The following is a 43,636-nucleotide window of genomic DNA, read 5'->3' as shown; positions in this document are numbered from 1 at the left end:
GCGCGTGTACGTAACTGTTTGTCACAAGCAATACACAGATTCTACCATGAAGAAGGTTTCATCTGGGTCTCGACTCCCCTCATCACAGCATCGGATTGTGAAGGTGCCGGTGAGATGTTCCAAGTCTCTACCTTAGACATGGAAAACTTACCCCGTACCGACGAAGGTAAGGTCGACTACAGCGAAGACTTCTTCGGTAAAGAGGCCTTCCTCACCGTATCTGGACAACTTAATGCCGAGACTTATGCCTGCGCATTATCGAAAGTCTATACCTTCGGTCCTACGTTCCGTGCAGAAAACTCAAACACCAGCCGCCATCTGGCCGAATTCTGGATGGTTGAACCTGAAGTGGCTTTCGCCGATCTCGATGATATTGCCGCCCTCGCCGAGCAGATGCTAAAGTTCTGCTTCAGAGCCGTACTCGAAGAACGTCGTGATGATCTTGATTTTTTCGCCCAACGTGTCGATAAAACGGTGATTGAGCGTCTTGAGTCTTTCGTGACCAGTGACTTTGCTCAAGTTGATTACACCGAGGCGGTCGAGATCCTGAAAAACTGTGGCAAGAAGTTCGAATATGCCGTCGAATGGGGAATCGATCTGCAATCTGAGCATGAAAGATACCTGGCGGAAGAGCATTTCAAAGCCCCTGTAGTCGTGAAAAACTACCCGAAAGACATTAAGGCCTTCTACATGCGCCTTAACGATGACGGTAAGACTGTTGCCGCCATGGACATACTCGCACCTGGGATCGGTGAGATAATCGGTGGCGCTCAACGAGAAGAACGTTTAGATGTACTCGATGCACGCCTCGAAGAGATGAACCTGAGCAAGGAAGACTACTGGTGGTATCGTGACCTGCGCCGCTACGGGACCGTACCCCATGCAGGGTTCGGTCTTGGTTTCGAGCGTTTAGTCTCATACGTCACTGGTGTGGCTAATATCCGCGATGTGATCCCATTCCCTCGCGCACCTAAGTCGGCAAGCTTCTAGATTTTACCTATAAACAAAAAAACGCCCATCCGGGCGTTTTTTTATTTATTCTATTGGCAACATTAATATCTACTGTTTAGCTCCATAGAGGCTCGTCGCAGATTTTTCTGTGCTTGTTCAAAATAGCTGGGTGAATTATCAATTGCCCTTTTGAAAAGTGCTATGGCTTGTTTATATTGCCCCTCTAGCATCAAAAAATATCCCAGATCATTCAATGCATCGGCCGGCTCCATAGTATGTTCAAAAGTCGACAGAGCCCTATTGTATAGGCCTTTCCTGACATAGACCAAACCTAGGTTTGTCCAGCCACGATCGAAACTGGGATCTTCTCGTATCGCCTGTTTTAGATGATTTTCTGCCAAGGTATAATTACCACTCAAGTAATAGGAATAACCTAGGTTAGTGATGATCAGTGCCGAATGTGGCTCTTTCTTTAAAGCCAGTTTATACAAGATCCGGGCTCGCTCATGTTCATTATCCAGATCGTCCAGAATCGCCATAGCATTATAGATTCTAATAGGAGAAGACCTATCAAGATCTAATAACAGGTCAGTATCAGAACTTTGAACAAGCTGTTGCAGTCTGGTTTGATCCAGACTTATCGCTTTTTCCAGATGTATTCTTGCTTGTCTGTGCTGACGCTTATCCATGTTGATAAGACCCAGTCCAGCATGAGACATCATCATCTCTGGTTCTATGACTAAAGCTTCATTATAGGTCAAATATGCCAGTTGAATATTGCCTTTAATACTGTGTATTCTAGCAATTTGATATAGGACATTGGCGTTATCAGGTTTGAAATCCAACGCCTGAACATAGAGATACAGAGCAGAGTCTAAATTTCCCAAAGATTCTTCACGTTTCGCCCGTGCCACAGCATCCACTTCATCCTTGGGGGGATTGGCGGTCGCTACCATTATCATAGTATTGGTGTCATAGAGATCTTGCCGCTGAGGTGGGCTGACCTCTAATGCCTGTATCTCCTCGGCTGATTTAGTTGTCATACATGCCGATAGCAGTAGCATGATAACGGGGGAAATCAGAGAGCACGGGCTTAAGCCTCTGAATAAGTTAAACCGAATTGAACCTGCCATGGCCGCTCCTTATGCTTAATTAATTTGACTAATTATCATTTGGCTAGAAAGCTTGTCCCCATACTTTCATTACCTTGAGCACTGCGGGCCCCACCGCGACGATGAAAAATGAGGGCCAGATACACAGCATCATGGGAAAAATCATCTTCACCGCAAGCTTTGCGGCCTGCTCTTCCGCATCTTGCAGGCGCTTATCACGATATTCATCGGAAAATATCCTCAAGGTTGCAGCTATGCCAGTGCCTAAACGAATACTCTGTGAGATTGCCGAGTTGAGACCCTTTATGTCTTCCAAACCGGTTCTCTCGGTGAACTCCTGCAGAGCCACCTTGATGGTCAACCCCGCCCTGACCTTGCTGCAAACCAGATCCAGCTCACTGGCGAGACTGGCATGACTGATGGCCAGTTCATTGGCTACGCGCTGTAGCGCCGCGAGCAAGCCGAGTCCGGCCTCACAACAGACGACTAATAGATCTAAGGCGTCGGGAAAACCTGCTCTGAGATTCTTCATACGTCTGGATGCCAAATGCTGTAACACCATCGAAGGTAACAAATAGGCCCCCCCCACCATCAGTGCGACCACATACACACTCATCATGCCAGATATTTCAGGAAACAGACTCAAGATGAGTACAGATAAACCCGCCGAGATAAGCAATAAGATCAATCTGACTGAACTAAAAACGGCCAGTGCATTCTCAGAATGCAAACCCGCATGTATCAATAGCCGACGAGTGTCATCATTTGTCAGATTTAACGGTGTTCTGCTTGCCATACGTCCTATGCCATGCTCTATGGTGGCATTGACGTCGGTGCGAGTCATATGATGCCCTTCACCGGTTTGGTTAATGATTTTCAAGCGCTTCCTCAGTGGGGAATATATACCAGTGATGAATAAAGAGATCGAGATAGCTAAGGTGATACCTGCGATCGCCGCCATCACATATACGGCCCACTTAACATGCTCGGGGTCGTCAAATAGGGTACTTAATAAACCAATGAGATAATCCATAATTAAACGTCTATCTTAATGATTCTACTTATCCACCAGCCGCCAATTATCATTCCGACCCCTCCCCACATGAGTAATTTTTGTCCCGCTTCCGTGCCAGTTAACTCACCGACATACGCAGGTGTTTGTAGATAGATAACGGCAAAGAGCGCGAAGGGTAATAAGATTAAGATCCAGGCAGACAAGCGTCCTTCTGCCGATAAAGTCTTAACTCGACGCCTGAATTTAAACCTCTGCCTAATTACCCTAGTTAAATTCTCAATATTTTCCGCTAAATTACCGCCAGTTTCTCTCTGCACCATCACGGCACTGGCAAAGGCTAGCGCCGACACGCTAGGAACACGTTGAATAAATCCCAACAAGGCGAGCTTAATGTCTTTGGTGTAGTTGATATTAACAAACATCAGCTTAAACTCTTTCGCCAATGGCCCCTCCAACTCTTCGGTAGCCAATTTTATTGCGTCAGTAAAGGAATATCCCGCCTGCAGGGCCCGGCGGATCACATCCAAACCATCGGGAAAGCTGGCCTCTATGGTATCCATTCTCTTATTGGTGTCACGATTGAGCTTCATGTTAAACAAGAATGAGGTGATGACAAAAATAAAAGCGGTCATGAAGGGTTCATTAATGTAATACCAAGCTAGCATCGCCATGATCATCGATGTAAATATACCTAAGAATAAAAACTGATGGCCCATCATCTTATAATCGGCCAACTCCAATCGATAACTTAAATTCTCAATAAATTCTATACGTTCTAGCATCCTACCTAAATTAGTTAACTTCTCTAATTTACTCTTACGTAATAACGACACTTCGAAGCTAGTATCTCCAGCATGAGCCGACAGTTGCTTCAGCCGTTTACGGATCAATGCCGTATTCGCTCTCTGTGGGCTATATACAGGTAAAAATAGTGCCTGAGACAGTAAGATCACCGCCAAAAAAATTAAGCCAAAAAAGATCAGTTCATTTGAGAACATACTCGCCCCTTAAAAATCGGCAAAAGGATCACCACAATCGAAAATATCTAATGAAAGATCGATACCGTGCTGTTTTAATTTGTTATGAAAACCAGGGATCACCCCAGTGGCGGCAAACTTTCCTATGATGTCGCCTTTTTGATCTCTGCCTTCACGCTTAAAATAAAACAACTCAGACATGGTGATGATCTCCCCCTCCATGCCATTGATCTCCTGAATGCTAGTTACTCTCCGTCCCCCGTCTTCCATTCGATCAAGCTGTACCACCAGATCGATTGCAGATGCTATCTGAGTCCTGATATTAACCACTGGTATATCAAAACCTGCCATACACACCATGTATTCGAGACGCCCCAAGGCATCTCTGGCGCTATTAGCATGCAGCGTAGTGAGTGAACCTTCATGACCGGTATTCATCGCAGTCAACATGTCCAGAGCCTCTCCCCCCCTGACTTCACCGATGACGATTCTATCCGGGCGCATCCTCAAGCAATTTTTAACCAGATCCCTTTGACTCACCTCCCCTTTTCCTTCGATATTGGCTGGCCTTGTTTCCAGGCGGACCGTATGGGGTTGACGTAGTTGTAGTTCCGCAGAATCTTCTATGGTTACAATCCGTTCATCGGCTGGTATATAGCCGGAGAGCATGTTAAGTAATGTCGTCTTACCGCTACCCGTACCTCCGGAAACCAAGATATTAAGTTTGCCAGCAACTGCAGCGCTGAGTAGCTCATTCATCTGACTGGTCATGGAGCCTATCTCGATCAGTTCCTCGGCACACATTTTATCCACGGCAAACCGCCGGATGGATAATGCGGGTCCATCTAAGGCGAGTGGCGGAATTATCGCATTCACCCGAGAGCCATCCGCCAGACGAGCATCGACCATAGGGGATGATTCATCGATTCTTCGACCCACACTGGAGACGATCCGGTCGATAATATTGAGTAGGTGGGCGTTGTTGTGAAACTCTATCGGGACTCGTTCTAACTTACCTTTGCGCTCTATATACACCCGGTTATATGAGTTAACCAAAATATCTGAGATGCTTGGATCCGCCAACAATACCTCCAGCGGCCCCAAGCCTAATACTTCATCTATGATCAGCTTTATCAAACGTTGTCTGGCGGACAGATTGATGGGCAGATGCAAGTCGGTGATCAACTGGTCACAAATGTCATTGATCTGTTGTTGGGCCTGCTCTTTCGATATGGTTTCAATCAAGGAAAGATCCATGACGCTCAACAATTTATTATAGACCTGCTCCTTTAAATGCAGCTCCTCCGCTGTGAGTTGCTTAAATTCTACTTTTTGTTGTTCCGGCATATTGGTCATAGCCCCTTCCTCAATATTCGATTCCAAAATCCTTGAGAACGACCCACGGCCTGTTTGGATCTGGGGAAAAAATGTTCTGTCACTTGAGAAAGATCTTTGAGAATTTGCTCGCGATTAGCGACCTCTGTGATGGGTGAGCCCAGGTCGGTACATTGACTGGCAAGCTTAAAATCATTGGCCACCACGAAGTGCGACTCGATGCCGGTCGTCTCCCTAATATCTTTCAAGCTTATCCCCGAACTGGTCTTTTGATATCGATTAATCAGTAAATGGATACGCTCTATGTCGATACCCATAAATCTTACCAGTTGATTGACCACAGCCTTAGCTTCACGGATACTCATCACGTTTTGCTGCATCACCAGTAAAATGTTGGCATTGGTTAGCATATCGACATTCCAAATTTCAGGACCACGAGAGAGATCGATAACCACCTGTTGATAATACTGGCGACACTTGAGTAAAAGTTCATTGGTATTTCGCAGCTCGATGGGCTCGCTGGCATTGAGGACAGCAAATGGCTCGGCAGCCAGCAGATGCAGATGACCCAGATTGGTCATGGCGCCTTTTAGTGCCATTTCATCCAGAGAGTCCAATTCCTGTATCGCATCGGTGATAAAATAATGAGGCTCCAGACCCAGCATATGTGCCAAGGTCCCCTGTAAAAGGTCGGTATCGAGTAGGGAAACCTCTCCTTCATCTCTAATCGATGTGATCATGGCGATACTGGCCGCGATAAAACTGGCCCCCGAGCCCCCCTTAGCGTTAACCACAGCCAGCACTGGGGCTAGGTCGGCCTTATCTGCCAGTTTATGCGCTATCTTTTCCAGTGACTGTAGCAGTTCAGCCGCGAGCTCCTGCGGGGAGACAAAATCACTCACTCCTTGCTGAAAGGCTAACCTCAAGACGCCTTGAGGGGTATTCTGACCAAGAATGATAATATCGACACCATAGGCTGCAGCAGATTTTAGTGCCTGAACCGCACTGGCTTCATCATTGGGCAAGACTAAAAGAACAAGATTATAAGGCCTAGCGTTCGTCGAACTCGCGGCGAATGAATTAACAGTTTCTATCCCCTCCCAGGAGAGGTTCAGATAAGAATTCAGGTTGAGTTCGATATCGGCGATGCTTTTATGACAACTGTTTATCAAGAGCGCGTGTACCGGGTAAGGCAATATTCTATTAGCGAGCGTTTTCACCGCCGGATGGGAGTCGACATTGATGTTTTTGTTAGTGTCTCTTGCTGTTTCATTCGACACCAGTAACTCCAGCGGCTTATCCATTCGGTTGTCATCCCTTGATAAAAAATACTTATATTTACTATAGTAAGAATTTAGTTTCTAAGACTATTTAATTACAATCGATAAAACCACTACCAGGATCATCCTCTTCGACATGATAAACGCCTAAGCTCTCTCTAGGCAGATAGGCAGTGAAAGTGGGCGAGTTTATGACCCTGGATAAGCCAGGTACAAGAAACTGATGTTGGTAGTTGGCTATGTCCGCCCTCACCAAGTCGATATCTATGCCTGTTGCAGCATTACCTAACTCATCGAGATAGCTGATACTTAAGTTAGCCGTCGTTAGGTTAGGAATCAGATTTGCGCCATTAAACAGCGCCATGGTTTTAATATCGGTATCGTCTATCCGACACACCACAGCAATTCTGGCCGCTCTCCTCGAGGCCTCATGCAGCACATTGTAGGTGTACATCAACCTGCCCACCTCGATAATGGCAAACATCAGCATGAAAAATATGCCAGCGACTATGGCAAATTCAACCGCATAGACTCCACGCTGATATTTCATAGTCCGGCTCTCATCGCATAGCTAACATGAAAATTGAAACTAAGATCTGTGCTATCACCCAAGCCGAAACCTGATATCTGCTCACCAAACAGAGGCAGCCAATCATAATCCACTGTGATAATGACTCTGTCGGTAACCGAGTCGCCAATGATAGTCACATCGCTTGCATCCAGCCCATATAAAAGAGGAATTGTGCCGCCCACTTTGCCGTACACCAACAGATCTATGGTGTTGGAGATACAGTTGCCACAGCTGGCATCATTGAGCGGGTTCGGCAGGTTTTCTGTGGTGTTGGAAATAGCTTTGGTGGAGAGGTATCGCCCCGCATCTCTCACCATGCGCGTCAGATGGCTATATTGATACAGGGCTCTACCCAACTCGGCGGTGGCAAACACCAACAATAACAAGACGGGTAACAAAATAGTAAACTCGACGGCCGCTACACCTGTTTGTTGTCTTAACCCCATAATTCCTCCTTATGAATCCGGGCTGTCCGGGTCTCGGTAGAGCACTATGGTGGAGGTATTACTCACAAAGTTAGGATCCAGTGACGCATTTCCGGCACTGGAACACACACGAACAAATTCTCCAACCACATGGGCCTCATTTCCCTTCTTGCTGATCTCCTGAGTCAGGAAGAAACAACCGGTCCCCAATGACGTAATAGTATTGGCACCATTTGTCATCCCGTTACAGAGACCTATCACCACAGGAAGCTCTCGGCGTCCACCTGCTGCAATACTGGTATCTGAGGTGATATCACCGGTACCACAGTGATTGAAATCATCGCCATCGAGGTAGTCCTGATGACTGTACTCGGCCTCCACTCCACTAAAAGGAATGATCACCCCGTCGTTGTCGACTTCGACCCTGTCCCCCTGACAAATATTAAAGTCCCTGGGGTGTTCGTCGGAATTAACTCCGCCTCCTTGCCACAGACCGAACCGTGTGTTTAACCCCTGAACCACAGGGCCAACACTATTTCCCGGCTCAGTTTGTACATCATCACCTGGACCCACACATGCCCCTGGGGTGAACTCCCCGGCCAAGGCGCGGCGAATATCGGCACCACCGGAGGAGCCGCCTAACCTAAGTAACTGAAAATTACCCGGACCTATGGCCGTTCCTTGATTCGACCCCGTCTTCATCACATAGAGTGTATCGAGAGGCAAACCAAATGGGGCTTGAGTTATCTCACCTGAAATTGGATCTGTTATGGTAAAATCAGGATCGGTATTCAGTCCGCAAACCATCATAGGTACCACCCTGTTCAGGCATTCGATATCCGTACTCTTGCCGGCAACGGCCGATGCTCTCACTTTCTTATCAAAATTTAATATTTGAGCAAAAAAATTATTTAAGCCGACATTTTCGACACGGATCCGCACATACTTGCTGGAATCATCGAACACGGGAATGAATGGATCGGGCCACAGGGAAAACTCGATAAAAATATTGGCTGTGACTTGAGTGGCGTTATAATCCGGTGACGACAGATCGACGCTGGTATTGAGTTCACTGTTCTCCTCAAACCCCAGGTTTTGCATCAAGATGAGCGTCGCCGCTTCTCTGGCATCAAAGAGGCTACCTCCATTTTGCAATATCTTAGCCGCATATAAGGCAGATGAATCTACCGCATTCTGTAACCGGCCTTTGTTCAGCAGAAGATGCCCACCGTCCAGTGCGAGGGCGGCGACGGCCAGCAACGAGAATAATCCTATGGTAAACATCACCAGTATGGCCCCGCCTTGTTTACCCAGTTTAGCTAAAGAAAATTGCTTAAAGCTCACTTGTGAAGGAAACATCTTGCCTCCAATCATCAGGGTTAAGTTGAGTGATACTTATTCAGGCTCAACAGGAGTGCCACAAACAAGTATCACAATATTAATTAATTGGTTATTTTCATCGACATATTAGTTCTGGCTTCTTTGGGCACCACATTACTCTCACGGTAGGCCTTCATCACCCTTTCACCATAATTTCCCTCCAACACACCGACTATACCGGCATTGCGTTCCGGCGCGCCGGGATCTAAAATCTGGATCTGTTTCACCTGCTGATAACTGGCATCCATAGGAAAATCGTTGAGCTCGGCGCAGCCCACTAATGTGACTGCGACCAATAGGCAAACATGCTTAACACCTAAGTTAACATTGAACTTTTTCATACACCCATTCTCCCTTAGCTAAAGTGAGTGTCCGTATTTCTGTTGAGTTCCCGTATCATAGACCTTTGCATCATTTGCAATCGCCTCGTAGGGAGTCCCGCTCCGCTGTGAATTCTGTTTTTTGTGTGACATCTTGCCTAAGAGATAAAACTCCATATCAGACGGCAACACAAAATCATCGGTGGGCAGCGAAATATGTTTCCTGTTAAAGGGCCTTACCAACCTAGGGGTCACTAAAATGACGAGTTCACTCTGACCACTCTTAAAACTTTTACTGGTAAAAAGTTGACCTAAGATGGGGATATCCCCAAGACCAGGTAACTTGTCTATATTTTCCCGCAAGGTATCACTGATTAGGCCGCTGATAGCGATAGTCTGACCATCGGCAAGCTCTACCGTTGTCGATGTGGTTCTCTTGACAATTGACGGGACAATCAGAGTGGCATTTGAGCCTCCACCTGACAGTGACACTGAATGGACATTACTGATCTCACTCACAATGACATTGAGATTTAAGTTTATCTGGCCCGAGTCTAACACCGTGGGGACAAACCTGACTCCAACCCCAAAATCACGATATTGAATGGTAGTGGAACCATTAATACCCGGTACAGGAATGGGAAACTCACCGCCGGAAAGAAACTCTGCAGATTGGCCACTCAACGCCGTCACAGTGGGTTCGGCCAATATCTTAGCTAAACCATTTTGTTTGGCGACATCTAAGGCAAAGTTCATCATTAGGTTGTCGTTGAGGTATCGGGCAAAGAAGCCCCGGCTATCGATTGCTGCTGCTGGGTCTAAGTCAAACGACCCACCTCTCCCAGCCACTCCTCCCGACATTTTTGAACCTTTATTGAAGATAAAAAATTTGGAATCGAATTGACGGGCGACTTCTCGCTGAACTTCGGCAATCACCACTTCCAGCATTACCTGGTGATCCCCGCCCACTGTCATCATGTTCAATACTGTGCTCTTGACCTTAGACACAGATGCGGCGGCGGCGTATGCCTTAGCGAGCTCGACTGCTGTATTCATCTTTTTCAGGTTCGATGCCTGTCCGCTTATCAACAGATGACCCTGAGAAGTTTGTACACCAAGCTTTTCACCGGGTAAGAATTCGTGTAGGCGTAATTTAAGCCCATTAAGGTCATGGGTGATCTCGATATCGATAACATCAACCAATCGCTCATTTTCATCCCAGATCATGATATTAGTGCTGCCTAGTTTCTTACCTAATACATAGAGCTCATTGTTCGGCAGTAATTTGATATCCCCTATGTTGGGATTACCCACTGATACCCGATGAACGGCATGCTTAAGATTTATGATCCTGGATTTGAAGATCGGGATCTGCATGATATCTCGGCTCGCTCCCGTGGGACCTCCGGCTTTGGCTGAAAAATGTATCACAACGAAACTCAAAGCTAAACAACATGCTAATACCTTAATCAATTTTGATATTGAACCTGGCATACTGCACTCCTTTCTCAATGCATGGATAACCATCTACCCCTAATTACTCATCTTAACAACCTGCTCCTTCATCCCCTTGAGCACATAGACCTTAGTTTTACTCTCTGATGAAACACGAACTATTGTCTTAGGCGGTGTCGCTGTGTTAACAACAGATATCTCCTCTCTCTGTTGTTTCTCATTGATTAAGGCTAGCTCAACTTCGGCGGAGTCATTGGGATTTCTTAATGCCAATTGCAGTTTTCCACGGCCCTTGGCGATAAGTAAGGTCTCCGCCTGTTCAAGACTCATCTCGAGAGTCACCGCCCGCACCAATGTTGGCTTGTTTTCGTCATTGGATGATCTTTGATCTATGGCGAGAATTTTGATATTAGCCAATACGATGTCTGTGTGTAAGCTTCCGTCTTTCTTGAATAAATTAAGCACATCGACGCGATTACCCGGTAACAGGAAGCCTGCGACCCCGATGACATCATTCACCCTGATGGTCACCGCCCGCATATTAGGGCTGATCAAACTCGCTAATGTACTGCCCTCTCCCTTCTTGATAATGCGCTCACTGCGCAATATCTCTCCGCTATAAAGATTATGCTTAACTACCATGCCTTCGGCTTCCTCGAAAGTTTTAATGGCAGCTTCAGGGATCACCGAGTTAGGCATAGGGGTCAACTTCAGATGCTTTCGCTCCAGTATTGCCCCAAGAGGCACTAAGGTTGCCATAGTGATCACTGTCGATGTCGCTTCTAAGCCATCGGCTTCACTATTAGACTCTAGCCAACTCTGGGCTAAAAAAACCGCTACCACACCGAAGACCAGCGACAGCAAGACGAATAACATGGTTTTATTGTTCATCGAAAGCTCCTTTGCGCTTATTTAACTGAACGTTAACCCTGAACAAAATAGATAGACCAAGCTTCAGCAATCAAGGCCTTAGTCACCACAGGTTTGAGTTCCATAAAACTGATTTGATCTGCCATGATCCCTAACAAATCACGGGGATAACAAGGGATCAAAGGCTTCTCCAGAAGAAGATGATAATCATTGAGCAGGTGTTGATACATCTCCTCACTGCAGCTGAGCCTTTGCTCTTCACATACCTGAAACCAGATTTTTCGGTACAGGGGCTCATCGAGTGCATCGAAGTGAATTTTATATCCGAGCCGCCTCAAGAAAGCATCATCGACCAGTTCTTTAGGATTAAGGTTAGTAGAGAATAGTAGAATTAACTCGAAAGGGATCTCGAAATGTTCACCCGACTGCATGGACAGAAAGTCACGCTGCTCCTCCATGGGGATGATCCAACGATTGAAGAGTTGCTTAGCACTGATGCGCTGGCGGCCTAAATCATCTAATAACAGGATGCCATTGTTGGCTTTAAGTTGAATAGGGGCCATATAAGTTCGACTATGACTATCAAATTGCACCTCCAACATTTCGGCCGAGAGCTCACCTCCGGTGATCCGCAAGGGCCTCTTACACTCGATCCAACGCGGATCATGACCTTTTACCAGATCCAATTGATCCAACTCAATAGCATTATCTACAGCATGATGAAGTTGTGGATCATATACCTGAATAATTTCGGTACCGACAGCAATCGCGTATGGAATTAACACAGTGTCACCTAAGGTGGCGTTCAGGTTTCGACAAAGATAACTCTTACCCGTTCCGGGTGGACCATAGATGAGTATTGGCCGACTAGAGTTTAGCGCCGGACCTATTTTATGCAGCAGGTCATTGGGCAGAACCAGCGCCTTAAGGGCATTTTGTAACATCTTGAAGGTGATCGGGTTTCTTCTACTGGACTGCATACGACAAATTGTTGAATATTGCGCTAATGGCACAGGCACCAGGCCACGATAGCCACTCTTCATCGAGGCTTGCTTGGCATATCGGTCACCCGATTCGCTCAGTGCATAACGCATCTGGCCATCGGCTGTGGATTGTCGATTTTCAACCCAGGCCAAGCCTTTAGCCTTATCGAACAGTGCCTGAATAATCCCCCCGGTGATCCCCATCTTCTTGACGAGTTGAGACTTGGTCAATACCCCGCCATTCAAAAGATGCTTTAGCATCAACTCGAGTAATACGGATTCTTGTATTCCAGTGTCTTGAATAGAAGTCGGACGGGGAGCCAGTTCACTCGCCTCCTGATTAATATTGGGCCTATTACTATTGGGGGAGGAGCTATCTGTGCTTAAACGTAGCATATTATCTGCCTCTGGGGCCTAATGAAGACATATGTAAGTAACATACTAGCTGGTACCTAAACCTAAATAGAGGTGCCAGTTGAAGTACAATTGAGATATTTCACTGTCTAAAGAGCAGGCCCATAACCAGCCAAGTGCGAGTGCTGGTGCATAAGGCACACGTAACCCCGCCGCTTCTCCGGCTTCGGGTTTAAAATAACAGCGCAGATAGAAACAATCCCAATATCGTTTTAAAGTCATAGCCATGCCGGTAAAACCTGTCTTCCATATAATCAGCAGCAAACTGGTTCCCGCTCCAGCAACGATGCCGTAAGCCAGACTCCAAACCAGCAGTTGCGGCCCCATCAAGGCGCCAATACCCATCATCAGTTTTATGTCTCCAGCCCCTAATATGCGCAATATAAAAGTAGGGAACAGGATGATAAATGCCAATGCAAAGCCGAACAAGGCCATTAAAGCCCCCTGTAACTGGGCATAATAAGCATTGATGGCAAAGCCACAAAAGATCGCCAGTAGGCAGAGTTTATTGGGGATCTTCTCTTTATAGAGATCCATCACAATCGCAGCGATAAAAAATGCTCCGGCAAGCAAGAGCTGCAATGAAAGCTGAGAGTCAGTCATAATCATATGGCCTATCACAATAAACAAAACATAATCTTGCCCACATCCATATGGGCATAATATTAACTCCAACAATTATTATTAACCTGCAGCTAACAATTATCAGAAACACCATTCACCGCAGACGCAAGACAATTAATTTTCGCTGTTGCATTAGTTCCTAACGTATTAAATGCCGCAATCATGCCACCGACCACTAACCCACCCGCTATGGCGTATTCAACCGCGGTTAGTCCACTCTCATCTTCAATAAAATCTGCAAATATCTGTTTAAAGTTCATGATTTGTTTCTCCTAGTCATTCAAGTATCGGCACATAGTAATGTGTATCAATGTGCGTGCTGATAAGCTGTATCCATATATAAGCACGCCATTTAAGGGACACAAGGTCTTCTAAACTAGCAGCTTGTATACTCACTATTAGTGCCCACAACACATAAACACTAGAGCTACTTAAAGGTAGCAAAGGACCCTGAGTTACTCCACGCTGAATAAATAACTGATCCAGTGACATGCCCACATTTTTTTCTTGAATCGCCTCTACAATTATGTTTGATTCTGCTACCTAGTTCAAAATTAAAATTTGTAAATCGCCACCTCACACTGTTCGATAAACGACCATTTTCATGGAGTATAAGCATTTTTAGTGAAGCTTCGGCTAAATGACACTGAGTGAAACTATTAGCGCAGACAGATAAATTAGGTCACTTTATTAATCAACACGAGTGGTAATATTCAGTGCTAATAAAATATGATGGGGAAAAGGTGTCACTCAAGCGTAGCCTAATTTGTCTAAGATACGATAAATATTAGAGATTTCATAAGTCACGCCAAAACGTTGCGTAATATAGGCTTGAATTTCACTGCCATGGAGCAATCCGTTAGTTTTTGAGGTCGTTTTCAACTTGATGTAGCGTGACAGTTGTTGCATCTGAATCGCTGTTAGGGATGCCGGTCTGCCACTGTGCTTCTTATCTTTCAGACCATCCAAGCCATGTGTCAAATAACTCGTCACCCATTTGTTGACGCTAGTGCGGCTCACCTTCAGGTAATCTGCTATCTGATACCTGGATTTCCCTTCGTGAAAATGAAGTAGAGCCAATAATTTTAGTTTCATCCGGGCGTTTTTCTCTCGCCGGATAAGCTTCATAAAGTCTGCCGTGTCAGGAATATGCTCAGCCATGCCTTCATATCTCCCTATCTAAGTGATAAATATCGGGTCGCAATTGTAACTTGCCGCGACTATCGACCCATGCTGTCTGGTAGGTAATAAATATGGGTATGGCATTAGACAGGGAAACATACCGGGTATTGGGCTGCCCCAGAGCCCTGCGTATCTCCTCAGCATTATCCTGAGTCGACAGGATATACTCGAACAGTGCGACAGCTTTTTCCAGTCGAATACAACCATGACTCAGAGCCAGATCGTTACCCGCAAATAATTTTTTTTGTGGGGTATCATGTAGGTAAATTGATTCAGTGTTTGGTATGGTAAACCTCAGTTTACCTAATGCATTATCTTTCCCAGGAGCCTGAACCAGGCGATATTCTTTGAGCAGTTCGGCTAATTGCCTCGGAGCAATATTAATGAGCTTGACTACAGGGTTATCTTTCTTGGCCACTGGATGTAATTCAAAGCCTTTATGGTTTAAGTAACCAGGCTCTCGACTATTGAGGGGAAGTAACTCCGAGCGGATAATACTGGTGGGTGGAGTCCAGTAAGGGTTTATCGTCATTCTCGTGACTCGAGTCAAGAGCACTGGAGTGGGCGAGCTAGGTTTACCGACTATCACCTTCATGGACAAGTCCAGTTCGCCTAATACAAACAGTTCCAAAGAATAGTTGGGGATATTGATCTTGATATATTTGGGGGGAGGACTCGATGGTAGCATGATCCAACGCCACAAATTTTGTTGCATCTGAATGACTCTTCGTTTTGGTGAGATATTTAATGCCTGCACCGTAGGTGCATCTAATTCACCGTTAGCCGTCAAACCGTGCCGACGTTGAAAAGACTTAATGCCTTGAATCACCATAGGATCATAGATTGCTTCCCTATAACGAGTCAGCTCGCTGTTTTCGAGATCCCCTAAGACGGTTAGCATCCAGCGCAGGCGTTGCACTTGCTGAGAACTCTGACCCAATTTGAAGTTAACCCGAGTGACTGACGGCCAATCCATATCCAATTGGGTTTTATATACCCGGATCATGCGACGAATTCTTAATACCTCGTTATAGGAGGGTAAAATACTCGCGATATAAGCCGATAACTCGGCATTATTAATGGCTTCGAGCAATTTTATGCCCTCATCACCTATGCCTCTGTCTTTTACAAATTTAATCCGCTCTAAAAGGTCCAACAAGGCCTTCGAATATAACCTATCTATCAACTGAACGTCATCAGATCCTGGTTCACTGACTGCGCCGGAGTCGATGCCAAGATCATCTAAGAGACCGATTAAGGCCATGCCGCTTAGGGTGAGTCCGCTATCGTCAAACCAGATTAAATCACCCTCGGCACCTCCATAGAGCCAAGCTAACTTGTGCATATCAGCCTGGCTGTAACTCGCTGCAATATCGGCAACCGATCCTAAAGAAAAAACAATAGAGACAAGGAAAAAAAGCCATGTTCTCATACATCTGCCCCCGCAAAAAATGATGATAAATGCACGAAAAATAATGGTGATAGGACAATGATGTTACCCAATGCGCACCAGACACAAACCCACCCGCCCAATGAACCAGTATGACAAGGATTAGGCTGTTACCTTAACTTTTAGTACAAAACCCAAGCTTAAACAAATTATACGGGCTCATTATCCCGTCAACTCGCCCCCCCTATCAGGCTGGCAAGAAAAGGCTGGAAAGAATAGGCTGGCAAGAAAAAAGCCAACTATAATGTTAAACAAAATATATTGGTCTTTTTGACTAAGGTCGAAATGAATGCGAACAAGGGATTATTAAAGCGGTGAATAGTTTATCCACGATGACCATTAACATAATGCTGACTGGCATCATTATGCTGTTGCTGGCCGTCAATATTGTGCCAGCCTGGCAGGTCTATCAATCGAGAATGTCGATAAAAACAGATAGCCCTTCGGGCTCGAGTCTGGCGGAGCGTTATCTGATACTCGGAGACTGGCCAGCCGCCACAGATTTAAGCCGTGTCATCGAAGACAATGATAAATATACCCTCACTCCGTCGAAGCAAACACAAGTTTCACCGATGAAGGGAGATGAGGCCTTAGATACGCAATAATCGAGTCTCTGTTTAAGGAATTAGAGCTAATTGATAGGGGAGAATATGGCTCAAAAACTCGAGCAGATGACCGAAAATATATCTATGATTAGAACATTTTGGCGCACCAACGCCATGATGTTGTTGTTTTTAGTCGCCCTATTTAATTTTAAACAAGTATTACAGTACTACTCATCATTCTCACTAGCACAAACCATGACCCTCCTGAGTGATGATAATCTACTCAGTTTATGGCTTATTTTGGATTTATTGCAATTTGTCTTCCTGGTCATAGCCTTACATGTGCTCTGGGCTGTTATTATTACTCTTTCCTGTAAACCTTGGTTCACTATATTTAAAGATGCAGGGATCAGGACCCAGATATGGTTAGTCATCATGTTGAGCCATATCACCTTAGTATTAGGCGCCAATGCTTATTGGTATCCCACATCACTGCTTGGTTTTTTAAGAGATACCCCCTTAGCTACGCCATTGGGGTTGACTCTGTTGTTAACAGCCCTGTGCAGTTTATTCCTATGGGGAGTCATCACCCTGGTAGGAAAACGCCTGACGTTCTCTGTTCTCGCTATCTGCCTGATCATGGCTGGCATCTCTAGCAGAAGCAGTAGCGAGCATTATGCACCCACTGACAATAGCAGCCCCAATGTATTCATTATCGGCATAGATGCCCTGCGACCGGATCATCTTAGCTTTCGAAATCCCGACAATAATTTTACCCCGAGTATAAACCAATTTATCCAACAATCTTACCTCTATGACAAGACCTATACGCCCCTAGGAAGAACCTATGTTGCCTGGATGAGCATACTCACCGGCCAGTATCCGGTTACGCATGGCGCAAGGTTTAATCTGGCCCCGCCAGAGCTGATCGATAAGCCACTGCCCTTGATAAGAGAGCTTAAAGCCAGAGGCTATAAAACTACCTATGGGATAGACGAAAGACGATTCAACCAAATAGACACCGAATATGGATTCGATCAGGTTATAGGCCCTAAAATCGGCGCCGCCGATGCCATCATAGCCAATATTGGTGACATTCCTTTGACTAACATATTACTCAAACTTGCTGTTTCCGAATCACTGTTTCCCTACCTATATATGAACCGCGCCTATGGAAAAGCCTACGATCCTATGTTATTTAACCGTAAGGTCACAAATTCCCTCTCCACCAGCCGGCCCAACTTCTTAGCCGTTCACTTTTGTCAGTTACACTGGCCCTTCACCTCTAAAAACTTTATCGATGTGAACAGTGCCACCTGGAAGGGAAACTATAATCACTTTATGCATCAAGCTATGCTGTCTAAAGTCGACGTTCAATTTCAACAATTTATGGATACATTGCAAGACAGGGGCTTCTTGGATAACGCCCTGGTATACCTGATCTCAGATCACGGTGAAGGGTTCATGCTCGAGGAAGACACCTTACAGGGAAGCCAACCAAAGGGTGAAGCTAGACTCAAAGTCAATGCCTGGGGCCATGGCACTAATGTACTGAGTCAGGAACAAGCCAATGTCTTGATGGCTTATCGTCGATTTAATCCACAGGTAGAAACCGCAAAAAAAATTCAGGGAATATACTCTTTAACCGATATCACTCCTAGCTTGTTCAAGGAGTTGGGGTTGTCACTAAAGCCGACAGATAAAGCATTCGATGGCCATGTCTTACCCAAAGACATGAGCCAAGTGGTGTCGCAAAGCGTGTTTGTCGAATCTTCAATCCCGGTTAAATCGATCAATGCCAGCTTTATTGATGAGGCTAAGGTACTGTCTGAAACCCTCTCTAAATATGAGATCAGAGCAAATGGACGGGCAGTATTGGTTCCCTCCATCTATAGGGAGATGATTGCTCAAAAGCAGCGTTCAGTATATTTCCAGCACTGGCAGTTAGCTATGTTACCTGACTATGAAGACCTCATCTTAGTCGATACTGATCAAAACAGATGGTACAGCTTAGCAACATACCAGGGTGATGCCCCCTGGAGGAAGATGTTAAGCGACTTATGCAGCCATTACCGTGATGATAAGGGGTTCGATCCCAACAACAAATGCCAACAAGCACAGCAAAGAAGCAAACAACTGGTCACCAACCAAAATTAAAGCTGGCTCTAGCATTCTCTAGTTAATATAGGGAAAAATATAATCATCGGATATTTCATGGAATTGCTATACCTAATCGACACTCAGGGAAGAACCCAACAGATAGGGATATTCACTTGGATTGCTAATAAAATAATAATTTTTCATACGGGAAATGCGAACGAAAATAAAATGGTTTTAGGTCAGCTAAAAACAGACAAAAAAAGTAATGAGATCACAGCAATTCCTGAGTTAATCAACATGCTAGAACTGTGTGGTGCGTTAGTCACAATTGATGCAATGGCTTGCCAAACAAAGATAGCTAAAGCCATCGTAAACAAAGGCGCAGATTATCTGCTTGCAGTTAAAGAGAACCAAGGTGGCCTGTCTAAAGCGATAAAGCAAGTATTTCGCTCGCATAGAGCAGAGCCGATTGAGTTTTCAAGCTCTCCACTTGAGAAAAGTCATGGTCGAGTAGAAACTCGGCAATGTTTTGTACTCGATGCAACTGATTTACAAGGTGATTTTTCTCGCTGGAAAGGGCTCAACAAAATTATCATGGTAGAGAGTTCTAGGGCAGTTAAAGGAAAACCCATATCACTAGAGTATCGATATTATATAAGCTCAAAGACGCTTACAGCCGACCAGGCTGCAGATGCCGTGCGCGAACACTGGGGCATAGTGTCAATGCATTGGGTGCTTGATGTCAGCATGAATGAAGATGCTTGCCAACTATACAAAGACCATGGGGCAGAAAATTTGTCTTGTTTACGTCATATCGCGTTAAATATGTTGAGAGCAGAGCCAACTAAGGTGAGTATAGTGGGTAAGCAAAAGCGCTGTTTGATGAACCCATCTAACCTAGAGCGCGTATTAGAGGCGGGTTTGAGCGGTGCGAGTAAAAATCAAGCACTCATGCGCTGCCCCTGCAAGAATGGCGACAGAAACAGAGTGACAAATTTAAGATTTGCCTGATAGTTTTATTCTGGTTCTGTCTGCTCAAACAGTATCGGCACCTATGAGTTTGTCGATTTTCTTGCTAATACTATTACAAGCAACCGACATGAATATGTTAGCGGCAGAGATGAAAATCGACATCCTGAGAGGCCATAAAGTCCTGCGCATTGGCGCCTTTTAACATGGCTATGGTGGATAACATACCTGCCAGCAAACAATTGGCGGCGATAACGGTCACAGACAGAGGGGCCCGCTCCACCGGATAACCTGTGTTAAGGTTGAGTATGTGCCCATATCGCTTCCCCCCATCGAGTAGATAACGCCGGGTGTGACCGCTGGTAGCCAGCCCGCCACCCGTTAAGCTGATGGTTCGAGTGGCATGGTCCAATTCGCTAGGGTCTTCTATTCCCACCTGCCAGGGCTTATCAACAATCGAAGCACAGGCTATATCACCGCCTAGATTAACCAGGGCGGGTATGTGAGGATAATCAAGTGTCAACAGGCTCGCCGCTCTGTCACAGGCATACTCCTTGGCGATGCCACCGAAATCCAGGCTCATACCACGGGGGAGATGTAGCCGCGACGCCTCTATGGTTAGCTTGTCAAAACCGACATATTTAAGTGCCTTGCCGATAGATGCAGAAGTGGGCACATTTGCATCTGGGCCGAAGGTCCAGAGTGTTAATATGGGTCCCGCCGTAATATCGAACATGCCATCACTTAAGTCGAAGCACTGCTTGGAGAAACCCAAGAGCGCCGAGGTTTCTACGTCGATATTCTGCCAGTCGCCAGCAGTGGCATTGAGCCTGCTAAGCAAACTGCTATTATTGAAGCGACTGTACTTTTGCTCTATGCGCCGTGTTTCCTGCAAAACCTGGTAGGCCATGATATAGGCCTGCTCTCTATCGGCTGTGCGTATAAGCACCTCACACCGACTGGCCATGGCATTAAAGCTCGCCAGATGCCCCCAGGAAGTGACAGCCAATGACAGCTCTTCGCTCATAGACAGTTTTCCTCTTGATGGGGCATCCCGTCACTCATCAGTGCTTACTATTACAGGACAGATCACATGAATGACCGTATCATAACAATGAAGGCCATGGCCATGCAGCGCAATAGAGACCATTAAAATGACAATCCTAGCTGAAAAATAATCGCCTTAATGCTTGGATATAACTCATGCTGAGCCAGCTGGCCAGTGGCTTGTTCTCCATTAGAATAGGGATCTTGTTGATAATACTCGAGGCGATAGCTGGCCTTAGTGCCATCAACTAAACTGTGACCCATTTTTATGCCTAAGGTATAGGCATTCATATTACCGATACGATAATCTGCCGATGCAAACTCAGGGAGTTCCTCAGCCGAATTCAGAAAAGCCCGATAAAAGCTGGCCGCTTCTTGTCGATAATACCTCAGGTGCAGTTGGCCAAAAAAAGTTGCAGTGAAGTTGTACCTATAACGGGTCTCGAAGGTATGTGAGGACACGCCCCAGTCATCATGACTATAACGATAAGCCAGATCTGTCACCCCGGTGGATAATGCATGTTTACTGAACAGATAAAAGCTCTGCTTGAGACGCTCATCGGGTCGACTCTCATAAAGATATGCCTCACTGGTTCCCGACGCATCAACCAGGCTGAGCACCTTGTAGGGATCGGTCATATATCCTTGCAAAGAAGACAGGTTATAGCTGAGTTGCACCAGCGTATACCGATTGAGGATCTGGGTTAAACCGACGCTGAGATCCACTGTCTGTTTATCGCTACTCGCTATCTGGCGGGTCTTATCAAATTCAGTTCTGAACTCGGATTGAGAGTCAAAATCATCCCGAAACACCATCTTGCTCATGGCCACAGGCCGTCCTCCCACAGGATCGACCAGATCATAGTAATAGGCCATCCCTAATGAAAGTTGAGTGTTACTCTTGTTAAACGAGCGTTCCAGTGCCGAATTAATGCCCATGGATGTGTAGTCATATTCTCTCGACAGATAGAGCCCATGATTACTGCTCCAGTCAGGTGACCATATCTCGGCCCAGTTGCCACTGAGTTGTACTCGAGTGTCTTTGAAGGTGTCATCTAACGGGGTATTAGCTGAATCGATATTGTATTCGCCATTGCCTGACGGACGGGTAAAAGTCTGGCGTTCATCTTGGGGCACGGCGCCATTGGCCGAGGAGCCGGTCAAGGTATCTAGTACCAACTTGCCCTCGTAAACCCGCTTATCGCCTACGGGTAGCTTAAGATTGAAGATCCCCTCGGCTACCGTCACCCTGTCCTGCTCAAGATAATAGAGTAAGGCGGCGTCTATTTCAGCTGGATCTGTCTCATCAGTATCTGAGGTGACGGCTTCATCGGTAGTGATGACAGCGGCGAATTGAGTCTCTCTGCCGATGGGATTATCGGCTACTGAGTCTCTTTGAGCGGCAATGACCACCGAGCTCGTCATGCTCAGCAGCGCAAAGCTGGCAATCGACAACGCCTCGGCAATCGAAGGCTCACTCGCTCTGATACCAAGCCTTGCACCGATTTCCGTCCCGGTTCCAGTGTGTGCTTTTGATTTATTGACCGTTTTAGTTGCAGCCACAACCGCCCCCGGCGAGCGCTCGGCCGCCACTGGTGCCCTCTTTGCTGAAATAGATATGATCGTCCAAGGTCAGATCCAGTTTTTCACTGTCCAGCGCCATGTCGTCACGGGCAAATTGATCTCGCTGCCAAGGTTCCACGCCTAACCCCGCACAGGCCGTCAAAGATAAACACACCCAAAATGCTAGGCTTCTAATCAGTTCAGTCCCGAATATCATCATCTCTCGCCCCTAATTTGATCGACTCCCCCACACATACTCATGCTACTCACAGCTTATCTGTGCTCTATTCCGGCTTTGCTTGCTTAAGATAGTGTAAAATCTCGGCTTCATAGTCCGCCTTATGCTCCGCATAGAAACCCAGGTGTTTAGCGACTAATTTACCTTGTCGATTGAACAGGTAGCTGCTCGGCATCCCCAAGATATCGAATTGTTCTGCCACCTGAGTATCGGGATCATAGGCGATAGTGAAGTCGGCAGAAATCTGCCCGAGAAACTGACGGGCGAGTGATATGTCATTGTCTAAGTTGATGGCAATGATCTTAAGCCCCTGATCAACATACTTATGATGCATCTCATTCATCCAGGGGAAAGACTTTCGACATGGTCCACACCAAGATGCCCAAAAATCGATATAAATCAGCTCTCCAGAGAATTGAGATAATACATAGGAGCGACCATCTGCGTCCTGGACACTGAGATCCAGGTTTGGAGCCGCGGAGAGTGAATTCACCTGAAATAGTATGCTCAGTACCAGGCCGATTTTAACCAGCTGGCTTAACCGCTTTGACATTAATAGTTGCATATTAGAGCCCCAAAAACTCAGTGTATTAAACTAGTTATACACCGAGTAATTCCTTAGCGCCAGCAGTGACTAGATACGCAGGCTTCTTCTCCTTAGCCATGACCCCGCTACTTTTCTCACTGCTACGAGAATAGCAATACAAGGCCCACACACTAGAGAAGCAGATCACACTCATCACATGTAGCATAGGGGTGAAAGAGCTCGAAGATGAAAGTGTAGATGAATGGTGAATGCCAGAGACAAGGCGCTCTACAAGGAGAAAAATGCCAGTAGAAATCGAGTCATTCAGGCCCGTTAAACTTGCTACTCCATAGAGCAAATTCCCCCAATCTCTACCTGTATTATTAATACCAGCATCATTAATACAACCAATGAGTTAACCTGAATATCAGTCCCGAACACTGTCCAATGTAAAGAGTAAGTCATGTGGTATCAAAAAGAATTTAATTTACCTGCTAAGCCCCGCGGATTTCATCTGATCACAGACGAGGTCTATGCTGCGCTTCCAGAGCGGAAAGAAATCAGAATAGGCTTAGCCCATATCCATCTGCAGCACACCTCGGCCGCATTAACTCTTCCTATCACCAATGGCCGTTTAAACCTGGGCACATGGCTAATCGATAAACCCATTGATATAAGATTAGTCATCCAGATCGATAGGCTTAAGCAGCTCGAGCCAGTCATCTCCTGTCATCTCAGCAACAGCCAGACTCTCTTGCTGGTAGATGCTCTGTGCTAAGTTATGTTTAGATTCCTGCAGCAACTGTATCCTCTCCTCAACGGTATCCTTACAGATGAGTTTATAGACAAACACCGACTTATCCTGGCCTATCCGGTGAGCCCGATCACTGGCCTGCTGCTCGGCTGCTGGATTCCACCAGGGATCGATATGGATAACCACATCGGCGGCGGTTAGATTCAGGCCCGCGCCCCCCGCCTTCAGGCTAATCAAGAATATCGGCACCTCTCGTTGCTGAAAACGCTCAACCAGAGCCCCTCGATCTCGACTCTTTCCCGTCAATTCAACGAAACTAATGCCTAGCTTTTCCAGGAGTTCACCTATCAGACTCAGCATGCTGGTAAAAGAGGAGAAAATTAATACTCGCCGGCCCTCTTCGAGCATGCCAGGCAGCTTAGCGGCGAGCCAGTTTAACTTTCCCGAGCGAGTATCGAGAGGCTGCACTCCATTGGCTGAATTTGGATCAGCAAGATCGGCATTGGCTAGGTCTGATGGCTCGATGTAATCGAGTTTGAGTAAGTCAGGATGACAACAGACCTGCCTGAGTTTGAGCAAGGCATTACTGATGGCTAAACGGTTACGTTTCACTCCCGAGACTGACACCGCTTTTCTCATCTCTTCAGACATGGTCAAGCGGATCGTTTCATACAGATCCCCCTGAGTCTCGGTCAGGTTGATATACTCATTGATCACCGTCTTATCAGGCAATTCTGTGGCGACTTCAGATTTAAGCCTACGTAACATGAACGGCGCAATCCTCTGCACGAGCGCCCGGCGACGCTCATCATCTTGCTCTTTTTCAATCGGCACTTGATAATGTCGCTGAAACTGAGCATAGGTACCGAGGAAACCCGGCATCAGGAAGTTAAACAGTGACCATAACTCCCCCAGATGATTTTCTAAAGGCGTACCGGTTAAGCAGAGTCTATGGGTCGAAGATAAGCTGGCAACCACTCGACTAATGCGACTACGAACATTTTTGATGGTCTGAGCTTCATCTAAGATCACCAGATGAAAGTGTTGCTTGGCCCAGAAATCAACATCGTGTTGCAGTGTGCCATAGCTGGTGATCAAGAGATCGCTGCTATCGATCTTATCTTGCAAACTGTGACGCTTAGGCCCGGACCAGAGCAGCACCCTAAGTTCTGGGGCGAATGTCCCAGCTTCATGCAGCCAGTTGGCTAATAGGCTCGTTGGCGCGACCACTAAACAGGGACTAGACAGCTTACCGGCCTCTTTATCGAGTAAGATACTACTCAGAGTTTGGATTGTTTTACCCAAACCCATGTCATCGGCGAGTATTCCACAAAATTCGTGCTGCTTTAAGAACTGCAACCAGTTTAGTCCCAGCTGCTGATACTCTCTGAGCTGTGCATTGAGCCCGACAGGCGGTGAAACAGCAAAATCTATTTGTTTAGCTTTAGCGTCCCGACCTGCTGGGCCTTGGTCAGCTGAACTCACTTCTAAATAAGAGTAAAGTTGCTGAGCCTTATTCTGTAACCAGTGACTGCCCTGCCAATGCCAGTCTTTCTTGTTGATTTTATCTCGGTCAGCCAATTCTGCAATGCGAGTCAACTGACTCATGGACATGGTTAATTTATCATCGACTGACAGAGGTTTTCTTTCATACAACTCGACCAATACTGAAAGTATATGCTTCACTCTGTCGGCAGGCAGAGACAGACGTTGACCTGAGTCGAGCTCCATGAATACCGTGTCTGTGTCGCTTAATTTTTGCAGCAAGCCCTGTCTTATCGCTTTGACCAGATAGGGCAATAAATTGATCTTCTTACCATCCACTTCAACACCCAGTTCAAGGTCGAACCATTGCTTATCCGCGGCTTGATGACTCACCTCTCCATACCAAGTCTGGACTTGGGCCAAGCTAAAACGATTGATTAATTGAAAATCGATTGACCAGCCAGCCAACATCAGACGCCTTATGGCAAGCATCTGTTGACTCAGCACCTCAGGTAACTGACGATCGCCGAGGAGGAACTGATGCCAGACTATGGGTTCAAATCCAGATGACAGCAGCGGGAAATCGGACAGCTGAATACTCAGTTCAGCAGCGAGCTTGAGCAGATGCGGTGACTCGCTGGCATGAGCAAAAATGTCGACTAAGCCACACTCCAAATTATCGCTGATGAGGGAAAAGCGAGCGACCTGTAAATCCAGATGACTCTGCTCATCCCAGGGAAACTCGATCCCCCTGCGATACACTGTAAGTTTAGGCGACCATTCCCTGTCATCATCTGCGACTCTTTGTAGGTATTCAGTGCGCTGCTTATCGCTGAGTTTACCCAGAGATGGGGGCAAGTCGGTCAACACCAGACTCATGCTGGCAAGGTCAAGGTACTGCCCTGAAGCCACTCGATGTAAGGCGCTTGGCTCGATAAAATCATCGAGGTAATGTGGCTCGACTTTGAGAGGGACCTGCTCACAATGCCGCCAGAAACAGCGCTGAGTAGCCATTAATTGATAAAGGAATTCACTGTCACACGTTTCTCCTAAGCCTAAGGAAAGCGTCTCTTGCTGAGCAGCTCTCGTCTCATCATCCAGCACTTGGGCTAATTCTCTTAACTTACGCAGTAAATACACGTCGGTTTGAGTCACAAATTTTGGCAAGCTGCCTCGGTCCAATACCTCAAAGCCTAGATCTGTCTTGATTGAGTATTTACCTGATTTGCTGACATAGCCTTTATGGACGCTCAGGTGCAGCGCTCCATCCCTTGTGGATAACAAGTACACCACTCTATGTCTGGCCATATTAGGATAAGGATCGTAACGTTGACTCAGCTCGGTTCTCAATAATCTGAGTGCGGTATCGGCACGTTTAGTTTCACTCGGATAGGGAATGATGGGGGCTTGTCTGGCGACATAATCGATGGCGATGGCGGCAAGATGAATGCAAGGTGACTGTGCCTCGCTACACTGGCTGCACACCGTATTCGCGGAGCCAAGGACTGGGCCCGCAGACCAGTCTAATCTGGCAATGACTTGTGATTGCCTAGCATCACCGGCATCAAGCCCCTCAGTGACCATGCCCAGGTCTTTAGCCGAGCTAAACTTCGCAGACAGCACAGGTCCACTGTAGTCAACGTCGACCACTGTCATTTCCAGTAAAACCTGCATCCCGTCAAATATTACTGACTGGCTAAAATAATTCTCTAGTGGGGTCAATCTTGCCTTCCAATCATGATTATCAGTACATACAAAAACCAAGGCAACAGCAAACGACTCACAGTGTCCAAGCTTTTAAACCATTTAAATTAAATCGAAAGGGAGAACTATACCATTGATGGGGCTAAGCCCTATATAGTATTCTTGATAAACGCCATTTTTCACGCTCATATCAAGATGTAACATACTATGACTAGCTTCGATCCTATTGAACATCCACACCCTAGATTTAACCCAATCACGGGTGATTGGATACTCGTCTCCCCCTATAGAGCTAAGCGTCTTTGGCAAGGCCAGGACGAAGCGGCTGCCGAATGAAGTCAGAAAAAAAGACCATAATTTAACAGCATATCAAGAAAAACATGGCATTTCGCACCATTCGAGCGAGACAGAGAAGGTGAATTGACCGACAGCGATCATTGGCAGTTACACGGCGTATTTTATCCGCCACTGCTACGCTCGGCCACGGTGAAGAAGTTTATGGTGGGTTATGAGATGCTGGCCGAGGCTCAGCGAGATCTGACACCTGAGCAAGCCGCAAGAAGGCTCAGAGATGCCACCGATATTCATTATTTAGACAAGGCCAATGAGATAAAGGATAAGGGATAAGGGATAAGATAGGTAAATCAGTCAGCGGCATAAGTTAACCCTCTGAGCTGGCTGATATTACCACAACATTTTTATCTAGTAGGCCCTGAGATCTAGGTAAGCTACTAGGGCAAAAATTTATATCTAGCCTTATTTATCCAGCGGTGTTCCCACTATTCGTTTCTTTCCCGAAAACATGGCCGAGATTATCCCTGGCTGATGACGTAATTCGGCGATAATCACGCCAGCGATATGCAGCACAATCAATAGCATAAGAAAATAGGCGCTATACAGGTGTACTGTGCCCGCCAGGCTCTTGTAGGGCTTGATCACGGCAAGCTTAGCCTTGTCTACGCCAGTTTTATCGTAAGGCTTAATGCTAGTGGCATCGACGCCTTCGGCAGCAATATATTGAGTCACTGCCGCCCCAAATGGCGGATAATAGATATCCGTACCTGCGCGGATCAATCCCGTCGCCATGATCACAGTCAGTATGAGCATGATGACCAGAACAGCGAGTTTACCCGTGGGATTATGACCTAGGTATTGCGGGTTTTCCCCTGCACGTAAGGCCGTCTGATACTGCTTTATAGCCCCGATCTTTGGTAAGTTGCCAGTAAATTTGGCAAACCGGTTGCCAAAAAAGCCCCACACAAGCCTTATTATCAGGTTTATTGCGAACAAATAGCCGATAACTGTGTGTAGCTCTTTCAGGCCTATCTTGGCTGCTAATCCCGTGATGCCAATTTCACTCTTAAACAACATGATCAAGCCGACAAACATCAGGCTGAGCACCAATAGCAGGTTAATCCAATGAAACACACGTGTGGGTCTGTCCCATACACGGTAGGTTTTGCTCTGACTTGTGTCTTCGGTCATCGATAATGACATAGTGATCCCCCAGATCTTTACAATACGTCTAATTAAATACTGGCTAATAACAGGTATAAAGCCATGTCATCATTTTACGCCTATCTGGAATAAATAGGGTTAAGATTTGTTAATTAAACAAGATGTTATGTCGAATAAATGTGTGCTGCAGCAAGTTTTTGAGCATGAGTTATCTTCGAGTCGTCATTGTGAATCGCAATAGGGGGCCGTATTAGGTATCGGAGGGATAGGTACCAGAGAAATAGGTAAGGGTAGAGAATCAGCTCAGGGAATAAGAATCGAGGAATAATAATTGAGCCTTAAGAAGTGAACAGAGGCGAAAAGTCCACCTCTGTTTCAGTCTGAGTGTCTATTACTCTGAGATGCGTTCAAGCTTAGCCAGATACTTATCCATGTAAATCATATCGAAGCCGAACCTGCAAAGCTGTTAGCTATCACTGTTTACTCAGAAATACGTTCTAACTTAGCCAAATAGAAGCCATCGAATCCAGAATCAGCCACGCTGATGTTCTCGTCTTCGATAAGCTTGAAATGCTCATTTTCAGCCAGGAAGGCATCAATCTGATCACGGTTCTCTTCGGGCATGATAGAGCAAGTGGCGTAGATTAAAATGCCACCCACTTTCACCATACGGCTATAACTCTGGAGGATATGTTTCTGTAGCTCGACCAAGACGGGTAAACGCTCAGGGGTGTCACGCCACTTGGCATCAGGGTTACGTTTAAGTACCCCAAGACCTGAACATGGCACATCTAGCAGCACACGATCGGCGCTGAGCTTAAGACGCTTGATGGTCTTAGAGCTGGCAATGATGCGGGTCTCTACATTATGTGCGTTGGCGCGGCGAGCGCGTTGTTTCAAACTGTCGAGTTTCCACTGCTCGACATCCATGGCCAGTAAACGTCCCTTGCCCTGCATCTGAGCCGCGATGGACAAGGTCTTCCCACCAGCACCGGCACAGGCATCGATAACCCGCATACCCGGCTTAGCATCTACCGCCGCTGCCACCAGTTGTGAGCCGGCATCTTGTTGCTCGAACCAACCCTTCTTGAAACTCTCGGTGCGAAACAGTGCCGAATCGGAAGTGACTTCCAGTGCAGTATCTACGCCCTCGACCTCTTTCGTTTGAACTTGCTCATTTCTCAGCTTCTTGCCTAAGTCTTCACGAGTACACTTGAGAAGGTTCACTCGTAAATAACGCTTAGGTTGCGTACTTAGCGCCGCTCTTTCTCTCGCCCAAGCATCGCCAAGCTGGGCCTGACCCATGGTATCTAACCATTCAGGACAACCGTCCCATAACGCTGGCTGAGCCTTGGCTTTCTCCAAACGGTCAAAATATTCTCTCTCATCCACCTGTAATGCATATTGCATCTTAGGCAGTTCGAGTTCATGGAACATGTGCCATACGTTGAGTAAGCGAGTACCCATACGTGACATCTCTTCAGATTTCACATCGGAAAGATAACAGTAAAGGTTTAATTTACGTAGGATATCTCCGGCGACCACAGTGATACGAGCCTGCTCAGACGGCGCTAATTGTAAGCCCGAGAAATGATGAGAGTAGGCTCTGTCTAAGGGTTTTCCTTCAGATAAAACCATATCTAACACATTGATGACTAATTCGGTCGAGCTGGGAGAAAGTGGTGAGTTAAGCATGAAATCGCCTGCAGTGGATGCCTGAAAATCAAGACTGAAATAAAAACGTGTGGATCATAGGAGTTAAGCCATCAATACGCAAGTAAAGACTGACTCAGTGCTCAGTATTTTTGACCATCTAGCCCACATGGCCACACTTCCTGTGCTTGTCATGGCCAAAACCAAAAAAGGCGGGTGAATTCACTCGCCTTTTCTGTTTTATTTGAGGTTTCATTCGAGCTTTTATTCGAAAAAATCTCGATGAGGTTTAGCGTTGACTAACTGGATTCTGGGTATGGGTATGGGTTATCGGCCCCATGGATTAAGCGGCAACTTGTTATCGGCTGAGCTCTCTTTTTTGTCAGTTTGTTTAGGTGTCGATGACCTGCCTGAGCTGTGAGTCGACGCGCTGGATTTCGATGCCGCGCGCTTATCTTTTGGCTTAGGCCTGCTATCCTTTGAATCATCTCTAGCCGGCTTATTCTTAGGCACGAAATTCAACACTGAGACAGGTACTTCTTTACGTGGTTCGAACCCTGCAACCACTTTTCTCTCGATCAAGTGATCGAGACGCTTTTCAATCATGCACAGATTCTTGAAATCATCTTTAGACACCAGAGATATCGCCTCACCGGCGGCGCCCGCGCGTGCGGTACGACCGATACGATGCACGTACTCATCGGCAGGATATGGCAAGTCATAGTTGATCACTAACGGCAGCTCATCGATATCTATGCCTCGAGCGGAGATCCCGGTAGAGATAAGAAACTGTATCTTACCCGACTTGAAATCCGCCAAGATCTGCTCTCGAATGGCCTGAGCACGACCACTGTGGATGCACTCGGCTTGAATGCCCCGTTTCTCAAGCTGAGTCACGAGCTTAGCCGCGCCGTGTTTAGTCTCAATAAAAATAAGCGCCTGCTGCCAGCGGTTCTCTTTGATCAGATGACTCAATAACGCCGACTTCTTATCTTTATCCACCGTCACTAACCACTGGTCAATATTGGGCTTACCTTCACTTTTCTTAGTGACAGAGAGCTGAATGGCATTAGGAATGGTCTCTTTGGCAAGCTCCCTGACCTGACGCGATAGGGTCGCCGAGAACAAGAGATTTTGCCTGTCTACCGGCAAGGTATCTATGATCTTAGTGATATCTTCGATAAAGCCCATATCCAGCATTCTGTCGGCTTCATCGAGCACCAACATTTCGATTTCATCGAAATGAATGGATCTTTGGGTATACAAATCCCTCAAGCGACCCGGAGTGGCAACGACTATGTCTATGCCTTCTATCAAAGCCTGTTTCTGCGGCTCGTAATCGACGCCGCCATATACCGCCAGCGCCTTAAGGTTAAGGTACTTGCCATAAGCTTCTATGCTGTTGCAGACCTGAACCGCGAGCTCCCTGGTGGGAGTGAGAATAAGTGCACGAACACGTTTCTTACGTTGGGTCTCCCCTCTTGCCAACATCTCAAGCATAGGCAACACAAACGTGGCTGTCTTACCGCTGCCCGTCTGAGCTGCCGCGATCAAGTTCTTGCCTTTTAGGGCCAACGGGATAGCTTCGGCTTGGATCGGCGTTGGCGATGAATAACCTAGCTCGGCTAGGGATGTTAAAATCGGATCGCTTAATCCAAGATTAGAAAATGACATTTTGGCTCTCAACATAATAACGAATAAATAACTGTTTAAGCCTTAGATCACATTAGCTAACGCAAGGCGCTTAGTATGCAACACTCAGCATAAAGCACTCGACTCAATAGGAAAAATGCGGCAAAACAGAGAAGTGCGCTCATTATAACAGGGCCGGGCCGATAACTCGAAGCGCCATCGGCGTAAAACGACCAATCTCCCCTTAAATTTCAGCATCTGTCTAGACCAGTCCAGCAGCGCCGAGTTTCATGGTGACACTCGGCTTATGTTCAATAATACGATCCCGTCCGGCCAAAAATCCATACACACTGCACAGATTCGGTACCAAGGGTAGCTGAAGATTTGGGCTATGAGTCGGTCAGCGCCTTCATCACTTTTTTCAAGAAGACCTTAGGCCGGCCGCCAAAACAATATATCCATGGCAATACATAACCAATGTTAAGTGTTAAATCAGATCAGAAAATGAAAAAAGGTACTTGAAGCCTGAAACCTCAAGTACCTTCATTTACTCTTGATAAGCGAGTGCTTAAACACAGTGAAAATAAGCCTGTCACGCCTTGAGCGGCTTGCTCTTCACGTAGAGAGTCTTGTTCACTCTGGCTATCACCTCACCCATTTCATCTTTTATCTCTAAGGTGAATGTAGGAAAATACTTGTCACCCCCTTGAGTGCCTTGCTTGATCTCCTCTATATCGTTAGCTGAAATACTGATGACACAGGTGACTGTCTTCTTCGTCGCCTTCAAGAATTCGATATCGGCCGCCTTGTCCCAGATAAAGTAATCTCTGCCCAGCAGCTGCATCAATAGCAACATCAGGTGTGGGTCGACCATGGAATAGAGACTGCCACCAAAGTGCGTATTCACGGCGTTGCGATTGTACCAGCGCACCGACATGGCAACATGAAGTTGCCGCCAATCTTGGCTCAAGTGGGTGATCTTTATCCCCGCTCCTATGTAAGGTGGATAGAGATTCAATAATCGTTTCATAGACTTGGGGCTGAGTTTCATTTAGCTCCTATTTACCCCGCTCTAGAGATAAGTTTCTGTTTAAACCTCAAGCTAGAGTATTTAATCTAGTGAATATTTTCAACTAGGCTTCACTGAGACGAGTGACAAGGAGGGAGCGATGAACATCGCCTCAATGTGGCCAAGACACACTCTAAATCAACGTCGATAACCATTAAGACAGGTTATTGTGAACCTGTCTTAATGCCATAGGCCGTTGCACTCACTAAGATACATTGCACCGAATAACCAAACTCGACCCATAATTTATCGTCAATTGAGATATCAGCCAGTAGTGCAGTTCCTTCAATCTTGGATTTAGCATCTTCGATTGCCCTATGAGTCGAAGCAGATTCATCAAAAGGGATCAGATACAAAATGGCAGTTTGACAGCTTTTACCTTCAACCTTGCCAAGCTTAACCAAAGCAACCCCAGTCCCCCTGTTAGCCTCTGCGCCATCATAAGTCTGAGTGACAAATGAACCATGATTAGCTGAGTTACATCCGCTCAAAAGTACCAATATAGTCAATATAAGAAAGTTAAATAATTTCAATGATTGGTCCCTACAGAAAACACCAGCCAGGTTAACCTAACCTTGACTTAGTGTTAATAAATATGATGAATACGTATGCATTTCATTGTATCAAATTCGTGCCCGAGGGTACTATGCCAATGTGTTACATTTTAGATCATGCTTGTGACATTTGAATAATCTATATAGCAATAATAACAATAATAACAATAATATTAAGGTAAACGATAGTATGTCTGAGCCCGTACACCCTAGCAATCAGGCCACGCATGGCCGCCGTAAACCAGAGCTCAGCTTCTGGCAGATTTTCAACATGTGTTGCGGTTTTATGGGGATCCAATTTGGCTTCGCATTGAAAATGCCAATGTCAGCCGAATTTTTCAGACGCTGGGATCCTCAATCGATGAGATCCCCATTCTCTGGATAGCCGCGCCGCTCACCGGCCTCTTGGTACAACCTATTATCGGCTATATGAGTGATAACACCTGGGGAAAACTAGGACGACGCCGACCTTACTTTCTCATCGGCGCCATCCTGACCACCTTAGCTATCTTCATCATGCCTAACTCGCCTACTTTATGGATTGCCGCTGGCATGCTGTGGATCATGGACGCTTCGATCAATATCGCCATGGAACCCTTCAGGGTATTTGTCGGCGGTAACTAGCCCTAACGTCAGCGTCCCCTCGGCTATGCCATGCAAAGCTTTTTTATCGGTATTGGTGCCGTTATCGCCTCGGCTTTACCTTACATACTGACCAAGTATTTTGACGTGGCCAATACGGCGCCTGCGGGTGAAATAGCCGACTCGGTGCGTTATGCCTTCTATTTTGGTGGGGCCGTACTCTTGTTAGCCGTGGGCTGGACTGTCATCTCTACGAAAGAGTATTCACCCGAAGAGCGTGGCCACTATGAGCTGGCACTTGCCATCGAAAATAATGAGCTAACCGATAAACGCCGTAGGGAGCTGATCGATACTTAGGTTCAGGGAATGGAGAGTTTGCCAACCAAGGGCTGATGTTGCCGGAGCAGGTGTGGGACAGCGTAGGCGACCCTAGCCGATATCGCTATCGACATGACCAAGGGACCAACTCGGCCACCCCGCTCGCCTGGACCCACGCAGAATACGTCAAGCTGGTACGTTCCCTAACGGATAAAAGAGTCTGGGATCATTACCCTGTGGTGGATGCTAAGTTGAGAGATTAGCGGTTCAATAGTTCACTATAGCGTCTCAATAAAAATGCCGGCATCTTTGCTGGCATTCTTGTCATTGTTTCTTTCGATATTAAACTGGAACCAAACAAGCCTTAAAAATTGTACAACCAAAATGCACCAAATGAATCGAAGTCATTACCCACTCGAGTCAGTACCCCTTTGCTGTAATTTAGTTTGATGCTATGGTGCCTGCTCAAAGGGATTGAGTAAGTTAACCCAAATCGAGAGTTCTCCTGATAGTCATTGAACTCAATATTTCCTTTAGTTGTCTCGCCACCAAAAAAATAATTCGAATTAATGGAGAGCCAGTGTCCAGGGCCGATGGAATAGATGAGGTGTCCCTGCAATGTGTACTGAGGCTCTTGCTGTAAACTCACCTCATTGAAATACTCATCGTTGTCAGCATATATTCTCGCGGAGGCGATAAGGTTGTAATACCAGCGACCCAGTTTCTGAGACATGCCTATTCCCGGACGAAAACCCACCGATTAGTACCGGCATTGAGCAAGCGCTTTTCATCATAACGGCCTATAGGCACAGTCACTTGCAAGCTGGTACCAATCACGACACCTTGATCCCAAGATGCAAACTCTTTAGGTGATAACGCCGGGGCGCCGAAAAAGTTCCAGGTGAGCCTGATACTTGGATCGGTATAACCACATCTGTCTGCTGTGATGGTTTCCCCCGCTAATATGGCGCTACCATCGAAGCAGACTCGCGATACCCCTATATCTATTTTAGATGAACGCCCCCCCAGAGAGAAAGAATGGGCATATCCGCTGACGGCAGCATCGATATTAAGCTGTACATTTTCGACAGGTGCACCCGGAGAGGGTGACACTTCCCCCTGAGAATGGGCGTACCCCAACAGCATAAAATTCATTCCAATGGGAATATTGGTGTAACTTCTGGGTTCGAGATCTTGCGCCTGGGCACCAGTAACACACTGAGCTAAGCATACAGTTAACAGCAACACACCTCTGGTTCTCAAAAAGGAAAAAGAACGTGTGATAGATAGATTTTGGTAAATATGCTCAGGAGCAATAAACGACATCGATTGGCTATCCGGCAGAAAAATGGTAAATAACGACACGGAATTAAAACTTAGGCGCAACATACCCGATACAAACCAAACTAACCATTATGGCCGACAAATCAAGTTAAATTAGAAAAAGACGAATAAATTCAGTAATAAAAGACAGGGATTAACGAGAATCAATCTCCAGAGGGGTTTACTCCACCCCTGTGATTTCATAAACCTTAGGCTGTTCGCCTATATTGAGCCGCACAGAATCATCAAGATACTTGCCCATGAGTAACTGTCCTAGGGGAGATGATGGAGTGATGACGGTGATCATCAGCTGCTCTTTGTTTGAATTTTTATGACACACGGCCGCTAAATCAATATCTGTATTCTTGTCGGTTTCGAGGTCAATATTCTTGTCAATTTCGAGGGAAATTTTCATGCCCGGTGCGCCGGGGCCGATGAAATAGGTGTTTTCTATTCCAAGCTCGTCTTCGAGGCTCACCAAGGCAGATAAGTCTATAGCGGAATCATCTAAGAAACAGGCTAAGTTCAATGACCTATAGCCCGATAACTCAACTTCACATTCTGCGACTCGTTGAGCCTGCCCATGGGCCAAGTATGAGGCTTCGAGACCGAAGGTCTCATACTTACTCTTGGCCACGGTTTCGCTGTGTGTGGCTGTTTCGTGGGCCTGTTTTGCCGCAGACATGGCTGCCTGCTTGGCAAGCTCAAGCCCCGAAATAATCCTATCAACGATTAACCGCTTATCAAATGTGGTGTTAGTCGCCATTAATGATGCCGATCAGACGCTTGATGAATCGCTTAACCGCAGCTTCATCTTCAAATTTAAACGCCAAACCATAATGAATACCGTTGAGGCTCTTCTGTACCCGCTTAGGGAAACGTGTCATCTCATTATTATGAAAATAACCCTGTTTATGTTTTACCCCCTCGAGCCCACTGAGATCGGCAAGAAATACCTCATAAGCGGGCCTGATGACCAGTTGACAGTCACGGGCCGAGCCATGCAGATACACAGGCTCCTTGAGCTGAGGCAACATATACTCGGTGATCTTCTTGATGGTGAAGTTGGTGCGGCACTCTAACGAGCTTAAAACTGACATGATTACGCTGTGTTCAATCGCCAAAGCTGGCTCTCCTTCGATGAGATATTACGACAATGTCTCTGTGATCAAACCAAAAGACGAATAATACCATTCCGAGTAAGTATCTGATCATTCAGCGGGAGTTCAAAGCGCTGTAGGCAAGGTCTATATTTACTCCTGCAATATAGACATTCACCACATCCATGTGGCTTGCGAATGTTTGAAGCTAATAGTTACTCTCGGCAACAGGCTCCTGCGTTGCTCTCGATAATTGCTCCTGCATTATTCTACCTTCACCCGTCCATGGGCTCGTACCTCCTGCATCTGACCTCCATGGTCTTAAGCGTTCCATACGCTTTAAAGACATTTCCCATATCCCTATGGGTCAGGGAAATGTCTTATTTTGTATGGAACAAAATAGACCATGCAGTCGTATATCGAGAACATTCAACGTAGCATAAAGGGCTTTGCCCTTTGCTTTAAACATCAGCCGCACTACGTGAGGCTCTCAGTGTTTCCACTTCTGCGTTTCATTGACTTAAAAGGGAATAACCATTTCCTCATCAATGTGCCTTGAATTGAAAAAACTGAGAGTCTCTGAACTGACCAGATACTTATATGGAATGATATAATATAAATACTCTAACAAAAATGGAGCCTTATGGCTCCATTTTATGCTGTTTCAACTGCCTAACTCTCCTGAAAATACCAGAAACCGACATTGACCCAGGTAGTTAACATGTCGAGGAAGTCTGCATCATTAAGCCAGGGCTCGAGCATCTCAGGGGTAAGAATTTGATGATCGCAGAGCATCATTATGATGGTCATTAGTCTGGACGGCATAGAGATTTGCTCACCATTGAGATAGAAGATCCCCTGCCCAACTGTATGCTCAAAATAGAGACAGCGTAGCCCCCCTAACCGTGTGAGCGCTTGATTGCCGAGGAGCTCAACAATATCTGTAGGCTGAAATCCTAACTCTTCATCGACAAGGTCCAATTCACACTTAGATTGAGTCAGATAACGGCCAGAAAACTCACTAATAAGTTGATCATCGAGAGTATCGAGTAATTGCGCCTTGATACGGGCCAGATCGGCATCACTTATCTTGCCGCTTTGCCTGGCAAGGGGACGACCCGGATCGGCTATCTGCTCACAGCCTAAATCATTATCGATAAGATGATCCGCTAATGCACTGACCATATCTTTAGCTGATGCGGTGCGATATCCGACAGAGAAGCTCATGGACGCTTCCAGTGCCACCCCGTCGTGAGGAAAACCTGGTGGCAGATATAAGATATCACCGGGCAATAACTCGACATCTATAATGGCCTCAAAGGCTTCGGTATGTAATAAAGCTGGATGAGCTGCGAACTCCTTGTGGGGCCCTCTGTCGCCAACCCGCCAACGACGACGACCAGAGCCCTGGCAGATAAATACATCATATAGGTCAATATGTGGACCAACACCGCCGCCGGGGGTCGCGTAGCTGACCATCACATCGTCTAAACGCCAACGAGGAATAAAATCGAAACACTGAATCAATTCATCAGCTTTTGGCACCCAATTATTTAGTGCTTGAACCACCAGAGTCCAGTCCGACTCACCCAGATGCTCATAACTATCGAATGGCCCAAACTCTGCCTGCCATTCGCCCTCTGTTTTATAGATACGACGAGACTCGACCATATCGTCACAGGCAAGACCCGCCATATCTTCTGGCGTGAGTAAGTCTTCAAAATTTTTGAATCCTTGTCGAATAACCAGAGGTTTCTTCTGCCAATAATCTCTAAGGAAGGTTTCCGGTGTAAGTTCACCTAAGTGCAGATGCATAGTAATAAAGCCATGAAAAATTTGCGCGATACTAGCAACAAATATTGCCATAAACGCTCGATAAGATCATAAAAAAGGAGGCTTTAAACAGATAATTGCGACTAACAGATGAAATAGTACTGAACTAAGCTCACATTTAATAAAAGTGATATAAGTAAAAATAGGCTTGCACAATTCTAACCTGTCAGTGACATCACTCAGTCATAGCAAGCCATACAGACCAGAATCTCTTAGTTAGAATGCGTATTTAATTGGCTTATTTAAGCGAAAGTAGCGGTTTTCAATAAAAATCTATAAAGATATTCTCAAAGTGTTGATATACTTCCCCCCGAATTTTAGAACGTAACTCCAATAGAGTAGAAAAATGACTGATTTATCAAAGTACAGAAACATTGGTATCTTCGCTCATGTTGACGCGGGTAAGACCACCACAACAGAGCGTATCCTAAAGCTTACCGGTAAAATCCATAAGATCGGTGAAGTTCATGATGGCGAATCAACAACTGATTTCATGGAACAGGAAGCTGAGCGTGGTATTACCATTCAGGCTGCTGCTGTAAGTTGTTTTTGGAAAGGTCACCGTTTTAACGTTATCGACACCCCTGGCCACGTTGACTTCACAGTAGAAGTTTATCGTTCTCTTAAGGTCCTTGATGGCGGTATCGGCGTATTCTGTGGTTCTGGTGGTGTTGAACCTCAGTCAGAAACTAACTGGCGTTATGCGAACGAATCAGCAGTTGCACGTATCATCTTCGTCAACAAGTTGGACCGTATGGGCGCTGACTTCCTAAATGTCGTCAAGCAAACTAAAGATGTACTGGGTGCTAACCCGATCGTCATGGTACTTCCTATCGGTATCGAAGATGAGTTCTGTGGTCTGGTTGACCTGCTGACTCGTAAGGCTTGGATATGGGATGAAACAGGCGAAGCTGAAAACTACTCAATCCAAGATATCCCAGCGGATATGCATGATCTGGTTGAAGAGTACCGTGAGATACTCGTCGAGACTGCCCTAGAGCAGGATGACGATTTGCTAGAAGCCTACATGGAAGGCGAAGAGATATCTATCGAAGACATCAAGCGTTGTGTTCGTTTAGGTACTCGTAACTTAGATTTCTTCCCAACATACTGTGGCTCAGCATTTAAGAACAAGGGCATCCAGCTCCTTCTTGACGCCGTTGTTGATTACTTACCAGCGCCACAAGAAGTTGATCCACAGCCGCTTACCGACGAAGAAGGCGAGCCAAATGGTGAATTCGCTATCGTTGATGCAGAATTGCCATTTAAAGCGCTTGCATTCAAGATCATGGATGACCGTTTTGGTGCCCTGACCTTCGTACGTATCTACTCGGGTCGCATCAGCAAGGGTGACACCATCCTTAACTCGTTCACAGGTAAGACTGAGCGTGTTGGCCGTATGGTTGAGATGCAAGCAAACGAGCGTACTGAATTGTCGACTGCACAAGCGGGCGACATCATCGCTATCGTAGGCATGAAGAATGTTCAGACTGGTCACACATTATGTGATCCTAAGCACCCTTGTACACTAGAAGCCATGGTATTCCCAGAGCCAGTTATCTCAATCGCTGTTAAACCGAAAGACAAAGGTGGTTCAGAGAAGATGGGTATCGCTATCGGTAAGATGATTGCTGAAGATCCAACTTTCCGCGTTGAAACTGACGAAGATTCAGGCGAAACCATCCTTAGAGGCATGGGCGAACTTCACCTAGACATTAAGGTTGATATCCTTAAGCGTACCTACGGTGTTGAGCTAATCGTCGGTGAGCCACAGGTTGCATACCGTGAGACTATCACTCAGGTTGTTGAAGATAGCTACACCCACAAGAAGCAGTCTGGTGGTTCTGGTCAGTTCGGTAGGATCGACTACGTTATCCGTCCGGGCGAAGCAAACACAGGCTTTACCTTCACCTCTAAAGTTGTTGGTGGTAACGTTCCTAAGGAATTCTGGCCAGCCGTTGAGAAAGGCTTCAAGAGCTTGATGGGTACCGGTACTATCGCTGGTTTCCCTGTGCTTGACGTTGAGTTTGAACTTCGTGATGGTGCTTTCCATGCAGTTGACTCGTCAGCTATCGCCTTCGAAATCGCTGCTAAAGGCGCATTCCGTCAGTCAATTCCAAAGGCAGATCCTAAGCTTCTTGAGCCAATCATGGCTGTTGACGTGTTTACTCCAGATGACCATGTTGGTGATGTTATTGGTGACCTTAACCGTCGTCGCGGCATGATCAAAGATCAGATGGCGGGTGTTACTGGCGTTCGTATCAAGGCTGACGTAGCGTTATCTGAAATGTTTGGTTACATCAGTACACTACGTACTATGACATCGGGCCGTGGTCAGTTCTCTATGGAGTTCTCTCACTACAGTCAATGTCCAAACAACATTTCTGAGAAAGTTATCGCTGATGTTAAAGAAAGAAAAGCAGCTGAAGCTAAGAAGTAATTTTACTTCTTAGGTTTACGCTCTAAAAAGCCCGCGACTCATAGTGAGTCGCGGGCTTTTTAGTTTAGAACACGTATGTACATTTATATCGGTGTCATAGAGCGTTATTTTCTGTATTCCTTTGATAAAATTAAAGTAAGGTTCTATACCCATGACCACTCCAGCAGCCGACTCAGTCATCATCCTCGATTTCGAGACCACTGGCCTCTCCCCTAACCAAGGCGATAGAGCCATAGAGATTGGCGCAGTCAGAATACAAGATGGCATAGTCGTCGATACGTTTCAGGAATTGATGAATCCAGGCTTTCGTGTCAGTGGCTTCATTGCAGGTTACACAGGTATTTCAAACGCTATGTTGGCCAATGCTGCCCCATGTGAAGAGGTGATGGCACGCTTCGCCGACTTTATCGGCAATCATAACCTAGTGGCACATAATGCCTCCTTCGATCAGCGCTTCTTAGATGCCGAACTCGATGCGATTAACTTAAGCTATGGCGGGGAATTTGCCTGCTCCATGTTGATAGCACGTCGTTTATATCAAGACGCCCCCAATCATAAACTCGGTGGCCTGGTTGAATATAAACAGATTGAAAATGATGGTGTATTTCACCGGGCATTGGCCGATTCAGAGATGACAGCTAAACTTTGGTTATTGATGCTTGATGATATGCGCAACGAACATAGCATCCTAGCACCGAGTTTTACCTTGATGCAGGACTTGGCTCGAAAACCTAAGGCTCAGGTCAATCGCTTCTTAAATATGGTCAAATAAACTCATGAGTTTAGCTTAATGCCCAAAGGCCGTCGTCGACTCTCTGACAATTAAGCTGGTTGGGATCCCGCTGGGCTTTGACTGCTCCACCTCTAACCAACTTGAGTACACTGTCAACCATGATTTCACCGGCAAGTTTAGTGTTTTGTTTGACGCTAGTCAGCGGAGCTGGCGCCGGGTATATCATCAGCAGCAACAATTGATACTTGCTGCTGAGCCGTGACTCTGGTTATTGACCCCAACATAAAGAGAAAAAATGGATTGATTAGTGAGTCTAAAGTCCTAGCTCATTGAGCAGATCATCTGCCTCGTCAGCAATTGTCTTATCCATGACCTGAGCTAAAGGAGAGGTCTTGGCCTTGAACTTATTACCCTTGTGATTTTGCCCATGCTCAGCCAGAAGATCATCGGGATTAAACTCCTCTTCGGCATCGAAATCCTTAAGCTTAATAAACTCAGTCTTGTCCATGGCAAACTCAAGATAAAATATATGATTATTTTGCGTACGGAATGACACTCTTCGCGCCACGGCCTCATCTAAATTAGTATCGATAGAGATGGTTAGCTCTTTATTAATGGTCAGCATTTTTGGCTGACTCTGGTTAATAGAAGTCTGAAGTTGTTTATTCACCTTACTGATAAAGTCGCCCAATATCTGGTTCATTAACTCACTCAATACATCACCGACTTCATCGGATGTGTGAGAAAAAGCCAGCTCAGATTCCGGCATGCCCATCTGTTTCATGTAAGAGCGATAGATCTCGATGGCAGCAGGGGCCGAGAAATTAATCACCACTAATCCCGAGAAGCCCCCATCGAAAATAGAGAAACAACTGAGGTCGGGTTTGAGGCAAGTGCGGGTAATACTCTGCACCATAGCAGCATGTGTCACTTGGCTTGCAGTGGTACTGGATAAGACATGGGAAACAGAGTTACAGAGCTTAAGTAAAATGTCATCGGATGTGATGACAAGGGGTGTTGTAGTCATGAGGCCAACCCAAAAAGAATAATCATTAATTTTGCGCCCAATCGACAAAAAAATCAAAGTGAAAACAATAAATTAACAGATGTAATCTAAAACACCCTACGAATTTATGATTAAGCTATTGAATCAATAATTTTTTTGTAAAGAGATTAACAATAACGAGAAAAATAGATAAAGCCATCCTATCATTTTGCCAACATGTCAAATAAGTACTCATAAAGTTCACCCTTTAACACGATACCTATGAGTAGAATCGGTGAGATAGCTCGACAAGCCATAAGTTCAGATACTGGACAAACATTAAGCTCAATCAAGGTCTACACACCTATACTTATTCAATAAGGGAGCTGTTAGCGACCTTATTGAACAAGCTAATCCTAGTGATTTAGCATAACTAAGCGCAGCCCAGTTTTGCAAAAAACTGCAGCCGATAACTATGTTAAGCTACTGACTCTAATTCAAAAATATTAGGTAATGGATAATCATGGCGCGGATGACGTTAGCAGTTCATTCTCAAGTCTATAGCATACATAGCTTCAGCCCCGATGCGCCTATAGCCCCAGTAATTTTTCAGCAAGAGATGTTTTTTGTGGGAAAAACCAAGGATGAGCTATCCGTTGTAGTGCCTACACATGTGACGCT

Annotated in this window: 39 protein-coding genes and 6 pseudogenes; 11 read left to right on the top strand and 34 right to left on the bottom strand. The window is 46.0% G+C overall.

Annotation, left to right across the window (positions count from 1 at the left end):
• A partial coding sequence (gene asnS, locus KT99_RS15335; RefSeq protein ID WP_005501742.1) for an asparagine--tRNA ligase occupies positions 1-990 on the top strand: 990 nt, incomplete at its 5' end.
• A 62-nt stretch (positions 991-1,052) separates the two neighbouring features.
• Here the strand turns inward: asnS and KT99_RS15330 are convergent.
• The 16 genes from KT99_RS15330 to KT99_RS15255 form a co-directional block, all read right to left on the bottom strand.
• Positions 1,053-2,084, bottom strand: a complete 1,032-nt coding sequence (locus KT99_RS15330) for a tetratricopeptide repeat protein (protein WP_040572074.1) — start codon at positions 2,082-2,084, stop codon at positions 1,053-1,055.
• Positions 2,085-2,127: 43 nt separating this feature from the next.
• On the bottom strand, positions 2,128-3,096 hold the full coding sequence (locus KT99_RS15325; protein ID WP_005501740.1) for a type II secretion system F family protein: 969 nt from the start codon (positions 3,094-3,096) through the stop codon (positions 2,128-2,130).
• 2 nt (positions 3,097-3,098) lie between these two features.
• A complete protein-coding gene (locus tag KT99_RS15320) occupies positions 3,099-4,076 on the bottom strand; it encodes a type II secretion system F family protein (protein ID WP_005501739.1) in 978 nt (325 codons plus the stop codon).
• 9 nt (positions 4,077-4,085) lie between these two features.
• Positions 4,086-5,411, bottom strand: a complete 1,326-nt coding sequence (locus tag KT99_RS15315; RefSeq protein ID WP_005501738.1) for a CpaF family protein — start codon at positions 5,409-5,411, stop codon at positions 4,086-4,088.
• A complete protein-coding gene (locus tag KT99_RS15310) occupies positions 5,408-6,694 on the bottom strand; it encodes an AAA family ATPase (RefSeq protein WP_005501736.1) in 1,287 nt (428 codons plus the stop codon). Before KT99_RS15310 ends, KT99_RS15315 begins: the two co-directional genes overlap by 4 nt.
• Positions 6,695-6,761: 67 nt before the next feature.
• A complete protein-coding gene (locus KT99_RS15305; protein WP_005501734.1) occupies positions 6,762-7,220 on the bottom strand; it encodes a TadE/TadG family type IV pilus assembly protein in 459 nt (152 codons plus the stop codon).
• The gene (locus tag KT99_RS15300; protein ID WP_005501732.1) at positions 7,217-7,687 is read right to left on the bottom strand and encodes a TadE/TadG family type IV pilus assembly protein; all 471 of its coding nucleotides are present in this window, start codon (positions 7,685-7,687) and stop codon (positions 7,217-7,219) included. The genes KT99_RS15305 and KT99_RS15300 overlap by 4 nt, the downstream gene beginning before the upstream one ends.
• Before the next feature lie 9 nt (positions 7,688-7,696).
• Entirely contained in the window at positions 7,697-9,025 is a 1,329-nt protein-coding gene (locus KT99_RS15295) for a pilus assembly protein TadG-related protein (protein ID WP_050774371.1), read from the bottom strand.
• An 83-nt stretch (positions 9,026-9,108) separates the two neighbouring features.
• Positions 9,109-9,387, bottom strand: a complete 279-nt coding sequence (locus tag KT99_RS15290) for a hypothetical protein (protein WP_005501730.1) — start codon at positions 9,385-9,387, stop codon at positions 9,109-9,111.
• Positions 9,388-9,405: 18 nt separating this feature from the next.
• Positions 9,406-10,860 carry a type II and III secretion system protein family protein gene (locus tag KT99_RS15285; protein WP_005501729.1) on the bottom strand — a complete coding sequence of 485 codons (1,455 nt, stop codon included), beginning with the start codon at positions 10,858-10,860 and terminating at the stop codon, positions 9,406-9,408.
• A gap of 39 nt (positions 10,861-10,899) precedes the next feature.
• Positions 10,900-11,712 (bottom strand): Flp pilus assembly protein CpaB, encoded by an 813-nt coding sequence (gene cpaB / locus KT99_RS15280; protein ID WP_005501728.1) that lies wholly within the window; start codon positions 11,710-11,712, stop codon positions 10,900-10,902.
• A 32-nt stretch (positions 11,713-11,744) separates the two neighbouring features.
• Positions 11,745-13,070, bottom strand: a complete 1,326-nt coding sequence (locus KT99_RS15275) for an AAA family ATPase (protein WP_005501726.1) — start codon at positions 13,068-13,070, stop codon at positions 11,745-11,747.
• 45 nt (positions 13,071-13,115) lie between these two features.
• The gene (locus KT99_RS15270) at positions 13,116-13,691 is read right to left on the bottom strand and encodes an A24 family peptidase (RefSeq protein WP_005501725.1); all 576 of its coding nucleotides are present in this window, start codon (positions 13,689-13,691) and stop codon (positions 13,116-13,118) included.
• Between the two features lie 92 nt (positions 13,692-13,783).
• Positions 13,784-13,972, bottom strand: a complete 189-nt coding sequence (locus KT99_RS15265) for a Flp family type IVb pilin (protein WP_005501724.1) — start codon at positions 13,970-13,972, stop codon at positions 13,784-13,786.
• Positions 13,973-14,462: 490 nt separating this feature from the next.
• Entirely contained in the window at positions 14,463-14,840 is a 378-nt protein-coding gene (locus tag KT99_RS15260) for a helix-turn-helix domain-containing protein (protein WP_420038554.1), read from the bottom strand.
• A gap of 37 nt (positions 14,841-14,877) precedes the next feature.
• Complete coding sequence (locus KT99_RS15255; RefSeq protein WP_040572073.1) at positions 14,878-16,326, bottom strand: L,D-transpeptidase family protein; 1,449 nt, start codon at positions 16,324-16,326, stop codon at positions 14,878-14,880.
• 350 nt (positions 16,327-16,676) lie between these two features.
• Between KT99_RS15255 and KT99_RS15250 the strand changes: the two genes are divergently transcribed.
• The 3 genes and pseudogenes from KT99_RS15250 to KT99_RS15240 form a co-directional block, all read left to right on the top strand.
• The gene (locus KT99_RS15250; RefSeq protein ID WP_005501721.1) at positions 16,677-16,949 is read left to right on the top strand and encodes a hypothetical protein; all 273 of its coding nucleotides are present in this window, start codon (positions 16,677-16,679) and stop codon (positions 16,947-16,949) included.
• 45 nt (positions 16,950-16,994) lie between these two features.
• Positions 16,995-19,046: a sulfatase-like hydrolase/transferase gene (locus KT99_RS15245; protein ID WP_005501720.1), complete on the top strand. Its 2,052-nt coding sequence runs from the start codon at positions 16,995-16,997 to the stop codon at positions 19,044-19,046.
• Positions 19,047-19,202: 156 nt separating this feature from the next.
• Positions 19,203-19,928: pseudogene (locus tag KT99_RS15240) on the top strand (ISAs1 family transposase); the annotation flags it as partial.
• Positions 19,929-20,097: 169 nt separating this feature from the next.
• Here the strand turns inward: KT99_RS15240 and KT99_RS15235 are convergent.
• From KT99_RS15235 to KT99_RS15215, 6 genes are all read right to left on the bottom strand, one after another.
• Positions 20,098-20,985, bottom strand: a complete 888-nt coding sequence (locus KT99_RS15235) for an FAD:protein FMN transferase (RefSeq protein ID WP_005501713.1) — start codon at positions 20,983-20,985, stop codon at positions 20,098-20,100.
• A gap of 122 nt (positions 20,986-21,107) precedes the next feature.
• Positions 21,108-22,568, bottom strand: coding sequence for a DUF3570 domain-containing protein (locus KT99_RS15230; protein ID WP_005501710.1), 1,461 nt, complete (start codon positions 22,566-22,568; stop codon positions 21,108-21,110).
• The gene (locus KT99_RS15225; RefSeq protein WP_005501701.1) at positions 22,555-22,788 is read right to left on the bottom strand and encodes a DUF4266 domain-containing protein; all 234 of its coding nucleotides are present in this window, start codon (positions 22,786-22,788) and stop codon (positions 22,555-22,557) included. The genes KT99_RS15230 and KT99_RS15225 overlap by 14 nt, the downstream gene beginning before the upstream one ends.
• Before the next feature lie 64 nt (positions 22,789-22,852).
• Positions 22,853-23,371 (bottom strand): TlpA disulfide reductase family protein, encoded by a 519-nt coding sequence (locus KT99_RS15220; RefSeq protein WP_005501699.1) that lies wholly within the window; start codon positions 23,369-23,371, stop codon positions 22,853-22,855.
• A gap of 34 nt (positions 23,372-23,405) precedes the next feature.
• Entirely contained in the window at positions 23,406-23,690 is a 285-nt protein-coding gene (locus KT99_RS22085) for a hypothetical protein (RefSeq protein WP_157752211.1), read from the bottom strand.
• A 321-nt stretch (positions 23,691-24,011) separates the two neighbouring features.
• On the bottom strand, positions 24,012-27,227 hold the full coding sequence (locus tag KT99_RS15215; protein WP_232504310.1) for a DEAD/DEAH box helicase: 3,216 nt from the start codon (positions 27,225-27,227) through the stop codon (positions 24,012-24,014).
• A 255-nt stretch (positions 27,228-27,482) separates the two neighbouring features.
• Here KT99_RS15215 and KT99_RS21015 point away from each other — a divergent pair, with 255 nt between their 5' ends.
• Both KT99_RS21015 and KT99_RS15210 read left to right on the top strand, forming a co-directional pair.
• On the top strand, positions 27,483-27,611 hold the full coding sequence (locus KT99_RS21015) for a hypothetical protein (protein WP_083804861.1): 129 nt from the start codon (positions 27,483-27,485) through the stop codon (positions 27,609-27,611).
• A gap of 45 nt (positions 27,612-27,656) precedes the next feature.
• A pseudogene (locus tag KT99_RS15210) lies at positions 27,657-27,902 on the top strand (galactose-1-phosphate uridylyltransferase); the annotation flags it as partial.
• A gap of 129 nt (positions 27,903-28,031) precedes the next feature.
• On the opposite strand, the gene KT99_RS15205 reads toward KT99_RS15210, so the two are convergent.
• From KT99_RS15205 to KT99_RS15195, 3 genes are all read right to left on the bottom strand, one after another.
• Positions 28,032-28,772 (bottom strand): cytochrome b/b6 domain-containing protein, encoded by a 741-nt coding sequence (locus tag KT99_RS15205; protein WP_005501694.1) that lies wholly within the window; start codon positions 28,770-28,772, stop codon positions 28,032-28,034.
• A 441-nt stretch (positions 28,773-29,213) separates the two neighbouring features.
• On the bottom strand, positions 29,214-30,428 hold the full coding sequence (locus KT99_RS15200; protein WP_005501692.1) for an RsmB/NOP family class I SAM-dependent RNA methyltransferase: 1,215 nt from the start codon (positions 30,426-30,428) through the stop codon (positions 29,214-29,216).
• A gap of 285 nt (positions 30,429-30,713) precedes the next feature.
• Positions 30,714-32,060, bottom strand: a complete 1,347-nt coding sequence (locus KT99_RS15195; RefSeq protein ID WP_040572071.1) for a DEAD/DEAH box helicase — start codon at positions 32,058-32,060, stop codon at positions 30,714-30,716.
• Positions 32,061-32,375: 315 nt separating this feature from the next.
• Between KT99_RS15195 and KT99_RS21765 the strand changes: the two are divergent.
• A pseudogene (locus KT99_RS21765) lies at positions 32,376-32,492 on the top strand (helix-turn-helix domain-containing protein); the annotation flags it as partial.
• 118 nt (positions 32,493-32,610) lie between these two features.
• On the opposite strand, the gene KT99_RS15190 reads toward KT99_RS21765, so the two are convergent.
• Both KT99_RS15190 and KT99_RS15185 read right to left on the bottom strand, forming a co-directional pair.
• Entirely contained in the window at positions 32,611-33,069 is a 459-nt protein-coding gene (locus KT99_RS15190; RefSeq protein WP_005501690.1) for a DUF4442 domain-containing protein, read from the bottom strand.
• 182 nt (positions 33,070-33,251) lie between these two features.
• Entirely contained in the window at positions 33,252-33,620 is a 369-nt protein-coding gene (locus KT99_RS15185; RefSeq protein ID WP_005501689.1) for a hypothetical protein, read from the bottom strand.
• Positions 33,621-33,831: 211 nt separating this feature from the next.
• On the opposite strand from KT99_RS15185, the pseudogene KT99_RS15180 reads away from it, so the two are divergent.
• Positions 33,832-34,499, top strand: a pseudogene (locus KT99_RS15180) (MFS transporter); the annotation flags it as partial.
• Positions 34,497-34,804 (top strand): annotated as a pseudogene (locus KT99_RS22350) (glucan 1,4-alpha-glucosidase); the annotation flags it as partial. The pseudogenes KT99_RS15180 and KT99_RS22350, both read left to right, overlap by 3 nt.
• A 101-nt stretch (positions 34,805-34,905) precedes the next feature.
• Here KT99_RS22350 and KT99_RS22995 read toward each other — a convergent pair.
• The 5 genes from KT99_RS22995 to KT99_RS15155 all read right to left on the bottom strand — a co-directional run bounded on the left by KT99_RS22995 (position 34,906) and on the right by KT99_RS15155 (position 38,779).
• Positions 34,906-35,274 (bottom strand): hypothetical protein, encoded by a 369-nt coding sequence (locus KT99_RS22995; protein WP_005501685.1) that lies wholly within the window; start codon positions 35,272-35,274, stop codon positions 34,906-34,908.
• A gap of 2 nt (positions 35,275-35,276) precedes the next feature.
• A complete protein-coding gene (locus KT99_RS22990) occupies positions 35,277-35,867 on the bottom strand; it encodes a transporter (RefSeq protein ID WP_005501684.1) in 591 nt (196 codons plus the stop codon).
• Between the two features lie 178 nt (positions 35,868-36,045).
• Complete coding sequence (locus KT99_RS15165; protein WP_005501683.1) at positions 36,046-36,630, bottom strand: hypothetical protein; 585 nt, start codon at positions 36,628-36,630, stop codon at positions 36,046-36,048.
• Positions 36,620-36,988, bottom strand: coding sequence for a hypothetical protein (locus KT99_RS15160; RefSeq protein WP_040572070.1), 369 nt, complete (start codon positions 36,986-36,988; stop codon positions 36,620-36,622). The genes KT99_RS15165 and KT99_RS15160 overlap by 11 nt, the downstream gene beginning before the upstream one ends.
• Positions 36,989-37,636: 648 nt before the next feature.
• The gene (locus KT99_RS15155; RefSeq protein ID WP_040572069.1) at positions 37,637-38,779 is read right to left on the bottom strand and encodes a ribosomal protein uL16 3-hydroxylase; all 1,143 of its coding nucleotides are present in this window, start codon (positions 38,777-38,779) and stop codon (positions 37,637-37,639) included.
• Positions 38,780-39,143: 364 nt separating this feature from the next.
• On the opposite strand from KT99_RS15155, the gene fusA reads away from it, so the two are divergent.
• A complete protein-coding gene (gene fusA, locus KT99_RS15150; protein ID WP_005501677.1) occupies positions 39,144-41,237 on the top strand; it encodes an elongation factor G in 2,094 nt (697 codons plus the stop codon).
• Between the two features lie 151 nt (positions 41,238-41,388).
• The gene (locus KT99_RS15145) at positions 41,389-42,009 is read left to right on the top strand and encodes a 3'-5' exonuclease (protein ID WP_005501676.1); all 621 of its coding nucleotides are present in this window, start codon (positions 41,389-41,391) and stop codon (positions 42,007-42,009) included.
• A 15-nt stretch (positions 42,010-42,024) separates the two neighbouring features.
• Here KT99_RS15145 and KT99_RS22345 read toward each other — a convergent pair.
• A pseudogene (locus tag KT99_RS22345) lies at positions 42,025-42,218 on the bottom strand (substrate-binding domain-containing protein); the annotation flags it as partial.
• 65 nt (positions 42,219-42,283) lie between these two features.
• Entirely contained in the window at positions 42,284-42,997 is a 714-nt protein-coding gene (locus KT99_RS15135; protein WP_005501674.1) for a DUF3334 family protein, read from the bottom strand.
• Positions 42,998-43,636 lie beyond the last annotated feature (639 nt).

It is taken from the genome of Shewanella benthica KT99 (genome assembly GCF_000172075.1).
Taxonomy (GTDB): Bacteria; Pseudomonadota; Gammaproteobacteria; order Enterobacterales; family Shewanellaceae; genus Shewanella; species Shewanella benthica_A.
This window is presented reverse-complemented; position numbering and strand designations above follow the sequence as displayed.

Bases quoted from the DNA above. Each gene is read 5' to 3' on its own strand.
- KT99_RS15325 (WP_005501740.1), bottom strand. From the start codon at position 3,096: ATGGATTATCTCATTGGTTTATTAAGTACCCTATTTGACGACCCCGAG.
- KT99_RS15260 (WP_420038554.1), bottom strand. From the start codon at position 14,840: ATGAAGCTTATCCGGCGAGAGAAAAACGCCCGGATGAAACTAAAATTA.
- KT99_RS15205 (WP_005501694.1), bottom strand. From the start codon at position 28,772: ATGTCATTATCGATGACCGAAGACACAAGTCAGAGCAAAACCTACCGT.
- KT99_RS15225 (WP_005501701.1), bottom strand. From the start codon at position 22,788: ATGATGATATTCGGGACTGAACTGATTAGAAGCCTAGCATTTTGGGTG.
- KT99_RS15155 (WP_040572069.1), bottom strand. From the start codon at position 38,779: ATGCATCTGCACTTAGGTGAACTTACACCGGAAACCTTCCTTAGAGAT.
- KT99_RS15310 (WP_005501736.1), bottom strand. From the start codon at position 6,694: ATGGATAAGCCGCTGGAGTTACTGGTGTCGAATGAAACAGCAAGAGAC.
- cpaB (WP_005501728.1), bottom strand. From the start codon at position 11,712: ATGAACAATAAAACCATGTTATTCGTCTTGCTGTCGCTGGTCTTCGGT.
- KT99_RS15290 (WP_005501730.1), bottom strand. From the start codon at position 9,387: ATGAAAAAGTTCAATGTTAACTTAGGTGTTAAGCATGTTTGCCTATTG.
- KT99_RS15300 (WP_005501732.1), bottom strand. From the start codon at position 7,687: ATGGGGTTAAGACAACAAACAGGTGTAGCGGCCGTCGAGTTTACTATT.
- KT99_RS15245 (WP_005501720.1), top strand. From the start codon at position 16,995: ATGGCTCAAAAACTCGAGCAGATGACCGAAAATATATCTATGATTAGA.
- KT99_RS15135 (WP_005501674.1), bottom strand. From the start codon at position 42,997: ATGACTACAACACCCCTTGTCATCACATCCGATGACATTTTACTTAAG.
- KT99_RS15145 (WP_005501676.1), top strand. From the start codon at position 41,389: ATGACCACTCCAGCAGCCGACTCAGTCATCATCCTCGATTTCGAGACC.
- KT99_RS15265 (WP_005501724.1), bottom strand. From the start codon at position 13,972: ATGAACTTTAAACAGATATTTGCAGATTTTATTGAAGATGAGAGTGGA.
- KT99_RS22995 (WP_005501685.1), bottom strand. From the start codon at position 35,274: ATGTCTCAGAAACTGGGTCGCTGGTATTACAACCTTATCGCCTCCGCG.
- fusA (WP_005501677.1), top strand. From the start codon at position 39,144: ATGACTGATTTATCAAAGTACAGAAACATTGGTATCTTCGCTCATGTT.
- KT99_RS22990 (WP_005501684.1), bottom strand. From the start codon at position 35,867: ATGTCGTTTATTGCTCCTGAGCATATTTACCAAAATCTATCTATCACA.
- KT99_RS21015 (WP_083804861.1), top strand. From the start codon at position 27,483: ATGACTAGCTTCGATCCTATTGAACATCCACACCCTAGATTTAACCCA.
- KT99_RS15200 (WP_005501692.1), bottom strand. From the start codon at position 30,428: ATGCTTAACTCACCACTTTCTCCCAGCTCGACCGAATTAGTCATCAAT.
- KT99_RS15330 (WP_040572074.1), bottom strand. From the start codon at position 2,084: ATGGCAGGTTCAATTCGGTTTAACTTATTCAGAGGCTTAAGCCCGTGC.
- KT99_RS15235 (WP_005501713.1), bottom strand. From the start codon at position 20,985: ATGAGCGAAGAGCTGTCATTGGCTGTCACTTCCTGGGGGCATCTGGCG.
- KT99_RS15215 (WP_232504310.1), bottom strand. From the start codon at position 27,227: ATGACAGTGGTCGACGTTGACTACAGTGGACCTGTGCTGTCTGCGAAG.
- KT99_RS15195 (WP_040572071.1), bottom strand. From the start codon at position 32,060: ATGTCATTTTCTAATCTTGGATTAAGCGATCCGATTTTAACATCCCTA.
- KT99_RS15315 (WP_005501738.1), bottom strand. From the start codon at position 5,411: ATGACCAATATGCCGGAACAACAAAAAGTAGAATTTAAGCAACTCACA.
- KT99_RS15255 (WP_040572073.1), bottom strand. From the start codon at position 16,326: ATGAGAACATGGCTTTTTTTCCTTGTCTCTATTGTTTTTTCTTTAGGA.
- KT99_RS15250 (WP_005501721.1), top strand. From the start codon at position 16,677: ATGACCATTAACATAATGCTGACTGGCATCATTATGCTGTTGCTGGCC.
- KT99_RS15220 (WP_005501699.1), bottom strand. From the start codon at position 23,371: ATGCAACTATTAATGTCAAAGCGGTTAAGCCAGCTGGTTAAAATCGGC.
- KT99_RS15190 (WP_005501690.1), bottom strand. From the start codon at position 33,069: ATGAAACTCAGCCCCAAGTCTATGAAACGATTATTGAATCTCTATCCA.
- KT99_RS15295 (WP_050774371.1), bottom strand. From the start codon at position 9,025: ATGTTTCCTTCACAAGTGAGCTTTAAGCAATTTTCTTTAGCTAAACTG.
- KT99_RS15270 (WP_005501725.1), bottom strand. From the start codon at position 13,691: ATGACTGACTCTCAGCTTTCATTGCAGCTCTTGCTTGCCGGAGCATTT.
- KT99_RS15275 (WP_005501726.1), bottom strand. From the start codon at position 13,070: ATGCTACGTTTAAGCACAGATAGCTCCTCCCCCAATAGTAATAGGCCC.
- KT99_RS15305 (WP_005501734.1), bottom strand. From the start codon at position 7,220: ATGAAATATCAGCGTGGAGTCTATGCGGTTGAATTTGCCATAGTCGCT.
- KT99_RS15165 (WP_005501683.1), bottom strand. From the start codon at position 36,630: ATGGCGACTAACACCACATTTGATAAGCGGTTAATCGTTGATAGGATT.
- KT99_RS15285 (WP_005501729.1), bottom strand. From the start codon at position 10,860: ATGCCAGGTTCAATATCAAAATTGATTAAGGTATTAGCATGTTGTTTA.
- KT99_RS15320 (WP_005501739.1), bottom strand. From the start codon at position 4,076: ATGTTCTCAAATGAACTGATCTTTTTTGGCTTAATTTTTTTGGCGGTG.